Below are 56,724 nucleotides of genomic sequence, written 5' to 3'. Positions count from 1 at the left end.
GCCAAGACCCGGACGTGATCATGATTGGTGAGATCCGCGACCTTGAAACTGCGCAGATTGCGGTGCAAGCCTCGCTGACCGGTCACTTGGTATTGGCGACGCTGCACACCAACGACGCTGCTGCTGCGGTAACCCGTTTGCTGGATATGGGCATTGAACCGTTCCTGCTGTCGTCCACTTTGCTGGGCGTGCTGGCGCAGCGCCTCGTGCGCAAGCTGTGCCCGAGCTGCAAAACCTACGACGGCAAGTTGTGGCATGCGGTCGGCTGCGAACACTGCGGCCACACCGGCTACCAAGGCCGCGTGGGCGTCTACGAATTCCTGGAAACCACGGAGCAAATCCGCGCGCAAATCCACAACCGCGCATCGGAAGCGGAAATCAAGGCCGCTGCGATAGGCGACGGCATGCAGACCATGCGCGAAGACGGCGAACGTTGGCTGGCCAGCGGCACCACCACGCAGGCCGAGTTGATGCGCGTGACTAAGGACTAGGCATGCCAGCATTCCGTTATGAAGCCGTTGATGCCGGCGGCGCCACCAAGAAAGGCGTCCTGAATTCGGACAGCGCCCGCTCGGCGCGTTCCGAGTTGCGCACGCAGGGACTGGTGCCGCTCAAGGTCGAGCAGATCGCCGCACAAGTGGATTCTTCCGGCGCGGCCAAGCGCCGTGGCTTTGGCGAGGTTTTAAGTTCGACCGAGCTGGCGCTGTTCACGCGCCAGCTGGCAAGCCTGCTGGAAGCGGGCCTGCCGCTGGAACAGGCCTTTACCGCCTTGCTGGAACAGGCGGAACGTCCGTACCTGCGCGACCTGATTGCCTCGGTGCGTTCGGAAGTGATCGGCGGCGATTCGCTGTCGGTGGTGCTGGGCCGCCATCCGCGCGACTTCGCTGAAATCTACCGCGCGCTGGTGGCGTCCGGTGAGCAGATCGGCCAGTTGTCGCGCGTGCTGTCGCGCCTTGCCGACTACATTGAACGCCGCAACGCATTGATCCAGAAGGTGCGCTTGGCCTTTACCTATCCGGCGATTGTGACGGTGGTGGCGTTTTCCATCGTGATCTTCCTGCTGACCTACGTGGTGCCGCAGATCGTTTCGGTGTTCGCCAACACCAAGCAAAAGCTGCCGTTCCTGACCATCGTGATGCTGGCGGTGTCGGACTTCGTGCGCAGCTACGGCATCGTGGTTGGCATTGCGCTGATCGGCGCCTGGTTCGCCTGGCGGCGCGCGCTGCAAAACATCGCGCTGAAACGGCGCTGGCATACCTGGCTGCTGACCGCACCGCTGTACGGAAAATTTGAGCGCAGCTTGAACACGGCGCGTTTCGCCAGCACCTTGGCGATTACCACCGGCTCCGGCGTGCCGATTCTGCGCGCGCTGGAAACCAGCCGCGATACGCTCAACAACGTCGCCATGCGCGAGCTGGTGGAAGAGGCCAGCGACGCCGTGCGCGAAGGCGTGAGCCTGGCGCGCGCGCTGTCGGCGCAGAAGCACTTCCCGCCGATGCTGGTGCACATGATCCGCGCCGGTGAAATCACCGGCGAACTGCCGGCCATGCTGGATCGCGCCGCCGCCGCGCAGGAATCAGACCTTGAACGCCGCACGCTGACCATTGCCGGTCTGCTGGAGCCGGCCCTGATCCTGGCCATGGGTATCGTGGTGCTGCTGATCGTGCTGGCGGTGCTGATGCCTATTATCGAAATTAATCAGCTGGTACGCTGATAAAGGACACCATGAAGCGTTTGCCTTTAATCCTTACTGTTCTCGCCGTGGTGCTGTTGTCGGCATCGCTGGCGTATTGGGGACTGCAGTTGTTCAAGCCGCAGCAGCGCGCGATTGCCGCGCCGCCCGCGCCGCCGCCGATGGGCGTGAATCTTGATGCGGCCAAAGGCCTGTTCGGTGGACAGGTCAGCGTGGCCGCGGTCAGCAATTACCAGCTGAAAGGCGTGGTTGCTGCGCGCGGCGAAGATAGCGCAGCCATCATCTCGGTCGATAGCAAGCCGGCCGTGGCGCTGGCGGTCGGCAAAGAAGTGCTGCCGGGCGTGATTGTGAAAGAGGTGCACGCGCGCCACGTGATCTTGTCCGAAGGCGGCGTGATGAAGCGTGTTGATTTGCCGAGCGACGCCGGCGTGTCGAGCGGGCCGGCGATGCTGCCGGGCGCCATGGGGCCGCTGCCGGCAACCGTGCCGCCGCCGGTGGTGCAGCCTGCGGCGCCGGCGCCTGCTCCAGTTCCGCCACCTTCATCGACACAGCAAACCCCGGGCCAGCCGCCGGCCATCCCGCAGCAGAACGCCCAGACCACGCCGCAGCGCGGCATACAGCCCATCCCCACCAACGATCGTCAGTAGGATAGCCCATGGCTTATTTCCGAACCCTGGCCGCAGCTTTATGCTGCGGCTTTTTCTTGTCCACCGCCTTGGCTGCACCTGCGCCGGCGGCGGTGCAGCCCAACGCCACTTCGGTCGCGCCGGATGCATCGATCAAGCCGCGTCCTAAAGTAGCCTTGGTGCTGTCCGGCGGCGGTGCGCGCGGCTTCGCGCACATCGGCGTGCTGCGCGCCTTGCAGGAATTGCGCATCCCGGTTGATATGGTGGTTGGCACCAGCATGGGCAGCGTGGTTGGCGGCGCGTATGCTGCCGGCAGTTCGGTCGATCAGCTGGAGCAGCTGGTGCGCCGCACCGACTGGAATGCGGTGGTGGCGGATCGCCCGCCGCGCGATGAACTGGTGTATCGCCGCCGCGAAGAGGACTTGCTGCTGCCGTCGCGGATTGAATTCGGCGCACACTTGGACGGCGTGTCGCTGCCGCCTGCCGCTGCCGGTAACGAGGCGCTGGAACTGGCGCTGACCCGCGTGCTGCCGCCTGGTGCGCGCGACAAGCCGGCCAATCTGCTGCAATTGCCATTCCGTTCCGTCGCTTCGGATTTGGTCACGGGTGAGTTGGTGGAGTTGAACGATACGCCGCTATTCCTCGCCATGCGTGCTTCGCTGGCGGTGCCGGGCGTGTTTGCGCCGGTGCGCGTCAATCAGCGCTTGCTGGTGGATGGCGGCTTGGTGCGCAATCTGCCGGTCGATGTGGCGCGCGAGATGGGCGCGGACATCATCATCGCGGTCAACGTCGGCACGCCGCTGGCGCAGGAGAAGGAGTTGGTCAGCGCGGTCAGCGTGGCCCAGCAGATGCTGCAAATTCTGACCGAGCAAAACGTTCAGCGCTCGCTGAAGGAGCTGCGTCCAAATGACATCCTTTTGCAACCAGACCTTGGCGGCATTGGCTTCCTTGATTTTGCGCGTCATGACCGTGCGATGAAAGAGGGCGAAGCGGCGGTGCGCGCCATGAGCGCCAAGCTGGTGGCGCTGGCTTTGCCGGAAGCGCAGTATGCGGCGTACGAAGTGAATCGCTCGTCGGCGCCGATCGCCATCGACCAGCCGGTCAAGCTGACTAAATTGGAAGTGGCGGCCAGTGGCCGCATCAATCCAAAAGAACTGGAAGTGCAAACGGGCCTGCAACTGGGCCAGATGGTGACCAGCGAGCAGGCTACGCAAGCAGGCAATCTGCTGTTTGGCCGCGGCGACCTCGCGCGCGTGGAAACCGAGGTGCGCGATGATGAAAGCGGTCGCAGTGTGCTCATCAAACCAACCGAGGCCGATTGGGCGCACAGCCGCTTGCGCGTCGGACTTGAGCTGAATAGTGACTTCAGCGAGAACAGCGCGTTCCAGTTCAAGGCTATGCATGTGCTGTCGTCGCTCAACGACTGGGGCGCGGAGCTGCGCACCATCGCCAGCGTCGGCACCGAGCGCGTGCTGGGAACGCAGTTCTGGCAACCGCTGGGCGCCGGTTCGCAATGGTACGTGGCGCCGGCGCTGCAATATGGCTCGGGCGCGGCCGACATCTTCAACTCCAATGGCTTCCGCCAGGCGCGCTACTCCTACGATGTGAGCGTGGCTCAGTTATCGCTGGGCCGGCAGTTGGGACGCTGGGGCGACTTGCGCTACACCGTGGCGCGGCAGGTCAGCAATGCCCATCTGGCGATCCCGGAAGACTTGACCAATCAGCGTGCGCTCCAGACCGTGCAAGAGCTGAGCTTCAACGTCGATACGCTGGACACCATCGCCTTCCCAACGCGCGGCACGTTGTTCAGCCTGGAGTGGCAACGCGCCGTGGAAAAATCACGCAACGAAGCGCCGGTGCCGACACGGCAGCGGTTGCAAGCGCTGGAAGCCTTCCACACCGGCCGCTGGGCAGGCCATGTGTATGCGGAATGGGCGCGCAGCCAAGGCGGCGCGACCGACAATAATCTGGGCGGCTTCCTGCGCTTGTCCGGCACCACGCCGGAGTCGGTGGTGGGCAGCCGCACGGTGCTGGGCCGGGTGGTGATGGCGCGCAGCATCGGCGCCATGCCGGCCGCGCTGGGCGGCGACGTCCGCCTCGGCTTTTCGCTGGAAGCCGGCGGCGCCTACAGTCCGGCCGACCCGCTACGCTGGGGCAAGCTGAAGCAAGCAGCCAGCGCCTTCATCTCGGTCGACACCCGCTTCGGCCCGCTCTACCTCGGCACCGGCACCACCAAAGGCGGCAAAAGCAGCGGCTACCTGTTCCTCGGCCCTATCTGGTAGAGGCGCTGCGGCGCAGGGCGGTGAAGGCGGCGAATTCCCAGGAGCGGAAGCCGATTAGGAGGGTGAAGCCGTCGCGGTCTTGCGGTGTCAGGCGGCGGTCGCCTTGGTGCAGCCGGGCTAGTTCGCCGGCCAGTTGCTGGATGCGGCCGACCAGTTCTTGCGCGCTCGGCTGCGACAGGCGCGCCGGCAGGCACAGCAAGGTTTCACCATCGCCGTTGAAGCTGCCGCCGAAGTAGTCGTCCACCACATGCTCGCGGAAGAATTGCTGCACCGGGCCGTCCGGCAGCCAGCGGAAAGCGTTGGAGACGCGCAGGCGGTAGCGGTTCAGCGGCTTCAACTCAATCAATCCCAAACGATCGAGTTCGGCCAGCAGGACGATGCATTCCGGCTCGGTGAGGTCGTAGGTTTCCAGCACTTGCTCTACCGTCCAATGGCCGAGGCAGCTAATGGCCATCAGCAGCAGCTTGGGATTGGCCAGCAGCGATTTTTCCTGCGTCAGCGTCAGGCGATCCGCTTGCGGCGTGGCGTCGGCGGCGCCGCGCAGCACGTCTTCCATCGGCACGCCGGCTGCCTTGCAGATTTGCGCCAGCCGCGACAAGGACATGTCCTGCTGCCCGAACATGCGCTTGACGCTCGACTCGCTCATCGAAATGCGTTCGGCCAGCATTTTGTAGGTCACGCCCGCAGCCCGCATCTGGGTGCGCAGCACTTGCAGCAGCAATTCCGGTGAGCTCATCTTTCGCCTGGCTAGAAAAACAAAAAGGTATCGTAACACGATACCTTTAGGCTTGGAAACTAGTTCGCGGAATAATCTGTTAGTACATCGCGCGCGCATGAGGCACACTGTAGGCATACACCGGGAGCGGGAGCCATGACCGGCCCCCGCCGAAGGTGATCCTCTTACGGCACGAACTTACAGCACATACCGCGACAGGTCTTCGTTGACCGCCAGCGCGTCCAGACGGGCATTCACGTAGGCCGCATCGATCACGATGGTTTTGCCGGTGTCTTCGGTGGCCGTGAACGACAACTCTTCCAGCAGCTTTTCCATCACCGTGTACAGACGGCGCGCGCCGATGTTTTCGGTACGCTCATTGACCGAGTAGGCAATCTCCGCCAGGCGGTTGATGCCTTCCGGCGAGAACTCCAGCTTGACGTCCTCGGTTGCCAGCAAGGCCTCGTACTGCTTGGTCAGGCAAGCGTCGGTGCTGGTCAGGATGCGTTCGAAATCGGCTATCGATAGCGACTCCAGTTCCACCCGGATCGGGAAGCGGCCTTGCAGCTCGGGAATCAGATCCGACGGCTTGGCCAGATGGAAGGCGCCCGAAGCGATGAACAAGATGTGATCGGTCTTGATCATGCCGTACTTGGTGTTGACGGTGGTGCCTTCCACCAGCGGCAGCAAGTCGCGCTGCACGCCGGCGCGCGACACATCGGCGCCGCCCACTTCCGAACGCGAAGCAATCTTGTCGATCTCGTCGAGGAACACGATGCCGTTTTGCTCGACGTTCTGGATGGCCTTCTGCTTCATCTCGTCTTCGTTGATGAGCTTGGCGGCTTCCTCGTCGATCAGGAACTTCATGGCTTCCTTGATCTTGACCTTGCGCGCTTTCTTGCGCTGCGAGCCGATGCCGGAGAACATGGACTTGATCTGCTCGGTCATTTCTTCCATGCCGGGCGGCGCCATGATTTCCATTTGCGGGCCGGCGTCGGCCAGCTCGATCTCGATTTCCTTGTCGTCCAATTCGTGTTCGCGCAGACGCTTGCGGAAGGTTTGACGGGTAGCGTCATCCTTGGGCGCTTCCGAGCCCGCCGGCGTGAAGCCGAAATCGCGCGCCGGCGGCAGCAGGATGTCGAGCACGCGGTCTTCAGCCGCATCTTCGGCGCGGGTGCGCACCTTCGCCATTTCCGACTGGCGCGTTTGCTTGACGCCGATATCGATCAGGTCGCGGATGATGGTGTCCACGTCGCGGCCGACGTAGCCGACTTCGGTGAATTTGGTCGCTTCAATCTTGATGAACGGCGCATCGGCCAGCTTGGCCAGGCGGCGCGCGATCTCGGTCTTGCCGACACCGGTAGGCCCGATCATCAGGATGTTTTTCGGCGTGATTTCGTGGCGCAGCGGCTCCTCAACTTGCTGACGGCGCCAGCGGTTGCGCAGCGCGATGGCAACGGCCTTCTTGGCCTTGCCTTGGCCCACCACGTGTTTGTCGAGTTCGCCGACGATTTCCTGCGGGGTCATGTTCATGCTGGATCCAGTGTCTCAATGATGTGGTTCAGATTGGTGTAGATGCACAGTTCACCGGCGATGGTCAGCGATTTTTTGACCACCTCCGCCGGCGACAGTTCCGTGTTCTCCACCAGCGCCTTGGCGGCCGACTGGGCGTAGGTGCCGCCCGAGCCGATGGCGCCGACGCCGTCTTCGGGTTCCAGCACGTCGCCGTTACCGGTGATTACCAGCGTCGACTCGGCATCGGCCACCAGCAGCATCGCTTCCAGGCGGCGCAGCACGCGGTCGGTGCGCCAATCCTTGGCCAGCTCAACGGAGGCGCGCAGCAGATTGCCCTGGTGCTTTTCCAGCTTGCCCTCAAAGCGGTCGAGCAGGGTGAAGGCGTCGGCGGTGCCGCCGGCAAAACCGACCAGGACCTTGCCTTGGTAGACCTTGCGCACCTTGCGGGCCGTGCCCTTCATGACGATGTTGCCGAGCGTGACTTGGCCATCGCCGCCGAGCGCGACTTGCTTGCCGCGACGCACGCACAGAATGGTAGTGCCGTGAAATTGTTCCATAGTTACCTCAAAGTAATGATGCAGACTGCCTCAAGGCTGAAAAGTGGGGCTGGAAACTAAAAATGCAAGTCAGTACTTGTGGGGATATATGCGCGCCAGGTTGGCGTAGCCTAGCAATCTTAACAGCGCGGTGACCAGGTGGTTGACGTCGCGGAAGGCGATTTTGCGGCCTTCCTGCGCAGCGGCCAGCTCTTGCAGCGCGCTGTGCAGCTGGATCGCGCAGGCGTAGTCGATGCGGGCCAGCCGCGAGCAGTCGAACACCAGCGCCGGGTACTGTTCAGCATACTGCTGGATGGCCGGTAGTAAAGCGCCAAGTTGCTGTTCTATGATCGGCGGCAACATGAAACGGTCGGGCGAGGCCGACACGTGTTGCGCCGGCGCCATGGCGACCTTGTGCGGCGGCGTGAACGAGGGCGGCGAGACTTCAAACGTCACGCAGTAATCCATGCCGACCTGCTCGAATTCTTTTTCGCGGTTTTGCAGTTGCAGCAGTTCCAGCAACAGCAGCCAGACGGCTTCGCCCTCGTCGCGGCGACCGATGGCGAGGTTGCTGCGCAGATGGGTGGTGAGGGCAGCCGCGCCGACCAGGATCAGTTCGCGCTGCTGTTGTTGCAGCTGGCGCAGGGTGCCCAGCAGCAGCGCCGCGCCGTCGGCGTTGACGGCCGCCACGCGGGTGAACTCCAGCCGCAGCACCGGGTTGGCGCCGGCCAGGCTGCGCAAGCGATCGAGCTGCGGCGCAATGTGCGGGCCCAGCGCGCCGCTGAAGGACTCGGTCGGGGTCAGCCCGGCCCAGTCCGGCGACGTGGCCGATGGCGCGGCCATCGCCTGCCATGGCGGCGGCGAGGTTTCAAAGGTGCTGGCGTAGTCGATCGACAGGTTGTCGAAGGCGTCTTGCTGGCCGCTCACCTGGTACAGATCGAACAGCATCCACCATGCGGCGCGGTCGCTGTTCTGGCCGGCGGTCTCAGCCACGGCGGCGGTCAGCATTTGCTGCGCCACGGCGGTCTGGCCGTTGGCGTACAGGATGGCGATTTCTTCCACCACCGGCGTGCTGTCGTCGGCGCTGGCCAGCGGCAGTTCGTCGGTCAGCAGCAGGGTGGTGGGGATGCCGCTGAAGTCGTCGTCCGCGTCGGCGGCGCGCAGCGGACGTGGCGGGCGCTGGCTGCCCCACGCCGGTTCCGGCAAGTTGAAAATATCGGCCGCCATGGCCGATTCAATCGCGTCTATCTTCATGGCGGTGGCGCGGGCGATCTCGCGCTGGCGCGCGGCCTGGCTCTGGCGTTCGGCCTCGCTATTGGCGGCCAGCCGCGCCTGCTCGTCGTCGGTCAGCGGCGGCAGCGCATCGGTTTTCTTGAAGAGAGAGAACAATCCCATAGCAGCATAGTGTAGCCGTAAAAAAAGCACGCGGGGTTAAGCGCGTGCTTTTTGGATGCTGCGGGCGGGATTAGTCGCCGTACAGCTTTTGCTTTAGTTCGCGGCGCTGCTGCGCTTCCAGCGACAGGGTGGCGGTGGGACGCGCGATCAGGCGTGGAATGCCGATCGGTTCGCCGGTTTCCTCGCACCAGCCGTAGTCGCCGCCGTCGATGGCAACGATCGATTGCTGGACTTTTTTCAGCAGCTTGCGCTCGCGGTCACGGGTACGCAGTTCCAACGCGTGTTCTTCCTCGATGGTGGCGCGGTCAGCCGGATCCGGTACCAGCACGGTTTCGCGCAGGTGTTCGGTGGTTTCGCCGGCATTTTTCAGCAGCTCTTTTTCCAAGGCTTGCAGTTTCGCCTTGAAGAAAGCCATTTGAGCAGGATTCATATAATCCTTGTCATCCATCGCCAGAATTTCTTCTTCGGTCAGGATGCGCTCAGGGGCTGCGGGGGTCGATTTATTAGTTTTGGTCATAACTTCGCTTACCTTCGATACGACAGAGTTGTCATCAACATACAAAACCCGGATAGTTTATACCAGACATTGTTCCAAACCGCTAATAAAGATGTCTTTGGGCAGATTTTTACCAATAAATACCATTTTGCTGCCACGAACGTCGTTTTCTCCCCATTTTGCGCCGAGGTCGCTGCCCATGATCTGGTGCACGCCCTGGAATACTACCTTGCGATCAGCGTCCTGCATGAACAATACGCCTTTGTAGCGCAGCATGCGAGGCCCGTACACATTGACCAGGCCGCCGAGGAACTCGTCCAGCTTGGCCGTGTCGAACGGGCGGTTGCTCTTGAACACGAAGGCCGCGATGTCGTCGGTGTGGTGGCCGTGGTGGTGATCGTGGTGATCGTGATGATCATGGTGGTGGTGATGGTCATGGCCGCAGTGTTCGTCGTGCACATGGCCTTCCTCGTGCGCTTGCTCGGTCAGCAGGAAGTCGGGATCGAGTTCCAGCTTGTCGTTGAGGTTGAAGCCTTTCAGATCCAGCACCTCGCTGATCGGGGCACGGCCGAAATCGGACTTGCTGACCGGCGCGCGCGGGTTGATGCGGGCCAGGCGGGCGGTCAGCGTGGCCAGCTGTTCCTCGCTCACCAGGTCGGTCTTGGACAGCAGCAGCTTGTCGGCAAAACCGACCTGGCGCTGGGCTTCTTCGTGCTGATCCAGCTGATCCATGGCATGGCGGGCGTCGACCACGGTCACCACGGCGTCCAGCATGTAGTGAGTGCCTACTTCCTCGTCGACGAAGAAGGTCTGCGCCACCGGGCCCGGATTGGCCAGGCCGGTGGTCTCGATCACCACGCGGTCGAACTGGATCTCGCCGGCTTCGCGCTTTTGCGCCAGGTTGCTCAAGGCCACGATCAAGTCGCCGCGCACGGTGCAGCAGATGCAGCCGTTGTTCATTTCCACAATTTGTTCGCCGGTGTCCTGCACCAGGATTTCATTGTCGATGTTTTCCTGGCCGAATTCGTTCTCGATGACGGCAATCCGCATGCCGTGGTCTTCCTGCAGGATGCGGTTGAGCAGCGTGGTCTTGCCGGCGCCGAGGAAGCCGGTGAGGATGGTGGTAGGAATCATAGCCATGGGTCTTGTCAGTCTTTTCAAAATGCACAAATGCAATCGGCTGATTATGCCGGAATTTTTCCGGCACTAGCAATTCGCCTGATTGAGCAATATCAGCACGCGTCGCCGGGAATCTACTTCAGTTTAGCGCGTGGATGGGCTTTGTCGTAGACCTCGGCCAGGTGCTGGAAGTCCAGCGCCGTGTAGACCTGCGTTGAGCTGATGCTCGAGTGGCCCAGCATTTCCTGCACCGCCCGCAAATCGCCCGACGATTGCAGCACGTGCGAGGCAAACGAGTGGCGCAGCATGTGCGGGTGCACGTGCACCGGCGCGCCGCTGGTCACGCCATGCTGCTGCAAGCGCTGCTGGATCACCCGCGGCGACACGCGGGTGCCGCGCGTACTGAGGAACAGGGCGTTGCTGCCGTCGGCGGGCGCTGGGCGCACCGCCAGCCACGCTTGCAGCGCCGCCAGCGCTTCCTTGCCGACTGGCACGGTACGGCGCTTGTTGCCCTTGCCGGTGACGGTCACTTCCTGGTTGCCGGCTTCCACCCAGCCGAGGCTGTCCTTGGCGGGCGTCACGTCCAGCCCGGCCAGTTCGGAGACCCGCAAGCCGCTCGAGTACAGCAATTCGAACATGGCGCGGTTGCACAGCTCGGCCGGTTCGGGCGAGGCGCCGGCTGTGGGGCGCGACGGCGCCACCAGCTGCACGGCGTCATCCACCGACAGCGCGCGCGGCAGGGTCTTGGCACGTTTCGGCGCGCGCACGCCTTGCACCGGGTTGGCGGCCAGCGGCGTCTGCTCGCTGAGCCAATTGAAAAAGCCGCGCCAGCTGGACAGCTTGCGGGCGATCGAACGGGGATCGAGTTGCCGCGCGTGCAGCTTGGCGGTCAGGCGGCGGATGGCGTGCTGGTCGATGCGCGACCAGTCAACCGCGCCGGACAGCGCCGCCAATTCGTGCAAATCGCGGGCGTAGGCGGCAACGGTGTGCGCCGACAGCTGGCGCACGCCTTTCAGGTGGGCGAGGTAGGCGTCGATCCAGGCCAGCTTGCTGTCTGGAGCGTCGCTCATGGCGCTCAGGCCAGCAGCCAGGCCAGCGCGGTGCTGGAGGTTTCGCCGATGTGGACCAGGAAATCGGTCGCCATCAGCGAGGTGAAGCGGTTGGCGTCTTGCGAGCCCATGATCAGCAGGCCGAAGGCTTGCTTGTCGCCCGGCTTGCGCAGCGGGATGATGACGGTCGATACCACGGCGCTTGGATCATCGAGCCAGCGCACCGCCTCGAAGTCCTTGTTGGCGCCGCAGTATGGGGCCAGCAGGCTGTTGGCAAAGATGCGCGCGTCTTCCGACACGCCCTTGACGAACCACTCGTCCAAGTAGTCGGGCGCGGTGCCCCAGATGCGCACGGTGGCTTGCGGTACCTCGAACGCGGTTTTCAAGCCGCCGGCAACCGCGTGCGGCATGGAGCCGACGTCTTCCGATTGCAACAGGATCTGCGTCCAGCGGTGGAACTTGTTGGCGATGGCTTCGTTTTCCGAGGCCAGGCGCATCAGGTTGCTCATGCGCAGTTCCAGCGTTTTGTATTTGTCGCGCAACACTTCCATCTGGCGTTCCTGCAGCGAGACGGCGCGGCCGGTCAGCGGGCTGGACAGTTTGATCTCTCCCAGCAAATCAGCGTGCTCTTCAAAGAACTGCGGATTATCGGAGAGGAATTGTGCAACAAGGGTGGAATCCAGTGGGGCGGTCATCGAGGTACTTGGTCTAGGCGTAAGTGGTGTGCAATTTTAAACGAAAAAAAACGGACATGGTGTCCCATGCCCGTCATTCCCCAACTCACGCTGGCAGTTCTTGCCGACTGCGCCGTTTAGAAGTTGTGGTGGATACCGACAGAGTAGAAATTGAAGGTGGTGGCCGGCGTGATTTTCTTGCGGGTGCCGTCCACATACAGGTAGGTGCGCGGCGACAGGTTGTAGTCGTAGCCGAGCGAGAATTGCTTGGTCTTGGCGATGGCCGCCGAGTTCAGCACGTTGTCCGGGGTCTTGCGGCCGATACCGGCACGGATCAGGCCGGCGCCGACGTTGTAGTTGGCGCCCACCAGCCAGGCCTTGGTGATCGGGTTGATCGGCACGCTGTTGTCCTGGTCCTGGCGCTGGTAGGAGCCCATCAGTTTCAAGTCCTTGGTGGCTTTGAACGAGGCGCCGACCGACCACAGCTTGGTTTCCACGGCGTTGCGCTCGTAGGCGCCATAGGCCGAGAACGGGCCCTGGGTCACGGTGGCACTGACCGAGTAAGGGTTGGTCTTGGCCATGGTGTTGGCCGGGAATTGCGGTGCGGCAGCCGTGCCGCGGCCGATGATGACCGGGTTGCCGTTGGCTTCCTTGGTGGCCACCGTCACGTTCAGCTGGAAGATGCCGCCGATCACCGGGCTGTTGTAGAACACCGCGTTGGAGAAGCGGTTCAGCGAGTTGCCGGCCACGCTCAGCGGGTCGGAGGTGTAGCCGGCCACTTGCAGGTCGGTCTGGTAGCCGGCCACCGCAGGCATGCCCGACCATGGTTCGTAGGCGGTGCTGGTTTCCTGGAAGGCCGTCAGGCCGCGACCGAGGCGGACAGTACCGAAGTCGCCTTGCAGGCCGACCCGGCTCTGGCCCTGGAACAGCGGACGCACGGTGCTTTCAATCACGCCGGTGTCCGGCTCGTAGCGGATTTCCAGTTGGAACAGGGCTTTCAAGCCGCTGCCCAGATCTTCCACGCCGCGGAAGCCCAGTTTGTTGTTGTCGCGTTTGCCGACCGCGGTCAGGTCGGTATCCGTGCGCCGTGAAACACCCGCGTCCAGCGTACCATAAATGGTCACGGACGATTGCGCGTGGGCGACGGAGAATACGCCCATGAGTGCCAGAGCCAACAAAGATTTCTTCATTTGTTATTCCTTTATAAGTGTAATTCTCATCCCCACCGCTGCGTGACCGCCGGTTGCTAGAACCTTAATTGGTCGCTGCCCGGTTTGTGCCGGAATGGTCGATTGTGACGGCTTGTTTTGGTCGAAAGCCGCAGAACCCGGGCTTCTTGTTGTATTTTTGAAACGCTTGTCAGCCCCGTCATTTCGCGCGTTTTTTGCGTGAATTGCTTTCATACGGGCATCAAAACAGCTCTAGCGTACAGGCGGAACAGGGGGGCAGCGCTTGTGCCAGATCAAGCCGGCGCGCTAATTGTTTAGTGTGTGGCGCAGATCGCACGCTACACTGGGGGCATAAGGGTCCAAAAAATAACACAGAGACGATGGCTAATCGAGAAGAGTTAGGGATCATCCGGGGCGCCCGCGCGGGAGACGCAGGCTGCCAACTGGCACTGGGCAAGTTGTACTTGTTCGGCGGCGCTGGGTTGCCGCTCAACGTACCGACCGCCCTGCATTGGCTCAGCCGCGCCGCCCAGCAAGAGCAAGACGAGGCGTGGCAGCTGATCGGCAGCCACATTCCATTTGAAATTGCCCAACACAGCCTGCCCGACGCGCTGCGCTGGTACCAGCGCGCCTACGATGCCGGCATCGCCCAGGCCGGACTGGTGCTGGCGCAACTGGTGCTGCAAGGCCCAGCTTCGCCGGAGAGCACCGCCCTGCGGCCGAAGGCGCAGCAAGCACTGGAGGCCGCCGCGCGCGCCGGCTTGCCGGAGGCGCAATGGCTGTTGGCCAACCGCGCCGGCGGCCTGCCGCTGAGCGCACCGCCGCCGGTGCAGCGCAGTGCGCGTCCGCTGGCCGCGCGCCGCCCGGCGCAGCAAGCGTGGCGCGCCGACAACGTTATTTCATCGGAAGACGAGGCGCGGCTGGAACAACTGTGGCAGCAAGACCACACCGCGTTTTTGGCGCAGGCGCGGCCTTTGCTGCGCCGCCTGCTCGCCGGCGCCCCCGCCGACGCCGAGGCCGCCCGCAACGGCGATTGGCTACCGGGGCCGCCGCAAGTGCTGCTGCTGGCGCGCTGCGCCGAACTGCTGGCCGCGGCCGAGCCCGACGCTGAATTGCAGCAGTGCCGCGAGCTGGCGGCCTACGGCGGCGACCGCAATGCCCAGCTGGCGCTGGGCCTGTGGTTTGCGCGCATGGATGGCGACGGCAAGCGCCAGAGCCACGGCATTGCCGCCGTCAACTTCAAGCGCGCGATCCGCTGGCTGACCTTGGCCGGCGAACAGGGCTTGGCGGAAGCGTGGTTTGCGCTGTCGCGGATTTATTTGAAACCGGAGTTCTCGCAGCGCTGCGTGGCCGAGGCGCAAAGCTATCTCGAACGCGCGGCGGAAATGGGCCACAGCGGCGCTCAGCTGGAGTGCGGCATGTACGCGTGGCGCAACCGCCGCACCGACGAGCACAGCGACATACGCGCCGCGTACTGGCTGCAAAAAGCCGCAGCGCAGGGCTGCAAGGAGGCGGAAACGGCGTTGGCGCGCATCGTCGCCTCGCCCAAGGAGGCCGACTGGATGACCGATATCGTCACCTGCCTGACGCGGGAATTATTGGAAAGCCAGCCCTTGCTGGCGGCGCGGCTGGAGCTGGCCGCGCTGTTCGGCCTGAGCCGGGCGGAAGCATTGCTGCTCGATGTGAAAGCGGCCGACCAGGGCCATTGCCTGGTGGTCGATATCCGCGCCAGCTACGGCCGCAGCAAGCGCCGGCTGGTGCTGCTGCGCACGGCGCGCGAACGGCAGGCGCTCGACCGCATCGTGCGCCTGTTTGAATCGATCGACAGCGGCCCGGACGGGCTGGAAGGCAACTACCGCCAGCGCCTGTACCGGCTCAAAACCTGGCTGCCGGACGATTTGCTGGCGGCTTAGATTTCGATCTCGCCTTCAAACACGGTCACGGCAGGCCCGGTCAGCCATACCGGCGTGCCTTCGCCATCCCATGCAATCGACAGCTGGCCGCCGCGCGCGTCGATGCGCACCGGGCTGTCCAGCAGGCCGCGGCGAATGCCGGCCACGGCCGCCGCGCAGGCGCCGGTGCCGCAGGCCAGCGTTTCGCCGACGCCGCGCTCGAACACGCGCAATTTCACGTGCTGGCGGTTAAGAATTTGCATGAAGCCGGCGTTGACGCGCTTGGGGAAGCGCGGGTGATGTTCGATCAGCGGGCCGGTCAGCTCTACCGGCGCGGTCTCGACATCGTCGACAATCTGCACCGCGTGCGGATTGCCCATCGACACCACCGAAATCAGCACGCTTTCGCGCGCGCCGCCCAGTTCCAGCACCAGCGGCCACAGCGTGTCGCTGCCTTGCTGCTCGCCGTGCAAGCCTTCGGTTTCAAACGGCACCCGGCCCGGTTCCAGGATCGGCGCGCCCATGTCGACCGTGATGCTGCCGTTGGCTTCCAGGCGCGGCGCAATCACGCCGGCCTTGGTCTGCACGCTGATGCTGCGCTTGTCGGTCAAGCCTTTTTCCGACACGAACTTGACGAAGGCGCGCGAGCCGTTGCCGCATTGTTCGACCTCGCCGCCGTCGGCGTTGAAGATGCGGTAGCGGAAATCGCAGCCGGCCTCGGTTGGCTTTTCCACCAGCAGGATCTGGTCGGCGCCTACGCCGAAACGGCGGTCGCCCAGCAGCTTCCACTGCGCAGGCGTGAAATCGATGTGCTGGTTGACGCCGTCGATGACCACGAAGTCATTGCCGGCGCCGTGCATTTTGGTGAATTTCAGTTTCATGGGCGGTTTAGTGTTTGCTGTACAGCGAAGGCTCGCCATTCGGGCGCGTCTTGAAGCGTTTGTGGGTCCAGAAATATTCGGCCGGGGCTTCGCGCACGCGTTCCTCGATGAACTGGTTCATGCGGCGGGTGGCGGCCACAATATCCTCACCGGGATAATTGTCCCACACTGGGTAGAATTTCACACGCCATCCCTGGTAATTCGGCAGGAAGGTGGCAATCACCGGCATCACTTGCGCGCCGGTGGTGGCGGCGATGCGGGCGGTGGCGGTCAGGGTGGCCGCATCGATGCCGAAGAAGGGCACGAACTCGGCGTCCTTCTCGCCGAAATCCATGTCCGGCAGCATGAAGTAGGGCAGCTTGTCGCGCAGCGCGCGCAGGATGGGCTTGATGCCGTCCTGGCGCGTGAACAGTTTCACCGGCTTGAAGCGCGCACGGCCGGCGCGCAGCACCTTGTCGAAGGCGGCGTTCTTCTGCGTCACGTACATCGAGGAAGCGCTGGCTTCCATGGCGATCGAGGCGCCGGCCACGTCGAGGCAGACGAAGTGCGGGCACAGCAGGATGGTCGGCTTTTCGGTCATCTCGGCCACCGGGATCACGCCGTCCGGGTCGATGGTGATCAGGCGCTTCAGGCGCGACTCCGGCGCCCACCACAGCACCGCGCGTTCCCACACGCTGCGCGAGTAGGCCTGGAAGTGGCGGTGCGCGATATCGACGCGCTGCGCCTCGGTCAGCTCCGGCATGCACAGGCGCAGATTGGTCAGCGCGATATGGCGGCGCGAGCGCAGCACCATGAACAGCAAGCTGCCGATGGCGTCGCCAAAGCGGCCCAGCAGCGGTAGCGGCAGCCAGTGCAGCAGCCACATTATTCCCAACATCAATTTCATGCTTGATCCTTCGCCTTGGCCGCCGACGGCGCCTGAATGCCGTTCGGCACCTTGTAGCGGTTATAGCTCCAGTAATATTGCGACGGGCTGCGGACGATCAGGCGCTCCATGGCGTGGTTGATGGCCTGCGCCTGGGCGGCGCTATCGCCGTCCAGCGTCCCGTCAAAGGGCACGAAGCGTACCACATAGCCGCGTCCGCCCGGGAGGCGTTCGGCGTAGGTGATGATGATGGTGGCATCGCCGAGCTGGGCCAATTTGGCCGGCAGCGTCATGGTGTAGGCGTCGCGGCCGAAGAAGGTGGCCCACACGCCTTCGCCTTCCTGCGGCACCTGGTCGGGCAGCACGCCAACCGGCTGGCCCTTCTTGAGGAACTTGGCCAGCATGCGCACGCCCGACATATTGGCCGGCGCCAGCAGCAGGTTCTTGCGCGCGCGCGCGCCCTCGATCAGCGGTTTCAGTGCTGCTTTTTTAGGCGGGCGGTACATCACCATCAGCTCGGTGCGCAGCGCGATTTCCTGCGCCACGATTTCAAAGCAGCCCAGGTGTGGCGTCATGAACACAATGCCCTTGCCGGCGTCGAGCTCGGTTTGCACCAGTTCCCAGTTTTCCAGGGTGGCGTGGCGCGACACGCGCGCCGGGTCGGCGCACCAGATGAAAGGCAGCTCGATGATGCTTTTACCGGCCTCGGCGACGGCGGCGTGCAAGTGCTGCGCCATGCCGGCCTGGCGCATATTGTCGCGCATGCGGCGGCGGTAAGATGGCGAGGCCCAGTACACCAGCCAGCCCAGCGCGGCGCCGGCCGCGTGCAGTACGGGCAGGGGGAAAATCGACAAAAAACGGAAAATCGGTACCAGCATGGGGTGTGTTCAGCCTGTGTTAGGAGCAAGTTTTTTTAAAAAAGCGTAAAATACCACGTTAAGTAGGAGTAGTTCGTAGTACCGCTGAGTTAATGACAACTTGCGATGCGGGATATAAATATCGCTAAAGCGTCGCAAGCCGTGTTGGTATGCGACAAAATTTTTACACCATATCAGGAGCTTGCGATGTCTAATGATTATCTTTTCACCTCGGAATCCGTCTCGGAAGGTCACCCAGACAAGGTAGCTGACCAAATTTCCGACGCCATCCTCGACGCGATTCTGGCCCAGGACCCGAAAGCCCGTGTTGCCGCTGAAACGCTGTGCAACACCGGTCTGGTCGTGCTGGCCGGTGAAATCACCACCCACGCCAACGTCGATTATATTCAAGTCGCGCGTGAAACCATCAAGCGCATCGGTTACGACAATACCGACTACGGTATCGACTACCGCGGCTGCGCGGTGCTGGTGGCTTACGACAAGCAATCGCCGGACATCGCCCAGGGCGTGGACGAAGGCGCCGGTATCGACCTGGATCAGGGCGCGGGCGACCAGGGCCTGATGTTCGGCTACGCTTGCGATGAAACCGCCGAGCTGATGCCGGCCGCGATTCACTACTCGCACCGTCTGGTCGAGCGCCAGTCGCAGCTGCGCAAGGACGGCCGCCTGCCATGGCTGCGTCCAGATGCGAAGTCGCAAGTGACCCTGCGCTACGTGAACGGCCGCCCGGTAGCGGTAGACACCGTGGTGCTGTCGACCCAGCACGCGCCGGAAATGCAGCACAAGCAGATCGAAGAAGCGGTGATCGAGGAAATCATCAAGCCGGTGCTGCCGAAAGAGTGGCTGCAGGACACCAAGTACCTGGTCAACCCGACCGGCCGTTTCGTCATCGGCGGCCCGCAGGGCGACTGCGGCCTGACCGGCCGCAAGATCATCGTTGACACCTACGGCGGCGCCTCGCCGCACGGCGGCGGCGCGTTCTCGGGCAAGGATCCATCCAAGGTCGACCGCTCGGCAGCGTACGCAGCGCGCTACGTGGCCAAGAACGTGGTGGCAGCCGGCCTGGCGCGCCAGTGCCAGGTGCAGGTATCGTACGCGATCGGCGTGGCGCGTCCGATCAACATCACCGTGTACACCGAAGGCACCGGCGTGATCTCCGACGAGAAAATCGCCCAGCTGGTGATGGAGCACTTCGACCTGCGTCCGAAAGGCATCGTGCAGATGCTGGATCTGCTGCGTCCTATCTACGCCAAGACCGCAGCGTATGGCCACTTCGGCCGCGAAGAACCAGAATTCACCTGGGAACGCACCGACAAAGCCGCCATCCTGCGCGCCGCCGCCGGCCTGAAGTAAGCCTGCCTGTTCAGTAAAAAACGCCCTGCGGGGCGTTTTTTTTTGTTAAAATCCTCGCTCCGAGGAGCGCTGCGACGAACTTGATTCGCCAGGCTCGGAGATCCCCAACCGCGCTCACGTTACTTTTTTCAACTCATGAAAGGAGGGCGTGATGAACGCCGTACTCAAATCCGCTCAAGACTACCTGGTCGCCGACATCTCGCTGGCGCCTTGGGGTAACAAAGAAATCAAGATTGCTGAAACCGAAATGCCGGGCCTGATGGCGATCCGCGAAGAATTCGCCGCCGCCCAGCCGCTGAAAGGCGCCCGCATCACCGGTTCGCTGCACATGACCATCCAGACCGCTGTGCTGATCCAGACGCTGGAAGCGCTGGGGGCCGACGTGCGCTGGGCGTCGTGCAATATCTACTCGACCCAAGACCACGCCGCAGCCGCTATCGCCGCCAACGGCACCCCAGTGTTCGCGATCAAAGGCGAAACCCTGGACGAATACTGGGACTACACCCACCGCATCTTCGAATGGCCGAACGACGCAGCCGGCAACCCGGTCTACTCCAACATGATCCTGGACGACGGCGGCGACGCAACCCTGCTGCTGCACCTCGGCGCGCGCGCTGAAAAAGATATCTCGGTCCTGGCCGCACCTGGCTCGGAAGAAGAAATCTGCCTGTTCAACGCCATCAAGGCCCACTTGGCCAAAGACCCGTCGTGGTACTCCAAGCGCCTGCCGCACATCCTCGGCGTGACCGAGGAAACCACCACCGGCGTGCACCGCCTGTACCAGATGCACAAGGAAGGCAAGCTGGCCTTCCCGGCAATTAACGTCAACGACTCCGTCACCAAGTCGAAGTTCGACAACCTGTACGGCTGCCGCGAATCGCTGGTCGACGGCATCAAGCGCGCGACCGACGTGATGATCGCCGGTAAGATCGCCGTCATCGCCGGCTACGGTGACGTCGGCAAGGGCTCGGCCCAGGCGATGCGCGCCCTGTCGGCACAAGTGTGGGTGACCGAGATCGATCCGATCTGCGCCCTGCAAGCTGCGATGGAAGGCTACCGCGTGGTGACCATGGACTACGCCGCGGAACACGGCGACATCTTCGTCACCTGCACCGGCAACTACCACATCCTGACCGAAGAGCACATGCTGAAGATGAAGGATCAAGCCATCGTCTGCAACATCGGCCACTTCGACAACGAGATCGACGTCGCCGCGCTGAAGAAGTACACCTGGGAGAACATCAAGCCACAAGTTGACCACGTGATCTTCCCATCGGGTAAGCGCATCATCCTGCTGGCCGAAGGCCGCCTGGTGAACCTGGGCTGCGGCACTGGCCACCCTTCGTACGTGATGTCGTCGTCGTTCGCCAACCAGACCATCGCGCAGATCGAACTGTTCGCCAACACCGCCAAGTACCCGGTCGGCGTGTACGTGCTGCCTAAGCACCTGGACGAAAAAGTCGCGCGCCTGCAGCTGAAAAAACTGAACGCGCAACTGACCGTGCTGACCGAAGAGCAAGCGGCCTACATCGGCGTGACGCAAGAAGGCCCGTACAAGCCAGATCACTACCGTTATTAATCACCACTAAAAACGGGGCCGATGCTGATCATTGGCCCTGTTTTTTTGCAGCGAGAACTTCTTATGCGTTTGGTCCTTACCTGGTTAATCAATGCAGTTGCCTTGCTGGCAGTGCCTTACCTCATGCATTCCGTCGATGTCACAAGCATAGGCGCAGCCCTCGTCGCGGCTCTTGTACTAGGCTTGGTGAATACGCTGATACGTCCCGTGCTGCTGTTGCTGACTTTACCCGTGACCTTGGTGTCACTGGGCCTGTTCATCTTCATCGTCAACGGCTTCATGTTTTGGCTGGTGGCGCAATGGGTGGACGGCTTCCACGTCGACAGCTTCCTGTCGGCCGTCGGCGGCGCCGTGTTGTATAGCGTGATTTCCTGGGCTTTGTCGACCTTACTTTTGAAGAACCCAGATGGACAATCCTAACTTCAGTATCGAATTCTTCCCGCCAAAAACGGCGGAGGGTGCGGAGAAGCTGCGCGCCACGCGCGCCAAGCTGTCCGAACTCAAACCTAAATATTTTTCGGTGACCTTCGGCGCCGGCGGCAGCACGCAGCGCGGTACGCTGGACACCGTGGTCGAAATCCTCAACGCCGGCGAAGACGCCGCGCCGCACCTGTCCTGCGTGGGCGGCACCCGCGAGTCGATCCGCGAGATCCTCACCGAGTTCAAGTCGCACAACATCAAGCGCATCGTGGCGCTGCGCGGCGACCTGCCGAGCGGCTATGGCGCGGCCGGCGAATTCCGTTATGCGAATGAGCTGGTGGAATTCATCCGCCAGGAAACCGGCGACTGGTTCCACATCGAAGTGGCGGCCTACCCGGAAGTGCACCCGCAAGCGAAGTCGCCGCAAGACGACCTGCTGGCGTTTGAACGCAAGGTGAAGGCCGGCGCCAATGCCGCCATCACCCAGTACTTCTACAACGCCGACGCCTACTTCCAGTTCGTCGAGCAAACGCAGAAGCTGGGCATCAACGTGCCTATCGTGGCCGGCATCATGCCGATCACGAACTACACGCAGCTGATGCGCTTCTCGGATATGTGCGGCGCCGAGATTCCGCGCTGGGTACGACTCAAGCTGGCCAGCTTTGGCGACGACAGCGCATCGATCAAGGCCTTTGGCCTCGATGTGGTGAGCGGCTTGTGCGAGCGCCTGCTCAAGGGCGGCGCACCGGGCCTGCATTTCTACAGCATGAACCAGGCTGCGGCCACCACCGCGCTGTGGCAACGGTTAGTCTAACCCCCAAGCCTTACCCCCTGATGTAGCGCCAACTCGCGCAGCCACCCCGCAAACCGGAGACGTGGGGTCTGACCCCGTACGGGGTCAGACCCCTGCTGGCCGCAGTGCGGGTTGGAGGCCGCGGGACTCGGTAAGTATGCAGTCCAGCGCCACATCGTGTGCGTCTCCGGGAAACTGCACTTCAAGGCAGTCGTATGCGATACCCACCGTGCGCGGGCGGGGTTCCCGCGCCAGCGTGCGGTCATAAAAGCCGCCGCCATATCCCAAGCGATATCCCTGCGGATTGAAGCCGAGGCAAGGCACCAGCAGCGCCGGCGGATAAGCGGCCTGCAAGCGCAGATCGGCCGGCACGGCGACGCCCATCTTATCCTTCACCATCGCCTCGCCGATGCGCCAATCGGCAAACTCCAGCGCCGCATCTTTTTGCACCACCACTGGCAGCAGCAAGCGCGCGCCAAGGCGCTCCAGCTCTACGTAGGCGGCATGCAGATCCGGCTCGTCGCGCAGCGGCCAATACACCCCCAGCGCGGCAGGTTGCGCGGCCTGCCACCAGGCGATCACCTGTTCGCCGATGGCGCGATCCCACTGCGCGCGCGTGGCGCTATCGATGGTGCGCCGCGCGGCCAGCAGCTGCTTCCTTAAATCCGCCTTCTGGACTGGTGATTCGGCATCGCTGCGTGGTATTCTAGGAATGCTGGTCATAATTGATTCAAGTCTTAAGAGAGTTGCACATTGATTTCTGCTTCGAAATGGATTGCCGGCGCCCTCGTCGTAGCCTTATCCTCGTTTGCCCACGCCGACGACGCTGATAGCCGCAGGGAAGACGATTCCTTCCTGCTGCTGCGGGACGCTGTACGCCAAGACGACGCATCCAAGGCCGACTTCTACGCCGCGCGGCTGAGTAACTACTCCATTCCTTCTTACGTCGATTATTATCGGCTGAAATCCCACCTGAAGGATGTCCCGCCGTCCGAAATCCGCGATTTCTTCAAGCGCTACGAAGGCCAGGCCATTGTCGACCGCCTGCGCAACGACTGGCTGCTGGATCTGGGCCGCAAGCGCGATTGGGCCACCTTCGACGAGCAGCTGCCGCTGTTCGTGCTCAATGACGACACCCAGGTCAAATGCTACGCGCTGACATCGCGCGCATTGAAAGGCCAGAAGGTCGCCGATGAAGCACGCGCCTTGCTGACCGCGCCGAATGTCTACGGCGAGCCGTGTGCGAACCTGATCGCGACCTTGTATCAAGGCGGCCAATTCAACACCGAAGACTTGTACGCGCAACTGCGCCTGTCCGGCGAGTACAACGCCACCGGCCAGGCGCGCCGCATCGTCGCGCTGCTGGACGGCCCGGAAAAGAAAGCCGTGCAAGCGGTTGATTTGCCAACGGTGGCAGTGGCCAAGGGCATGGGCCCGAGCAAGGTCGAACATCAAATCTACATCGTCGCCATCGGCCGCCTCGCCAAAACCAGCATCAAGCTGGCAGTGCTGGCGCTGAACAAGGCTACGCCGAAAATGACGGCGCACGAGCAGCAGCAAGCATGGGCGGCGATTGCGCTGGCATCGTCGTACACGCTGGCGCCTGAGACCACCGACTACTGGAAGCGCTCCAACGGCGCGCCTTTGTCCATTGACCAGGCACAGTGGAAAACCCGCATCGCGCTGCGCAACGGCGATTGGCGCCAGGTCGAGAACAATATCCGCGCCATGCCGGCCGCGCTGCGCAACGAGCCGACATGGGTGTATTGGCTGGGACGCGCGCTGATGGCGCGCGACGGCGTCGCCAGCCATCCGACTGGCGAAGCGGCGCAACTGTTCCGCAGCATTGCCGATCAGTCGAATTACTACGGCCAACTGGCGCTGGAAGAAACCGGCAAGCTGATTACCATTCCAGCTGCAGGTGCGCCGATCTCGCAGGCGGAAATCGCGCCGATTGCGGCGAACCCGAACTTCCAGCGCGCGCTGAAGTTCTTCAGCATGCGCCTGCGCTTTGAGGGCACGCGCGAATGGAACTGGGGCTTGCGCGGCTTGAACGAGCGCGAACACCTGGCCGCCGCCGAATACGCGCGCCAGAACAATATCCTCGACCGCATGGTCAACACCTCGGAGCGCACGCGCATCCAGGTCGACTACACGCAGCGCTTCCCGTCGCCGCACAACGACATCATGCACCCGACCACGCAAACGCTGGGCCTTGATAAGGCATGGGTGTACGGCTTGATACGCCAAGAGTCGCGCTTCATCATGGACGCGCAGTCGCACGCCGGCGCTTCGGGCCTGATGCAGGTGATGCCGTCGACCGGCCGCTGGATCGCCAAGAAAATCGGCCTGGCCGATTTTGCGCAAGACATGTTGAGTGATGTGCGCACCAACATCCTGCTGGGCACCAACTACCTGAATATGGTGCTGGGGAATATGGACGGCTCCCAGGTACTGGCTACCGCCGCCTACAACGCCGGGCCGGGACGCTTGCGCACGTGGCGTTCCACGCTGACCAGGCCGATGGACAGCACCGTATTCATTGAATCGATTCCGTACGTCGAGACCCGCACCTACGTCAAGAACGTGATGTCGAACGCCACCTACTACGCGGCGCTGTTTGAAGGGCGCCCGCAATCGCTGAAGGCGCGCTTGGGCAACGTGGCGCCGAAAGGCTATACCGAAGCCGAGGAACAGGAAACCAGCTTCGTTCCGCGCTGATCTCTCCATACAGGACACGTACCATCATGCAGACTACCCAACTTGATCCAAGCTTGTCGCAAACCCTGGCTGCCGCGCGCTCGCCCGGCCTGACCCTCGTCATCGGCAACAAGAACTACTCGTCGTGGTCGATGCGGCCGTGGGTGGCGATGGTCGCTTTCGGCATCCCGTTCCAGGAAGTGCGCGTGCTGCTCGATCGCGACGACACCGCCAACCGCATTTGCAGCTACTCGGCTTCCGGCCGCGTGCCGGTGCTGCTGGCGGGCGATGAGATGACCATCTGGGACAGCCTGGCGATTTGCGAATATTTGGCCGAGCAGTTCCCCGAACTGCATTTGTGGCCGCAGGACGTGGCGGCGCGCGCGATGGCGCGTTCGGTGTGCGCCGAGATGCACGCCGGCTTCAGCGACTTGCGCAACGCGATGTCAATGAACATTCGCGGTAACTACCCGGGCAAAGGCCGCACGCCGGGCACGCAGGCCGACATTGGCCGCATCAGCGAAATCTGGGAAGAGTGCCTGTCGCGATTTGGCCATCACCAATTCCTGTTCGGCGAATTCTCGATAGCCGACGCTTACTACGCGCCGGTGGTGTGCCGCTTCCGCACCTACGGCGTGTCGCTGGCGCCGGCGCTCGATGCGTACTGCCAGCGCGTGCTGGCCCACCCTGCGGTAGCGCGCTGGATCGACGAGGCGATGGCCGAAACCGAGATGGCGCCCAAGCACGACGCGGAAATGCCGGATTAAATCATGCAAACTTACGTAGTTGGCGGCGCGGTACGCGATGCGCTGCTTGGATTGCCGGTCAAGGATCACGACCACGTGGTGGTCGGCGCCACGCCGGACGAGATGATCGCCAAGGGCTTCCGCCCGGTCGGCAAAGACTTTCCGGTGTTCCTGCATCCGAAAACGCAGGAAGAATACGCGCTGGCCCGCACCGAGCGCAAAACCGCGCCCGGTTATAAAGGCTTCGTGTTCCACACCTCGCCGGACGTTACGCTGGAAGATGATCTGATCCGCCGCGACCTGACCATCAACGCGATTGCGCGCGCCGATGACGGTACGCTGACCGACCCATACGGCGGCCAGCGCGACATCGAACAGCGGGTGTTCCGCCACGTCTCGGAAGCGTTTGCAGAAGACCCGGTACGCATCCTGCGCGTAGCGCGCTTTGCCGCGCGCTTTGCCGATTTCCGAGTCGCGCCTGAAACCAACGCGCTAATGCAGCAGATGGTGGATCAGGGCGAGGTCGATGCGCTGGTGCCGGAACGCGTGTGGCAGGAATTGTCGCGCGGGCTGATGGAGCAGAAGCCATCACGCATGCTGGAAGTGCTGCGCGACTGCGGCGCACTGGCGCGCATCTTGCCGGAGCTGGACGCCTTGTGGGGCGTGCCGCAGCCGGAGAAATGGCATCCCGAAATCGACACCGGCATCCACGTGCTGCAAGTGATCGACTGCGCGGCGCGATTGGATCGCGATCTGCCGACGCGCTTCGCCTGCCTGATGCACGATCTGGGCAAGGCCGCTACGCCGCCTGACAACTGGCCTGCGCATCACGGCCACGAAGGCCTCGGCGTCAAGCTGGTGGAGCAAGTGAGCAAGCGTCTCAAGGTGCCGACCGAGTGCCGCGATCTGGCGGTGATGACGGCGCGCGAGCATGGCAACGTTGGCCGCGCTTTGCAACTGCGCGCCAATACCATCGTTACCCTGTTCGAACGCTGCGACGCTTTCCGCAAGCCGGCGCGCTTTACGCAAATGCTGCTGGCGACCGAGTGCGATTCGCGCGGCCGCATCGGCCCGGGCGCCAGCTATGCCGATGCACCGTTCCCGCAATTGGCGCATCTCGAAAACGCACTGGCCGCAGCGCGCGGCGTCAACGCCGGCGAGATCGCCGCATCGTGCGTCGACAATCCGCAGCGCATTCCTGAGCGCGTGCACGCCGCGCGCGTGCGCGCAGTGAAGCAAGTGCTGAAGGAAGAAGAGGACGCGGAATGACTTCCTTCGTTCTGGTGAAGGAGCTGCGCGAACGTGACCGCCGCCGCATGCTCAAACACTTCATCGAACTGGAAGAGAGTGATCGCCTGTTGCGCTTCGGCTCCGTGCTGCCGGACGAGCAAGTAATCAACTACGTCAACCGCATCGACTTCTCGCGCGATGTGGTGTTCGGCGTGTACAACCGCTTGTTCAGACTCGTGGCAGTTGGCCATCTGGCCTTTGCGCCGCGCGATGAAAAGAACAGTGCCACCGAGAAAGAGCGCGTGGCGGAATTCGGCGTGTCGGTCAGCCGCTCGGCGCGTGGCCGCGGCATCGGTTCGCGCTTGTTCGAACGCGCCGCCATCCACTGCCGCAACAACGATGTCGACACACTGTATATGCACTGCCTGTCGTCCAACAAGACCATGATGCACATCGCGAAAAAAGCAGGCATGGAAATCCATCGCGATTACGGCGAGGCCGACGCCTACCTCAAACTGCCACCGGCCAATCCGGGCAGCGTGCTGCAAGAAGCACTGGACGAACAGTTCGCAGTGCTCGACTACACCTTCAAGGCCAACAAGCGCATCGCCGCTAAATGGCTGGGCCGTTTGATCGGCCGAAAATAATTTAACGCTCCTTAGAACCTTTGCCATATTGGCCGGAATACACGGGCCAGACGAGATGTGCACGCAAAGGTTCTACATTGATTCCGCAGTTGTCGCAGCTCCTGCTATTGCTGGTGCTCTCTCCCGTGCTGGAGGAGCTGGTGGTGCGCGCCGGTTTGCAGGAGTGGCTGATGCGGCGCGCCGCACCGGATACGGCGTGGCCGATGCCGGTGTCTGCGCTGGCCTTCGGCCTGCTGCATTTGCGCTCCGGTTTGCCGCACGCGCTGGCGGTCACCGTGCCCGGACTGGCGTTGGCACTGCTTTATCAACGCACGCGTAGCTGGCGCTGGTGCGCTTGCGTGCACAGCGCCATGAATGCCTTTGCCATCTCTGTCTGCGGTCTATAACTTCAACAGGAGAGTGGCATGAATCGATTGATAGCGCGGGCGGCGGCAGCCGTTCTGTGGCTGGGCTTTGCGTGGCCGACGGCGCACGCGGCGGATGCCTTGAACGGCAAGAGCCTGTACCTGAACGGGCCGGTGAGCGGCGGCGCAAGTTGCGCTTCCTGCCATGGCCCTACGCCGGCCAATAACGTCAACGGCATTCTTGCGGCGGCCAATCAGCCGTCGGTCATCTCCAGTGCATTTGCCGCCAATCGCGGCGGCATGGGCAGCTTATTCAACGGCAAATTCTCGGCGGCGGAGTTGGCCGACCTGGCTGCTTTCATCGGCAATCCTAACGTGACGGCAGCGCCGGCAGCATCGCTGGCGCCAGCCACGCTGACCTTTAACGGCGCGAATATCGGCGTCACCAGCGCACCGCTGGCAGCCACGCTGACCAACACCGGCAACGCTGCGCTGAATATCGGCACCATCTCCATCGGCGGTGCGGCGGCAGCCGACTTTGCGCGCTCGGGCGGCAGCTGTGCTAACGGCGCATCGATTGCGGCTGGCGCTAGCTGCACCGTGCAGGCCAGCTTCACACCGACTGCCGCCGGCGCGCGCGCGGCTACGCTGACCATCACGCACAACGCGACGGGCGGCAGCAGCGCGGTAGCGCTCAACGGCACCGGCAACGCCACGCCGCAAGCGACCATCGCTTTGTCTGCGACCAGCGTGGATTTCGGTACGCTGTTGATTGGCACGCCGTCGGCAGTATCGACCATCACTGTCAGCAATAGTGGACAGGCGGCGCTGAACTTCAGCGGCATTACGATAGGCGGTGCGAGTGCTGCCATCATTACGCGTGGCGGCAGCTGCGCAGTCGGTACGCCAGTGGCGGCGGGCGCCAATTGTACGGTCACCGTGCAAGCTACGCCGGCCAGCGCCGGTGCGGTTGCCGCCAGCCTGACCTTGGCGTCTAACGCATCCAACGGTGCGTCGGTGGCGGTGAGTTTGGGCGGTACTGCCGCAGCGCCCGCACCGGCGTTGACTGCCACGCCATCCGCAGTAGCATTCGGCGCGCAAACCGTGGGCGCGGCAGCGGTGACGCAATCCGTCACGCTGGTCAACACCGGCAACGTGGCGATCACTTTCAGCAGCATCGGTGTAACCGGCTCCAGCGCCGTGACGCTGAGCGCCAATACCTGCGGCACGACGCTGGCGGTAGGCACAAACTGCGTAGCGACCTTGCGTTTCGCACCAACGGCGGAAGGCGCGGTGAGCGCTACGCTAGCTGTCGCATCGAATGCACCGGCGCTGCAAGTCGGCGTGACTGGTACCGGCACTTCGCAAGCGACGGCCAAACCAGCGTTGTCTGAGACTGGCCCAATTGTATTCGCCGATACGCAAGTCGGCAGCAGCGCCACCGCGCACACCACAACCTTGAGCAATAGCGGCAATGCTGCCTTGAAAATCTCCACGCTGACTTTGGGCGGCAACCAGCCGGGCGACTTCGTGGTGGGCGGCAATTGCGTGGCCAATGCTTCGCTCAGCTCCGGCGCAAGCTGCACCATCACCACTGCCTTCAAGCCGGTGGCGGCTGGCGCGCGCAGCGCAGACCTGCTGCTGGTGACGGATGGCGGCGCACAGTTCCACCTCACCTTGAACGGCAACGGCGTGGCGGTAGCCGTCGGCACGCCGTCGCTCGGCATCAATCCGCAGAGCTTCGATTACGGCACGGTGACCATCGGCGGCACTGCGCCAACCCGACGCTTCACACTGACCAACACGGGTTCCTCCGCGTTGGCGTTGTCGAGCGCCACCTTCAGCGGCCCGTTCGCAGCGGTGAGCGACAGCACCGGCTGTGCTGCCTTCCCATTCACGCTGCAAGCAGGCGCCTCGTGCGACCTGGTGGTGCGTTACACGCCGGCCAGCGCTGGCGTCAGCAACGGTAATGCGACGATCCAGTCGGGCAGCAGCAGCTGGAGCATCGCGCTGAGTGGACAAGGCGCTGCGGCTGCGCCGGAAGTCGCACCGTCCAATCGTGGTGGCGGCGGTTGCTCTGCTTCGCAGGACGTGACTGATCCAACCCTGGCTGCCTTGCTGGTGCTGTCGTTGATCGTCATCGGCTGGCGTCGTCGTAATCGTGGAGGTGAAAAATGAAATGGCTCGTCATGGTATTGGCGTTGTGTGCCGCGTCGGCACAAGCGCTTGAGAAGGGCGCGCCCGCGCCGCAGTTTGAGTTGCAGGGATTGGACGGCGCGGTGAAGCTGGCCAAGTTGCAGGGGAAGCTGGTGTACGTGGACTTCTGGGCCTCGTGGTGCGGCCCATGCCGCCAGTCCTTCCCCTGGATGAATGAGATGCAGGCCAAGTATGGCGCGCGCGGTTTGCAGATCGTCGGCGTGAATGTGGACGCCAACAGCGCGGACGCGCGCCAGTTCCTTGCGGCGACGCCGGCCCGCTTCACTATCGGTTTCGATCCGCAAGGCGCTACGCCGCGCAGCTACGGCATCAAGGGCATGCCGAGCAGCGTGCTGATTGGCCCGGACGGCAAGGTGTTGTTGGAGCATTCCGGTTTCCGCGAAGCTGACCGCGCCGAATTGGAAAGCAAAATCCAGGCTGCGCTGGGAGCCGTCAAATGAAGATCTGCTTAGCATTGATACTGGCGGCAGCGCTGGGCGGCTGCGCTTCTCTCGGTAATGTGCAGCCATGGGAGAAGGGCACGCTGGCGCGCAGCGAGATGACCTTCAAGGACGGTCATGCCTTTAACCGTTACGACGACCATATCTACACCAGCCGCGAGGCGTCTTCCGGCGGTGCGGGCGTCGGCGGCGGTGGCTGCGGCTGCAATTGAAAGCGATTCTATGACAATCAACCAAGACAGCGGCAAGGCCGCATCGATCCTTGCGGCGGCGCTGATGCTGCCGGGCGTGCAGGCGCACGCCGAAGCACCGCCGACCAATGGCGTTATCAGCGTGGGCTATCTCGATTACCGTGATAGCCAATCGGGATTGGATCGCATCCGCGTACATGCGCCGTCGGTTTCTGTGATGGCGCCGGTGGCTGGTGTGTGGAGCATCAGCGGCTCGGTGGTGGCGGATGATGTGTCGGGAGCTTCGCCGCGCTATCACACGGCGGTGTCGGGCGCGTCGCGCATGAGCGATGACCGCAAGGCTGGCGATGCTTCCGTTACGCGCTATCTGGAGCGCGGCAGCGTGACGTTGGGTGCCGCTTACTCGACTGAGCATGATTACGTGTCGCGCGCACTGTCGCTGCAAGGCAGTTATGAGAGCGAAGACCGCAACACTACGTGGAGCGCCGGTATCGGCCATTCCGACGACCGTATCGATCCGGTCAATCACATCGTCAGCAATGAGCGTAAGCGCACGACTAACTTCCTGCTCGGCGTAACGCAGGTGCTGACGGTGAACGACGTGGCGCAGCTGACGTTGAGCCACGACAGCGGCAGCGGCTATTTCTCCGATCCGTACAAGGCATTTGATAATCGTCCGCGTGACCGTTCCGAAAGCACGCTGCTGGCGCGCTGGAATCATCACATTGCATCGACTGGCGGCACCAGCCGGCTGTCCTACCGCTATTACCGCGACAGCTTCGGCGTGCGTGGGCACACGCTGGGCGGCGAGTATGTGCAGCCGTTGGCGGACGGTTGGACGGTGACGCCGGAGCTGCGCTTGTACACGCAGAGCGCGGCCAGCTTTTACTACGATCCGGTTTACGACAGCAGGTTAGGCGCGCCATTCCCGCCAGGGTACAACGGCAGCGGCTATACGTCGGCCGATCAGCGTTTGTCGGGATTTGGCGCGGTGACGGCGGCGCTGAAGGTTAGCAAGCAGATTGACAAGCTGTGGTCTGTGGACGCCAAGGTGTCGGCGTATCAGCAGCGCGGTAGTTGGCGTTTGTTCCATGCGGGTAGTCCGGGACTCGATGCGTTGCGCGCGCAGACGCTGCAAATCTCCGTCAATCGATCATGGTAGAAGCGCGTACTTCGTTTAACGCGATGGGCGGCCGCTGCGAGGTTCGGCTGTCCACATCGGACGGAGCGCGCGCGCAGCAACTGGTGCAGATGGCGGTGAATGAGGTGCGACGGATTGAGCGCAAGTATTCGCGCTACCAGTCGGACAGCATCGTTTCGCGCATCAACGGGGCGGCTGGCCGCAAAGCGGTGGCGTGTGATCGTGAGACCAGTGATTTGCTGGTCTATGCCGATGTGCTGTTCGGTGCAAGCAGCGGTTTGTTCGACATTACGTCCGGCGTGCTGCGGCGGGCCTGGGATTTTCGCCAGCCGCGCGTGCCATCGGCGGCGCAGCTGGAGCCCTTGCTGGAGCTGGTCGGCTGGCATCGTGTAGAGCACGGTGAGAACGGTGTGTATTTGCCGCTGGCCGGAATGGAGATTGATTTCGGCGGTTTTGGCAAGGAGTACGCGGCGGATCGCGCAGCGGCGTTGCTGGCTGATGCGGGTGTGCGGCATGGCTACGTGAATCTCGGCGGCGATATGCGTTTCATCGGGCCGCATGAGGATGGGCAGCCGTGGACTATCGGGATTCAGCATCCGCGTGAGGCGGATGGTGTGCTGGCGACGATTCCGATCAGCGAGGGCGCGCTGGCGACCAGTGGCGATTACGAGCGGTACTTTGAATTGGATGGACAGCGCTATTGCCACATTCTCGATCCGCGCGATGGCATGCCGGTGCGGTATTGGCGTTCGGTGAGCGTGCTTGCGCCGGTGGCTGCGGCAGCGGGAAGTTGTTCGACGATCGCGATGTTGAAGCAGCGGGATGGATTGGATTTTCTGGATGCGTCGGGGATGGCTTATCTGGCTGTCGATGATGAAGGGAAGATGTTGTATAGGGATCTGACATGAACATGCAAAAATGGATGCGGGCCTTGTTGGCTTTGGTGATGTTGTGCTGCGCGTGGGCGAGGGCTGGAGACTTTCTGGAGCCGCAGCAGGCGTTCCAGTTACAGGGCGAGTTGCGCGATGCGCGCACGCTGCGGCTGACGTGGGTGATCGCGCCGGGCTATCACTTGTATCGGGATCGTTTGAGTTTCGATGGCAGTGTGGAGGCGCCTGCGCTGCCGGCAGGGCTGCGCAAGTTCGATGAGAATTTCAACAAGGAGATGGAGACGTATCAGGATAAGCTGGTGGTTGATCTGCCGGTGAAGGGCAGTGTGCTGTTTACGCTGACAGTGGGCTATCAGGGCTGTGCGGATGCTGGCCTGTGCTACTCGCCGGCGACGCAACGATATCGTGTCGATCCAGCCGCACCGGGTAGGCTTGCTGCTATCGACGATGCGGCGGCCGCGCCTGCACTCGCTGACGCGGCGGCCGCAACGCCAGCTGCGCTCACCGCGCCGGCTGCCGCGGCGCCGGAAGACGACAGCTCGCTGGCCCAGCGCACGCTGCAAAGCGGCAGCGCGTGGCGTATCGGGCTGGCCTTCCTCGCTTTCGGCCTGCTGCTGTCGTTCACGCCGTGCGTGCTGCCGATGGTGCCTATTCTGTCCTCGATCATCGTCGGCGAAGGCAGCGTGTCGCGTGGACGCGGCTTCGCATTGGCGGCTGCGTACTCGCTCAGCATGGCGCTGGTCTATACCTCGCTGGGCGTAGCGGCGGGTTTGGCTGGCGAAGGCCTCGCCGGCGCGCTGCAAAAGCCCTGGGTGCTGCTGACATTTGGTGCGTTGCTGGTGGTGCTGGCGCTCTCCATGTTCGACGTCTATCAGCTACAACTTCCTAGCGGCCTGCAATCCCGCCTCAGTGAAAAAAGCAGCGGCATGAGTGGCGGCAAATTCGCCGGCGTATTCGTGATGGGCGCTTTGTCGGCACTGATCGTCGGCCCGTGTGTCGCAGGTCCGCTGGCCGGTGCACTGCTCTACATCAGTCAAACGCGCAATGTGTGGACTGGCGGCTGGGCCTTGTTCTCGATGGCGGCCGGCATGAGCGTGCCGCTGCTGCTGACCGGCGTCTCGGCAGGTAGCCTGCTGCCGCGTGCCGGCGCATGGATGAACGGCGTGAAAAAAGTCTTCGGCTTGCTGCTGATTGCAGTCGCCATCTGGATGGTGTCGCCGGTGTTCCCGGTCACCGTCAACATGCTGCTGTGGGGCGTGTTCGCGTTGTTGTGTGCGGTATTCCTGCACGTATTTGAACCGCTGCAATCCGGCGCTCAACTGCGTGCCTATGTAGGCAAAACGCTAGGTATCGTTTTCCTGATTGGCGGCCTGTTTGAATTGGCAGGGGCTGCGAGTGCAGGCCGCGACGTGCTGCAACCGTTGGGCCACCTGAGCGTCGCGCATGTTGAACAGCCGGCGGGGGAAGTGCGTTTCAACCGCATCAAGACCGCTGCAGAACTGGACCACATCCTCGCTTCCAGCACCACCCCTGTGATGCTGGACTTCTACGCCGACTGGTGTGTCTCTTGCAAAGAGATGGAACGCTTCACCTTCTCCAAGACAGAAGTAGCGGGCAAGCTGAAACAAGTGCGGCTGCTGCAAGTCGACGTCACTGCCAACAACGCCGATGACAAAGAACTGATGAAACGCTTCGGCCTATTCGGGCCACCGGGCATTATCCTGTTCAACGGCGGCAAAGAAATCCCTAACAGCCGCGTGATCGGCTTCCTCGCGCCGGCGCCGTTCGTGCAGCACCTGGCGCGGCATATCTCTTCTTAAACCAGCGGCAGGGCCGTGGTGTCCTTGACGCGCTGGAGAGCGAACGAGGACTTCACGTCCAACACCGCCGGATGGCGCAGCAGGGTTGCCATCATGAAGCGCGAGAAGTGATCCATATCTTCCACGTGCACGCGCAGCAGGTAGTCCATCTCGCCGGTCATGGCGTAGCAGGCCACTACTTCCGGCCACTGCGCCACCGCTTCGGCGAAATCCTGGCGTGGCGATGGCGGCGCGTTGGCCGCACCAAGCGCGCGCGCGTTGCTGTGCGCCGCCGCTTCGCTGTGCTTTTCCAGCCGCACGTTCACATAGGCCAGCAGGCCCAGGCCGATCTTGTCTGGGTCCAGCAGCGCCACGTACTGGCGGATCACGCCCGCTTCTTCCAGCCGCTTGATGCGGCGCAGGCACGGCGACGGCGACAGCGCGACCAGCTCGGCCACGTCCTGATTCGACAGCCGCCCATCCGACTGCAAAATGGACAAAATTTTACGGTCGGTTTTATCTAGCGCGATTTTGGTCATAAATACCTCGGAAATTCGGAACTAAGGCAATATTATTGCTCAAAATGGCTGAGCGTGGGAATGGTTTGCAATTTAATGCTGCCAAGGCGGGTCTATACTGTGCGCTATTCGATAAGGAGACCTGCATGAAATTCCAGCCATGGGATAACCCAATGGGCACCGACGGTTTTGAGTTCGTCGAGTACGCCGCACCTGATCCCAAAGCCCTCGGCGCGCTGTTCGAGAGCATGGGCTTTACCGCCATCGCCCGCCATCGCCACAAGGACGTGACCCTGTACCGTCAAGGCGACATTAACTTCATCATCAATGCCGAGAAGGACTCCTTCGCCCAGCGTTTCGCCCGTCACCACGGCCCGTCCGTGTGCGCGATCGGCATCCGCGTGCAGGATTCGGCGTTCGCCTACAAATCGGCGCTGGAGAAGGGCGCCTGGGGCTTCGATAACAAGACCGGCCCGATGGAGCTGAACATCCCTGCGATTAAAGGCGTGGGCGATTCGCTGATTTATCTGGTTGACCGCTGGCGCGGCAAGAACGGCGGCGCGCAAGGCGCGATCGGCGACATCAGCATCTACGACGTGGACTTCGTCGCTATTCCGGGCGCGGAAGCCAACCCGGTTGGCCACGGCCTGACCTACATCGACCACCTGACCAACAACGTGCACCGTGGCCGCATGAAGGAATGGGCAGACTTCTACGAGAAGATGTTCAACTTCCGCGAAGTGCGCTACTTCGACATCGAGGGCAAGCTGACCGGCCTGAAGTCGAAAGCCATGACTTCCCCATGCGGCAAGGTACGCATTCCGATCAATGAGTCGTCGGACGATAAATCGCAGATCGCAGAATATCTGGACGAGTACCACGGCGAAGGCATCCAGCACATCGCGCTGGGCACCGACGATATCTACTCGTCGATTGAAGCCATGAAGAAGGCCGAGATCAACTTCCAGGACACCATCGAGACCTACTACGAGCTGGTGAACCGCCGCCTGCCTAACCACGGCGAGCGCCTGGAAGACCTGCGCCGCCTGCGCATCCTGATCGATGGCCACAGCAACGAGAACGAGCGTGAACTGCTGCTGCAAATCTTCACCCAGAACGTGATTGGCCCAATCTTCTTCGAGATCATCCAGCGCAAAGGCGACCAAGGTTTCGGCGAAGGCAACTTCCGCGCGCTGTTTGAATCGATCGAACTGGATCAGATCAAACGCGGCGTGCTGCAAGATCCGAGCAAAGCGACTGCCTAAGTTGTAGATTCGGAGTAGAGTAATACCAAAGCCGGTAGCAAAGCACATAGACCGAGCACCGGCGCCAACGCCGCAGAGCCTACCCGGCACTGTGGCGGTTTGTGTTTGAGAATATTGGAGACAACATGAATGCACCTCACAAGGGTATGCAGCTAGATCCGGCTATCAACCCGGAAGAGATCACGCTGGACGACAAGTGGACGCTGGAACGCGGCCGCGCTTTTATGACCGGTACGCAGGCGCTGATTCGCCTGCCGATGATGCAGCGCGAGCGCGACCTGAAAGCAGGTTTGAACACGGCCGGCTACATCACCGGTTATCGCGGTTCGCCGGTGACCAGCGTCGATATGACGGCCATGAAGGCCAAGAAGTACCTCGACGAACATCACGTCAAATTCCATCCAGGGATGAATGAAGACCTCGCGGCGACCGCCGTCTGGGGCACGCAGCAAACCAATCTTTTCAAAGACGCTAAATACGACGGCGTCTTCTCCATGTGGTACGGCAAGGGCCCGGGCGTAGACCGCTGCGGCGACGTATTCAAACATGCCAACAACGCCGGCTCCGCGAAACACGGCGGCGTGCTGGTATTGGCTGGTGACGACCACGCGGCCAAATCGTCGTCCACCGCGCACCAGTCGGATCACATCCTGAACGCCTGCGGCATCCCGGTGCTGTACCCAGCCTCGGTGCAGGAATACATCGATTACGGCCTGCACGCGTGGGCGATGAGCCGCTACACCGGCTTGTGGGTGTCGATGAAGTGCGTGACCGACATTATCGAATCGGGCGCCGTGGTGGACTTCGATCCAGACCGCGTGCAGATCGAACTGCCGACCGATTTCGAACTGCCTGAAGGCGGCCTGAATATCCGCTGGCCGGACACCGTGCTGGATATGGAAGTCCGCATGAACAGCTACAAGTGGTACGCCGCACTGGCCTACTGCCGCGCCAATAAGCTGAACAAAATTATCTGGGATTCGCCGAAGCCGAAGATCGGCATCATCACCGCCGGCAAATCGTATCTCGATACGCGCCAGGCGCTGGCCGACTTGGGCATTGACGAACAAGCCGCTGCCGATATCGGCATCCGCCTGTACAAGATCGGCATGACGTGGCCGCTGGAAGCGGACGGCGTGCACGAATTTGCCAAGGGTCTCGATGAAATCCTGGTGGTGGAAGAGAAGCGCCAGATTCTCGAATACGCGCTGAAGGAAGAGTTGTACAACCTGCCGGACGGCCAGCGTCCACGCGTGGTTGGCAAGTTCGATGATACCGGCGAATGGAGCAACAAGGGCAAGACCGGCCACGGTGATTGGCTGCTGCCTGCAACCTACGAACTGAATCCAGCGCAGATCGCGCGCGCCATCGCGTCGCGCATCGCGCACTACTGCGACGGCCATCCTGTCGCCAAGCGCGTGCAGGAACGCGTGGCTTACCTGGAAGCGAAAGAAGCGGCGTTGAAAACGCTGCCGACCAAGGCCAATCCGCAGACCGACCGTACGCCGTTCTTCTGCTCCGGCTGCCCGCACAATTCTTCGACCAAGGTGCCTGAAGGTTCGCGCGCGCTGGCAGGTATCGGCTGCCACTACATGGTGCTGTGGATGGATCGCGAGACCTCCACCTTTACCCATATGGGCGCGGAAGGCGTGACGTGGGTGGGGCAGGCACCGTTCACCAACGAGAAGCACGTGTTCACCAACCTAGGTGACGGCACTTACTTCCACTCGGGGATCTTGGCGATACGCGCAGCGGTTGCGGCCAAGGTCAACATCACTTACAAGATTTTGTTCAACGACGCGGTAGCAATGACCGGCGGCCAAACGTTTGACGGCCCGCTCGATCCCGGCATGATCTCGCGCCAGATCGCGGCGGAAGGCGTCACGCCGATTATCGTCGTCACCGACGAACCGGATAAATACCCGGCCGATTACAACTGGGCGCCGGGCGTCACCGTGCGCCATCGCAGCGAATTGATGGACGTGCAGCGCGAACTGCGTGACCAGCCGGGCGTGTCGGCCATGATCTACGATCAAACCTGTGCGTCCGAAAAACGCCGCCGCCGGAAACGCAACGAGTACCCGGATCCAGCCAAGCGCGCCGTGATCAACGAAGCCGTGTGCGAAGGCTGCGGCGACTGCTCGGTGCAATCGAACTGCCTGTCCGTGGAGCCGCTGGAGACGGAACTGGGCCGCAAGCGCCAGATCAACCAATCGTCGTGCAACAAGGACTTCTCCTGCACCACCGGTTTCTGCCCGAGCTTTGTGACGGTGGAAGGCGGCGCCCTGAAGAAGCCGAAGAAGGCCGCTGTTGGCGATGGCCCGCAAGTGGTGCTGCCTACGCCGGTATTGCCATCGACCGCGACGCCGTTCGGCATCCTGATCACCGGTATCGGCGGCACTGGCGTGGTGACGGTCGGCCAAATTCTGGCGATGGCTGCGCACGTGGAAAACAAGGGCGCGATTGTGCTGGATATGAGTGGCCTGGCGCAGAAGGGCGGCCCGGTGATGTCGCACGTGCGCTTGGCGGACAAGCAAAGCGATTTGCACTCGACCCGTGTTGGCACTGGCAGCGCTGATCTGGTCATCGGCTGTGATCTGATCGTGACTGCCTCGCGTGACGCCTTGTCGCGCATGGGCGAAGGCCGCACGCACGCGATGATCAACTCGACCGGTTCCTCGACGGCGGCTTTTGTGAAGAACCCGGACTGGCAGTTCCCGGATGCCGGTTCGCGTGGTGAAATCATCCGCGCCTGCGGTAACGACAACGTGGACTTCGTGGATGCCGGCCAAATCGCCACCGCGCTGATGGGCGACTCCATCGCCACCAATATGTTCATGCTGGGCTACGCTTTCCAGAAAGGCCATGTGCCGCTGAGCGAAGCTGCGCTGATCAAGGCGATTGAACTGAACGGCGTGTCGGTGGCCTTCAACAAGGCCGCGTTCCACTGGGGCCGCACGGCGGCGCACGATCTGGGCTCGGTGACCAAGCTGACCACGCCAGCGAAAGTGATCGAGTTCAAACGCATCCAAACGCTGGACGACTTGATCGCCAAGCGCGTGGAGTTGCTGACTGCTTACCAGGACGCGAATTATGCTAAACAGTATAAATCGTTTGTTGACCAGGTCCGAGCGGAAGAGGCTAAGCTGGGTAAAACCACCCGCCTGACCGAAGCCGTGGCACGCTACTACTACAAGCTGATGGCCTACAAGGACGAATACGAAGTCGCGCGCCTGTACACCGACGGCGCCTTCCAGCAGAAAGTAGCCGGCATGTTCGACGGTGAGATCAAGCTGAAATTCCACCTCGCACCACCGCTGATGGCCAAGCACGACGCGCAGGGCCATTTGATCAAGCAGGAATTCGGCCCATGGGTGATGAAAGCCTTCGGCGTGCTGGCCAAGTTCAAAGGCCTGCGCGGCACCGCGCTGGACGTCTTCGGCTACACGGCAGAACGCAAGACGGAACGCGCCTTGATCGGCGAATACCGCCAAACCGTGACTGGCCTGCTGCCTAAACTAACGGCAGAAAACCTGTCGCAAGCGGTAGCCATCGCCAGCATCCCGGAAGACATCCGCGGCTACGGCCACGTCAAAGAGCGCCATCTGAAAGCCGCCAAGCAGAAAGAAGCCATGTTGCTGGCGAACTTCGGCAAGCCGGTCGAGGCAAGCGCGCCGCACGCCGCCTGATCGTGTAGGCATCCCACCAAATGGCCCTTCGGGGCCATTTTTCATTCAATCCGCTGTGATAAAGGGAGAGTATTTCTATTGATAATTGTTGTACCATGGGCAATTACTTCAATGCTCCAGCACAATCACAATGCGCAAACGCACAGTTCTCCCGCTACTCGCTTTAGTGGCGATCCTTGCAGTTATCTACACCCAATTCACGATTTTTATTGTTCCACCCATCGGTAGCTTGCCTACCGGGATGACGATTGTTTTTCCTCGGCTCAGTAAAACCAGTTTTATCGATAGCCCCGACGCAATATGCGAACGTGAAATGGGTCACGTCAATTTGCTGTGCCGTGGAGTTACCCTTGGCGCCGTTGCCGCGAAAGCGAAAATCATCGCGCGCCTACCCTACAGCGATACGCTTTATCGCATCTCGATGGTTGGTGACACTCCCGCAAAGTAAATTTTGATTTGCAAAAAGACGTGGCTGAGTTCGGCCAGCAGCAGACATCGCCCCAAACAAAGAAGAGGAATATGTCATCAGAAATATCTCAACTTAGAACGGTTGCGCAAGTGGCGCTTTTGACGCACATTACGCCACGGGTCAGGAGCATTTCTCTGGACCTTGAGTCATCTGAGCGGAAAATTTGTTTTCGCGTTTATACCGACGGGGTTTTATCTGAATCTGCCTTGGAGGCTTTAAGCTGCGCCGTGACGGAAATTGAAGCTACCTTGGGCTTTAGGGTTGATGAGGAATACCTTGTCGTTCCCGAGCCCGGATCGATGGAGCACTTTCCAGTGATCGTTTATGCTCGCTGCGAAGACTCATGGGTTGATCGTGGTTGACGGTATCGGTCAAGAGCGGCCACATAATATCGAAAGACGACATTGAAATTCAGTGAAATGAGTGCTGTATCCGCCCTCATCGTGACGACTCTCACGATGATGGGGGTCATAAGCTTAATTTTGCTTGCTCTGGATATGTCGAACGCCCCGCACTTATCAGGGCATTTAGCAGTGGTCTGGTCTCCTGTGCTGCTTTCGTTCGGGATGTATGTGCTGCTGGCTCGTAACGCAGCCAGTTCCAAACGCAGTCTTTATCTGGGAGCGTGCATCACTGCGCTAATTGCACCGATAATTGCAGGCCAGATGTACTTCTTTTTCGGCTTTGCCTTTTTAGGTTGGCAGATGTGAACACGGCTGAATTCGGCCAGAAGCAGCCACTTTACAATAGGGCTTTATTCGATGCGAAAACAAGTCTATGACCTTACGCTTTCTGATCTAGAGCTTTCTCCCATTTGGGAGTATGCGTCTGATGAGGAAGGCATCGAAGGCCAAGATGAAGCTACGGTTAGGCCCGCAAGTCCAAGCATTCTGGATGACGCTTTAGCCGGGCAATTCGTCGCAGCAGCGAGATTTACGTTAGCAGATGGCACGAGAATGTATGGGTATCTCTCACCAGGATCATTTGGCAGCTGTGACCTGGGGAGCATTCAGCCAGCTATAGTTACGGATAACGGACAAGTGTCATTCTGGTTTGGTTGTTTAGAGCCGCCACGGACTTACATTGAGTCGTCATATGCCGTGCTAGGAAAAAGCGCGGATGAAATCTTTCCGCTGTCTTTTGCTCTCGACGCTGCGTCAAATATCTATGAGGCTGCGGGAATAGTCCAAGGCTTCATGGTCATGGAAGACTGGGATTCATCCGATATCAAAATCGTTCGCTAGCGGCCAGAAGCCGACGGACGTGAAACGTTTGAAAGAAAACATGAGCAGCAATCAGCTAGTCAATGAGGCGCTTGAACAGTTCTCCGAGTGGGCCAGACCATGGACTTATGTTCTTGAAACGTTAGCTGCAAAAGGGCTTACGGTACAAAATGCCGCTCTTGTTGAGGAAGTTTGGCAGGAGGCCAACTCTTCTACCCATTGGATTCAGCCGAGCTTTGAGTCCGGCGCAGAATTGGCAAACGCTGCATTGAGGGCACGATATTCTTGGCTTAGTGAAGCCGCGATTAGTAATTTAGTGCGTGGTGCTTCCTATATGTGGAAGTAGTGCTAACGGCCAGTAGCCGACGGTCACAATTTTTTAAGGTGATTAGGCGAGCGCCCAAAGTGGCTTGATTTCTGCCCCAGTATTCTTTTAGATCGACACCTTGTAGATCGGCAATAGGCCCCCATGAACAAATCTTCAAATCCCGAGGGAGTACCCTTGATTATGGCAGTAAGCGGGCCGCTGAAGCTAATAGGAAAGGATGGTCGTGACACATGGCGGCCAACGCTAGAAGACATAAATCGCCGAACGTACGATTATCTGAAGCTCAATAGGGCTAGTGGGTTCATTGATGGAAATGTCGCCCCATACATGATGTTGGTAGGCTTTGATGGGAGCTTGGCAATGCCAGCTCTTCCTGAGTTCGCAGAACCAGGAAAGGCGCTCAAGATATTCAATCGCGTTTTCTTCGAGATGCTCCTTGGCGGCATCTACACTGAAGGAGCGGCTCCGTCTGATATATGTTCCGGCTGGTTGTTTAATACGGGATATACCCGGCTGCATGGTGGTCGGAGCAGAAATACAGCATTACACTTTGCGCTCAGAGATAAGACGGCAAGCATCAGCGATAATATCGTGCTTCTCGATCGGAAGCCTATTACTCTCGCGGCTCTCGAAAGGGCAATCAAACGTGGGAGAAATATCCTTTCTAAGAGTGAGCCTATAAGTCACGAGGTGGCACTTGCGGGTACAACCCATTACGTTGCGGGCGCGCTTGCAGAGGCGCTGACCTGTTTGTGGACGTGCGTTGAGCAGTTGGTCAGTAAGATTTGGCGGGATGAGGTGGAAGCCAAAGCTCACGGCGACTCGATTCCAAATCGTAGTAGCTTTTTGAAGGATTACAGGGTTTGGACCACCTCTGCACGGATCGAGCTTTTATTTCAAAAGGAGATTTTGAGAGTTGAAACGTACCGTTATTTAAATGAGGCTCGAAAGGCACGTAATGAGTTTATTCATCGAGGTGATCAGCCTGACCTTGATGAGGTGACGGCGGCTCTTTCGGCTATGTTCCATCTGTTATCTGCGTGCGCAACCAAATTCAAGAGCGTAAACCTCCTTGATAAGACCTGCAAAGAAGTAATTGCAAGGTGCGTGATCAGGCCCCGATCGAATGATGAAAAACTTGAGCCAAGCTATTGGCGTGATATGGCGCGAGTACCTGGCGAGGCTCAATTTGAAGGGAAGTTCAAACCATTTGATTTGAAGCTGCGTCCCATATCTGAAATCGACCCCAACTACGAAAAGAAGGCGTTACGCAAAGGTACCCGAGGCAGTGGATAATCTATCATACCTCGTGTGGGAAGATCGCAGACTCACCGCCGCCGCTCGAGATGAAAACTGAGCTTTCAGAATGAATAAGAAATTGTTCCTCCTACTGGTTGCAGTTCATATAAGCTGCATAGCTATTGCCGAGACATTGGATAGAGTCGGCGGGAAGGAAATACCACCTAGTGCTGTGCTAATGTGTGATGAACATGTTATAGGCGAAGCTTCTGGCAAGCCTCTGCATATCGACTGGCAAGCGTTTGGCGTCAATGAAGGAGTCAGTGAAGTTGTGCAGTTCTATCAATCCCAGTTCCGCCGGCCACCAGTTCTTGAAAGCAATGGCCAGGCGAAGACAACGTGTTGAAGTATTCGGTGAAGACCCCTTCAGCGGCTGGGCCGTGGACGGGATGCTTGATGCCTCCCAGCAACTTTAAAGCTGTCGTCCTTATTTCGAAAGCGATTGGAGCAACCAGCCGTTAGTTGTTCGCTAACGGCGAATAGCTGCCCTGTGCGATAAGAGACTATAGATCGAGCGGACAATGGAACGTCATTCTCAAGATTTTATGCTTCGCCTTAGAGATGCGCTCGCTGCTTCCTGGGACAGGCAAACCGCTTATTTTGAAGCGGAACAGTTGGGCAATCCCGCCTTAGGCCAATGCTATCCTACGTCAAAGGTGGTGCAGCATTATTATCCCAAGACAGAGATCCTAAGGGGAATGTATGGACTGGAGAAGCACTAGAGACCCATTTCTGGAATGGACTTCTTATCGGAGAGGACTGGTACCATATTGATCTAACTTGGCAGCAGTTTGCGGCCGGCTCAATCGTTCAAGAATTCAAGGTCGTCAAGCGCGAAGAATTGAATGATAGCGAAGCAACGATACTACGCTGTACGCTGCTGTTAGAACGGGTTCGGGGCTATCTAAAAAATCATTCCGACGATATCCTTTAGATAGCAACCGGCCAATAATGGACAGTTACGTTCCTAATCGAAACTACTGAGCAATATGGCTATCAAGAGAATATTCGCGTTTTCTATTCTGATTTTCCCGCTGGCCGGATTTGGACAAAATCCAAGCGTAATTAAGCTTCAGTGTGATGGAGCTTACACTGACTATACATCGGCTGATTTGCGGGATGTGCCAACGAGAGGAATGTACATTGAAGTAACAGAGAAAAAAGTAAAAATTTTCGGTGCACCAGGATTCGATACTACCTATAACGTTACCAATACCAGCGAGATTGGCATCGGCTTTCAAGCTGCAACAAACAGTGATTATGAAGGTTTTCTGAATCGCTATAGTGGCGCTCTCACGCTCACACAACGAATCAATAATGCGGATGGTTCTTGGAAAGCTAAGACTGGAATTAGTGGGACATGCAAGAAAGCGCTAGCGCTCTTTTAAAACTTCCGTCCGCTGTGGGGCGGAAACGGTCTTTCGCCCTTAGGTTGTTGGCAGCAGTCCTAACGGGTGGTTATCGCTGGCCAATGAGAACCGGTGTCGGCGATGGCGAGTAGGTCTCCGGACTCTCCGAAGTAGTCGCGTCCATTCTTGACTATGACTGGGGTAATCCCATGTCTTTTTGTTTTGCACCTAAATAGTGCATAAATGAATAAGCTAGTAAGAAATCATTCGTTCAGTATTGTGGCCGGACTTGTTAAGGTGGCAGCCTTTTCAAATCAGGACCACTTCAATGAGAACAACATTTAAATTGAACCCGCTGGCGGCAGGCGCTATCGCGCTGCTGTGCGGCGCTGCCGGCCCGACCTCGGTACTGGCGCAGGACTCGGTGGCGGCGACCACGCCGCCCGCTGTTGTCATCACCGGTTCGCGCATTCCGCGCGCCGGCACCGAAGGCCCATCGGCCGTTACCGTCATCACCGGCGACGACATTACCAAGCAAGGCTACCGCAACGTTTTCGATGCGCTGTCCAATCAAACCCAGAACAGCGGCTTTGTGCAGGGCGCCGATTACGGCAATACCTTTACGCCATCGGCCAACGCCATCAGCCTGCGCGGCCTCGGCCCGAATCACACGCTGGTGCTGCTGAACGGCCGCCGCATGGCCGATTTTCCGATCGCGTATGAAGGCACGGTCAATTTCACCAATCTGGCCAATATTCCATCGAGCGTGGTGGATCGCATTGAGATCCTGAGCGGCGGCGCCTCGGCCGTCTACGGCTCGGACGCGGTGGCGGGTGTGGTCAACATCATCTTGAAAAAACAAGCCGAAGGCGTGGATGTCAACGTCAAAGCCGGCACCTCGTCGCGCGGCGGTGCGGGCGACAAGCGCTTGCAGGTCACCGGCGGCAAGAGCTTCGATAAGCTCAACACCCTGTTCAGCGTAGAGCTGCTGGAACGCGATCCGCTGTGGAGCGCCGACCGTGATTTCATGGCCTCGAAAACCGGCGTGGCGCCGACCTCTATCCTCGGCCGCAAGAACGTCAGCACCGGCAAGTATGTCGACCTGGGCGACGCTTGCTCGTCGCTGGGCGATCTGTTTGGCGGAAGCACCGTCAAGTACACGGCGAAAGCAGGCAGCTACTGCGCCAGCCCGAAAGTCGGCCCGACCTACTGGACCACGCAGACCAAGAACAGCAGCCAGAATCTGTTCGGCAGCGCCAATTATGAGCTGTCGCCTGAAACCACGCTGTACGCGGAAGCCCTGTATGGCCAGAACCGCAGCACCAACAACACGCGCGGCCCATCGTGGACTTCGCGCTCGCTGACCGATTCCTACTTCTGGAATCAGAATACCAATGCCTACGAGGCATGGAACCGCTACATCTCGCCGGAAGAAATGGGCGGCGTGGATCGCTACAACCGCTACTGGGACGACCAAGCCAGCTCGGTGTCGTTCGGTGCGCGCGGCGTCATCCCGGGCACTACCTGGAACTATGAAGCCGGCTACACCGCTTCGCTGTACAAGAGCGAAGACCATCGTCCACGCGCACGCGCGAATATCGACAGCTTCTTCCTCGGCCCGCAACTGGGCGTGGACAAGAACGGCGTGGCGATTTACGCACCGGATCCGGCCCGTCTGACCAAGCGTCTGACTGCGCAGGAATTCGACAGCATCACCGATAACTCGGTCAGCAATGACAAGTCGTGGACCAACACCCTGAGCCTGACCGCCAACGGCGATCTGTTCTCGCTGCCAGCCGGCCCGGTGAAACTGGCGACGGTGGCGGAATTGGGTAAGCAAGGCTTCTCGAATGAGCCGGATGCGCGCATCAACCAAGGCTACTTCAACGCCGCGACCGGCGCTGACGTTACTGCCGGTACGCGCAAGCGTTATGCCGCTGGTGCGGAGTTCAGCATCCCTGTGCTGCAAAGTGTAAACACCACGCTGGCCGGCCGCTACGACCGTTACAGCTTCGCCGGCCGCAACGACGGCAAGTTCACTTACAACGGCGGCGTGGAATGGCGCCCAGTCCAGCAACTGCTGGTACGCGGTACCTACGGCACCAGCTTCCGCGCGCCGGATATGAACTACATCTACAAGGCACGCGGCACCGGTTACTACTCGTCGACCACCGACTACTACCGCTGCGCCAAGTCCGGCCAGCCGATCTCCACCTGCGAGTTCGCCAACTACTCGCCGGGCGCCGACTATGTGCAGACCGGCAGCAAGGATCTGCGTTCCGAGAAGGGCCGTTCGAGCGGTCTCGGTATCGTATGGTCGCCTAGCGCGGACTTCGATGTGACGGTCGATTACTGGAACGTCAAGATCAGCGACCTGGTCACCAACCTGAGCGCCGATAATCTGCTGCGCGACGAAGCGGCTTGCCGCGTCAAGGGCGACCTGACTTCGCCAACGTGCGCCGATGCGATTTCGCGCGTGGTGCGCTACGCCGACAATGCGCTGAACAAGCCGGGCGAGATCAAGCAGATCCTGGTCAACCCGATCAACGCGGCATCGACCAGCGTGGACGGCATCGACATCTCGGGTAAGTACGTGTTCCGCACCAAGGACTACGGCAACTTCATCACCAAGGCTAACTTCTCGAAGACGCTGAACAAGCACTCGCGCCAGTTCGCCGGCGATGAACTGGTCGACGACCTGCAAGACCTGACCAACTACGACTGGCGCAATAAGCTGAACGCCAGCGTGACCTGGAACGTCGCGAAATGGTCGAACACTCTGTTCGTGCAGCGCTACGGCAAAGTACCTAACGCCGCCAGCACCGCCTTCCAGACGCCGACCACCTTGGTCAACGCCAGCGTGGTGTACCGCTTGAACGAACGCGCCACCGTGTCGGTGGCGCTGAACAACGTGTTCAATCAAGTGAAAGCGGATAGCAGCGCCGGCTGGCCTTACTACCCGGTTGGCAATTTCAGCCCGGTTGGCCGTCAAGGCTGGATAGAGCTGAACTACCACTTCGGCGGCTAAGAGATCGACTCAAAAAGACCGCAGCTTCGTTGCAGCTCCTCGCCGTGCTAACGCACTGTCTTCGTCGCCGCGCCTCGCTGCGCTGCGCTCATTTTGAGCCAATCTCTAAGCAGTTGCTTTTTTCTGGCTGGCGTGGCCGATGTACTCGGTCACCCAGTACAGCAGCGCTGCGCCGTTGAAGGCCATGCCGGTCAACAGCGCGGCGTTCCAGCCGTGGGTGGCATACATCCAGCCACCCAGCGCGGAGCCCAGCGCACCGCCTGCGAAGAACAGCGCGAAGTAGACGCCGTTCAAGCGGCTGCGCACTTCAGCACCCAGCGTGAAGATGGCGCGCTGGCCCAGCACCAGGTTAGCGGCCACGCCCATATCCAATACGATCGACGCGATCACCAGTACTGCCAGCGCCACCTCGCGCGAACCCGGCACAATCAGCGGCAACGCAAATCCAATCACACCCAGCGACAGCGCGGCGGCAGTGGCGATCAGCGTGTAGCCTTTGTCGGCCAGCTTGCCGGCCACCGGCGAAGCCACAGCGCCTGCCATGCCGACCAGCGCAAAGATGGCGATGCCGGTCTGCGACAAGTGGAACGCCGGACTGGCCAGCATCAGCGGCGTCACAGTCCAGAACAAGCTGAAAGAACCGAACAAGCCTGCATGGTAAGCAGCGCGGCGGCGCAGCAACGGCGTTTGCAGGAACAAGTGCCACAGGGAGCCGAGCAGCTTTGGATAGGTGATGTGATGGTTAGGCTGACGCACCGGCAGTTTGGCGCGCAGCACGAAGGCCACGATCAGCACTACCACCGCGGCACCGGCAAACACCACGTGCCAGCTGGTGGCGTCGGCAATCAAGCTGGCCGCAGGGCGCGACAGCATAATCCCCAGCAGCAGGCCGCTCACCACTTTACCGACCGTGACACCGCGCGTCGATTCGAGCGACAAGTGGGCCGCAAACGGCACCACGATTTGCGCCGCCACCGAACCGAGGCCGATGCCGAGTGCCGCCGTTAAGAACATCCACGCGCTGCTGCTGATCGCCGCCAGTACCAGCATGGCGGAAGTAAACAGCAGGCCGGTGAAAATCAGGCGGCGGTTTTCCAGCAGATCGCCCAGCGGCACGATGAACAGCAGGCCGATACAGTAGCCGATCTGGGTCAGCGTGACGATCAAACCTGCTGCCTCGGGCGACAGGCCGGTGGAGGCGCTGATCGGGCCGACCAGCGTTTGCGCGTAATACAGACTGGCGACGATCAGGCCCGTCGCGGTGGCCAGCAGCCCGACCATGCCGGGACTGATGTCTTGTTGTTTGCTCATGTTGTTTCTCCAGTGAGAGTTCGATGGGCAAATTTTAGGCAAAAGCCAGGCAAAGATAATTAGGGCATAATGCACCTATACTTTTCACATAATGTGAACAATGAGATGAACAATGGATAGATTGAAGGCCATGCAGACCTTCGTCCGCATCGTCGAGGCCAATAGTTTCACCAAGGCCGCCGAGACGCTGGACCTGCCGCGCGCCGCGCTCACCGCCACCATCAAGAAGCTGGAGGCCTTCCTTGGCACCCAGCTGCTGCAACGGACCACGCGCCGTCTGTCGCTGACGCCGGACGGCGCCGACTACTTCCGCAAGTGCCTGGAGATTTTGCAGGCGGTGGAAGATGCCGAGGGCACTTATCGCGGGCAGGACGGCGGCCAGCCGCGCGGCAAGCTGCGGGTGGAGCTGCCGGGGACAGTGGGCCGCTACGTGGTGATGCCGCACATCGCCAAGTTTTGCCGTGCCTACCCGGAAGTGGATCTTGTCCTGAGCCTGAGTGAGCGCGTGCGCGATCTCACCGAAGAAGGACTGGATTGCTCGCTGCGCGCGGGCGTGCTGTTGGATTCGTCGATGATCGCCCGCCCGTTGGGCCGCATGAGCTGCATCACCTGCGCCTCGCCGGACTACCTCGCGGCGCACGGCGTGCCCGAGACCTGGAGCGATCTGCGCGGGCATCGCGGCGTGATGCACTTCTCCGGCCGCACCGGCAGGCCGTATGACTGGGACTTCGTCGTCAACGGCGCGGTGGTGACCACCGAGATTCAAAGCGCCATCGCGGTCAACGACGCCGAGGCCAATGTCAGCTGCGCCTTGCAGGGCGTGGGCTTGGCGCAGGCGGCGCGCTACCAGGTGCGGCATCACCTGGCCAGCGGTGCGCTGGTCGAGGTGCTGGCCGATACGCCGCCGACTTCGCTGCCGCTCTCGCTGCTGTATCCGCAGGGCCGCATGTCGTCGCCGCGCCTGCGGGTGTTTGCCGATTGGCTGGCCGAGCTGCTGCGCGCCGATCCCGACCTGCAAAGTAAATTGTAAAAATATTGTTGCATTGGCATCGGCGGCGACAGGCGCAGATATAATTCCTGAATGAAATATACCTCGCCTCTCATCGCTGCCGCCGTCCTCACTTTGCTTGCCGCTTGCGGCGGCGGTGGCGGCTCGGCCGTCACGCCGGTCAACCCAACCCCGCCTGTAGATCCAACGCCGCCGGTGGTGACGCCGCCGTCCGTGCCGGATTTCCTGACGCTCGCCAATCACTGTGCAACGCCGCGCCAGGGCACGCAGCCGAGCGGCCTGCCGTACTACGATCAGCAAGGCACGCTGACCGAAGAGATGCGTTGGCTGCGCTCCTTCATCGACGAAAGCTATCTCTGGTACAAGGAAGTCCCGGCGACCTTGAACATGGCCGACTACAAGACCATGCTCGATTATTTCGCGGTGCTGAAAACGCCGGCCATCACTGCGTCGGGCCGCGCCAAGGATCGCTTCCATTTCACTTACCCAAGCGAGGTGTGGGATGAGATGAGCAGCTCCGGCGTGACGCTGGGCTATGGCATCACGTGGTCGCGCAGCACCGGCGCGGCGCCGCGCGTGTGGGCAGTGACGCTGGTGGAGCCGGGATCGCCGGCCGATACCGCTGGCGTGCGGCGCGGCGATTTGCTGGCGGCAGTGGATGGCGCGGATGTCAACGACAGCAGCGACGCGGCCGTCGCCAAGCGTACGGCCGGCATATCGCCGGCCACCGTTGGCGAAACCCATGCTTTCGTGCTGAAACGCGGCGATGCCACCGTTTCGGTGTCGCTGGCTGCGCAGAAAATCGCCGCTGCCGCTGTGCGCAACACGCGCGTGATCGACACGCCGACCGGCCCGGTGGGCTACCTGCAATTCAATGACCACAACGCGGTGGCCGAGGGCCAACTGATATCGGCCTTCGGCACCCTGCGCGCGGCACAGGTCAACGACCTGGTGGTGGACATGCGCTACAACGGCGGCGGCTATCTGGTGGTGGGCGCGGAGTTGGCGTACATGATCGCGGGGCCGGCCGGCAACGGCAAGGTGTTCGAGCGCCTGCAAGCCAACGATAAACGCACGCCGCCGTCGCCGCAGATGTTCCAGTCCAAGTCCGTCGGGCTGGCGCCAGGCTTGATGAATGCCGGCGTGGTGCTGCCTTACCTTGGCCTCAAGCGCGTGACAATCCTGACCACTCCCGGCACCTGCTCGGCCAGCGAAGCGGTGATCAACAGCTTGCGCGGCATCGACATCGAGGTGAATCTGATCGGCGGTGAAACCTGCGGCAAGCCGTACGCCTTTGTGCCGCAGGCGAATTGCGGCATCACCTATTTTGCGATTCAAACACAGGGCGTGAACGCGAAAGGCTTTGGTGACTACGCGGACGGCTTCCAGCCGACCTGCAAGGCGGACGATGATCTCGGCCACGCGCTGGGCGATACCTCCGAGCGGCTGCTGTCGGCGGCATTGAGCTACCGCGCCAACGGCGTGTGTCCAGCGGCGCCGCTGCGCGCGCGCAGCTTGGACAGCAGCGGCCCATTGCAGCTGGTGCGGCCGGAAGGCAAGGAAATCGCCATCCGCCATCGCTGATGTGAAAACCCGTCTATAATTTTTGTTCAACCTTTGCTGGAAGACTGCCCATGATCCGTTCCGCCATCCTGCTTGCCTTTGCCGCCACTGCGACTTCCGCGATGGCCGCCGCCGCACCTGCTGCATCGCCGCTGACCACCATCTCCGAACGTTCCGGTTTTTTGAACACCGGCCGCTACGACGAAGTCATCTCGCTGTGCGCGCAGTTCCAAAAGGCCTATCCGAAACAAGTGCGCTGCTTTGAATTCGGCCGCACGCCGGAAGGGCGGCCGATGCTGGCGCTGGCGGTCTCGCGCACCGGCGCGTTGACGGCGGAGCAGGCGAAGAAGAAAGGCGTGCCGGTGCTGCTGGTGCAAGGCGGTATCCACGCCGGTGAAATCGACGGCAAGGATGCCGGCTTCCTCGCGCTGCGCGAGGCGCTGGAGAACAAGGCGGCGCCGGGCGCCTTGGACAAGCAAGTGCTGTTGTTCGTCCCCGTGTTCAACGTGGACGGGCATGAGCGCTTCGGCAAAAACAATCGCCCTAATCAGCGCGGCCCGGTGGAAATGGGCTGGCGCACCACGGCGCAGAACTATAATCTGAACCGCGATTACGTGAAGGCCGATGCGCCCGAGATGCAAGCCATGCTGGCGCTGGTCAACGCCTGGGATCCGCTGGCCTACGTCGACCTGCACGTGACCGACGGCGCCAAGTTCCAGCCCGATATCTCGATCCAGGTGGAACCGGTGCATGGTGGCGACGAGGCGTTGAAAGTGGCCGGCGCGGCGCTGCAAACCAATGTGATGGCTGATCTGAAAGCGCAGGGCTCCGATCCGCGCCAGTTCTACATTTCGTTTGCCAAGGAAGATGATCCGGCGTCGGGCTTCGTCGACAGCATGTCGACGCCGCGTTTCTCGACCGGCTACTTCCCGATGCGTAACCGCTTCGCCATGCTGGTGGAAACCCACTCGTGGAAGGATTATCCGACCCGCGTGCGGATTACGCGCAACACCATCGTGTCCTTGCTGTCGCAAGTGGCGCAGCATGGCAAGGAGTGGCAGAAGCTGGTGCAGGAAGCCGACGCGCGCGCGCTGACGCTGGGCGGCAGCGATTTCCCGCTCAGCTATCGCACCACCTTCAACACCAAGACCATCGAGTTCCCCGGCTACGAATACACGCGTGAGCATTCGGAGATTTCCGGCGGCCTGTGGACGCGCTACGACGAGACCAAGCCGCAAATCTGGACGGTGCCGCTGCGTGATGAAATCGTGCCGGACTTGCGCGTGAAAGCGCCGCTGGGCGGCTACATCGTGCCGGTGGCGGAGGCGGGCTGGGTTGGCGCCAAGCTGAAACAGCATGGCATCAGCTTCAAGGTGATTGCCGCGGATCAGATGTCGGCCGAGGTGGAGACCTTCCGCGCGAGCAAGACCAAGTTTGGCGTGCAGTCGTTTGAAGGCCGCCAATCGCTGGCGGTAGAGGGTGATTGGGCGCGTGAGCGCCGCGCGGTGGCGAAAGGCGCACTATTCGTGCCGATCGCGCAGCCGAAAGCGCGGCTGGTGATGACCATGCTGGAGCCGCGTGGCGCCGATGGCCTGCTGGCGTGGGGCGAATTCAATAACGCCTTCGAGCGCAAGGAATATATGGAAGACTATGTGGCGGAGGAAGTCGCGCGCGAGCAGCTGGAAGCCAATCCGGCGCTGCGCGAAGAATTCCGCAAGAAGCTCGATACCGATGCGGAGTTCAACAAGAGCCCGCAGAAACGCCTTGAATTCTTCGCCAAGCGCCACGCCTCGTGGGATGAGCGCTTCAACCTCTACCCGGTGATGCGCACCGCGCAGAAGTACTAAAGCAAAGGGCCTCAGTTCAGTGATGAGGCCCTTTTTTATTACAGCGAGATGCCGGATTTGAGTCCGTTGGCTTCCTGCTGCTGCTTGGCGATCTGCTCATCCATCTTCTGTTTGAGCAGTTCCGCGACCTTGGCGTCGACGGCTTTTTTCTGCTCGGGCGTCATGGCAGCGTATTCGTCCTCCGAGATGCCGAGCTGCTTGCGCATGGCGATCGCGGTGCGCTCTTCCGGCGACATTTTCAGGTACTTCTCCAGCTCCGACGCCGCATCCGACTGCTTGGCCTGCGGGACATTGAGCAGCGCCCCGAAGTCGCCGCCATCGCCATTCTTCTTCACCTTCAAAGAAAGCGGTTCAAAACTATCCGATATCGCCTTCATCTCGATTTTCATAGCGTGTTCCTTACCCTGAGTTGATCGTCCTACCCTATGCGGGGGGAATTGTAGCACTCGAAAATAATCGGCAAACATAAACCGGGAGGCCTAACGAAAAAGCTCGTACAATCAAGGCCTTGGCATCGATTTCTACCGGCAATGGAATCGGCAATATGTATAGCGAAATTCACCAGTTTGAACCGACGCTGCCCAGTGATCGCCTGATGGCGGAGCTGTATCCTGTTGCCGAAAATATTGTGACCGCATCAGTTAAATTGACTGCCGCCGCACACGCGACAACGCGCGCCGCCTTGCGCGAGTTAATGCGGCAAATGAATTCCTACTACAGCAATCGCATCGAGGGGCAAAGCACGCACCCGCTGAACATCGCGCGCGCATTGCAGCATGATTTTTCTACCCGGCCGGATGAGGCGCGCTTGCAGCGTATCGCCTTGGCGCATATCGAAGCGGAGCAGGCACTGGAACATAGACTGGCCGGCAGCTCGGCACTGTCGTCGGCGTTTCTCATCGCTGCGCACCGGGAGATGTACGAGAGGTTGGCGCCAAGCGACCGCCTGTCTGATGACGGAATCGAAATCGTTCCCGGCCGGTTGCGCACGCAGGAGGTAACGGTCAGCAGGCATATTCCACCGGCGGCAGCATCGCTACCGCGCTTTCTTCAACGGATGGATCAGCGCTATGGCGAATCGCGTGATGCACAGTGTGATGTGATCCTGGCCGCCTGCGTCCATCACCGGGGCGCGCGGGTGCACCCGTTCTTGGACGGTAATGGCCGGGCTACCCGTTTGCAGACACATTGCGCATTGTGGCGATTGTCGCAGGGACTGTGGTCACCAAGTCGGGGCTTTGCGCGCTCAGTCCAGGCGTACTACACGGCACTGCATAACGCGGATCAACCGATGCAAGGCGCCTACGATGGGCGCGGGCCGCTGAGCGAGAAAGGTCTGCTCGGCTGGATACAGTACTTTCTGGGAATTTGCGAGGATCAAGTAACGTTCATGTCGGGCATGCTGGATCTGGACAGCGTGCGGCAGCGTATTGATACGCTGATGCTTCAAAAGTATCGGCGCGAGGCCGCGGCGCCGTTGTTCCACGTGTTCGGATTGGGGCCGGTGTCGCGCGGAGAATTCTCGCAGATGACAGGGCTGGGCGAACGCACCGCGCGCAGCCTGATGGCGCAGTTGCTGGCGGATGGTTTATTGGTCAGCGACAGCCGCGTCGGCCCCGTACGAATTGGCTTGCCACTCGACACGCTCAGCACGCTTTTCCCTAGTCTATATCCCGAGGTAAATCACCATCCCTAAACTACGCAATTCCTCAGCAGAACAGCCAGCTACAACGCATGCAAGAATGCAATATTTAGCGCATTTTTCGAATGAGCAAGATGCTATCCTTCGTGATCGGCTGACCGAGTGCCGCCAAAAGCAGTCGTCGGCATTAGTTATCGAAATAAAGCGAAATTAAACGAACTAAAGAGTCAGTTCTCTAATCCGAGTAAAGGTGAGCAAATTGAGAATGGCATCCCGATACATGGCAAAGTACCGCCCCCAAAAAATAGGTGGCTTGCTCTGGGTATTTCTGACAGCCCCCGCTGCCGGGTTTCTTTATTGTCTCGTTTCATCGCCCGTTGCTACTGTTGCTTTCGTCCTGCTGTTTTGCTGCCTCTTTATCGTGGGGTACAGGCAAGTGAAGCGTAATGAAGAACATCTTCGTCGCCTTACTAGAGAACGAGAAGGTGAGTCGATCTGTGAGTTCGCGCGTGAGTTTGATACCCGACAGGTAGACACTTGGATCATTCGCGCCGTTTACGAACAGCTCCAGTGCCATCTAAGCCATGTTCATCCTGCATTCCCAATACGTGCAAGAGATAGGCTGAAGGAGGATCTTCAACTTGATGATGTTGACTTGGATATAGATATTGCACAGGAAGTTGAGCAGCGCACTGGTAGAAGCCTGGATGGATCGGATTCAAATCCGTATTTCGGTAAGGTTGAGACGGCTGCCGATCTTGTTATGTTCTTTCAGGGGCAACCGCATTGCCGGTCGGCCGAGTGGTAGGCGATACACTGCATTTATAGGAAACTTCGGGACTCGTGGCTCAGAGGGAGTTACAGCGGACATACCGGCTGACTTATTTGCTCAACTAGAGAACGTCATCAAACTTGACTCTCTGACGGGTGACCTGCATTGGTTTCGATTCTTCTTCTGCAACGTCGCTGGACAACGCACATTTGAATCTTTAAAGGACAATGAGACTTGGGGGGCAGGAACCCGCTGTCTTGAAAGCGTTCAATGGGCGGACAGTATGGGCTACTACAGCGTCCGATTGTTTGTGGTTCTCCGCGCCAGTTAGCCGATGGTCGCAAAGGATGGCCAAATTAGAGCTGCAATGAAACGTTAGGCAAGGTTCGGCCACAACAGGATTACGACTGGTACGTCAGCGACATCGAAACCAATTTCACACCCGCAGGGCTTAGTGTCGGCGACCAATGGATGCGCGGTGAAGAACTAGCTTCTCTCATAGTAGCGCAACAATACTTATCAATCTTCCCGGCCATGCACAGCGTGCATTTATGGCTAATTACTCAGACACGCAGCCCCTCAGTAAAGCTGTGCGGGCATAGGTCGATAAAGCACTTCCGCCATGGGGCGCAATAGGACTGTCGGGCGAAGCGAGTAATCATGCCTGCATGGTAGCAGGCATGATTTATTTGCCTCAGTCTTCCCGTTGCAGTGAGATGATGCCCGGCACGGTGGCCGGGGTGGAGCACGGTTCTTCATCAAAGGCGATGTCGCCTGCCGGGTTGGCGATGCCATCGGCCTTGATGTCTTTGAAGCCGAACAGGTCGCGATCCATCAGGTGCGATGGCACCACGGTCGACAGCGACGAGAAGATGTTTTCCACACGGCCCGGGAATTTCTTTTCCCAGTCGCGCATCATGGCTTTGATCTGCTTGCGCTGCAGGTTTTCCTGCGAGCCGCACAAATCACATGGAATGATCGGGAAGCCTTTGACTTCAGCGTAGCGCTCGGTGTCTTCTTCTTTGACGTAGGCCAGCGGACGGATCACCATATGCTTGCCGTCATCCGACACCAGCTTGGCCGGCATGCCTTTGATTTTCCCGCCGAAGAACATGTTCAGGAAGAAGGTCTCTAGGA

Annotated in this window: 54 protein-coding genes and 1 riboswitch (2 of these 55 running past the window's edge); of the genes, 36 read left to right on the top strand and 18 right to left on the bottom strand. The window is 60.8% G+C overall.

The annotated features are described in order from the left end of the window. The 4 genes in view from gspE to GTP45_RS20520 are tightly spaced (at most 11 nt apart) and all read left to right on the top strand, a layout consistent with a single transcriptional unit that may run on beyond the window. On the top strand, positions 1-491 hold the 3' portion of the coding sequence (gene gspE, locus GTP45_RS20535) for a type II secretion system ATPase GspE (protein WP_161015725.1). The gene continues 931 nt to the left of window position 1, outside the view; only the last 491 of its 1,422 coding nucleotides appear in the window; its start codon lies off the left edge, out of view; the stop codon is at positions 489-491. Between the two features lie 2 nt (positions 492-493). Further along, complete coding sequence (gene gspF / locus GTP45_RS20530) at positions 494-1,714, top strand: type II secretion system inner membrane protein GspF (RefSeq protein ID WP_161015724.1); 1,221 nt, start codon at positions 494-496, stop codon at positions 1,712-1,714. An 11-nt stretch (positions 1,715-1,725) separates the two neighbouring features. Further along, the gene (locus GTP45_RS20525; RefSeq protein ID WP_161015723.1) at positions 1,726-2,340 is read left to right on the top strand and encodes a type II secretion system protein N; all 615 of its coding nucleotides are present in this window, start codon (positions 1,726-1,728) and stop codon (positions 2,338-2,340) included. 8 nt (positions 2,341-2,348) lie between these two features. Beyond that, positions 2,349-4,601 (top strand): patatin-like phospholipase family protein, encoded by a 2,253-nt coding sequence (locus tag GTP45_RS20520; protein WP_161015722.1) that lies wholly within the window; start codon positions 2,349-2,351, stop codon positions 4,599-4,601. Here GTP45_RS20520 and GTP45_RS20515 read toward each other — a convergent pair. The 10 genes from GTP45_RS20515 to GTP45_RS20470 form a co-directional block, all read right to left on the bottom strand. Further along, positions 4,591-5,337 (bottom strand): helix-turn-helix domain-containing protein, encoded by a 747-nt coding sequence (locus GTP45_RS20515; RefSeq protein ID WP_161015721.1) that lies wholly within the window; start codon positions 5,335-5,337, stop codon positions 4,591-4,593. The genes GTP45_RS20520 and GTP45_RS20515 overlap by 11 nt on opposite strands. A 177-nt stretch (positions 5,338-5,514) precedes the next feature. Next, the gene (gene hslU, locus GTP45_RS20510) at positions 5,515-6,849 is read right to left on the bottom strand and encodes an ATP-dependent protease ATPase subunit HslU (protein ID WP_161015720.1); all 1,335 of its coding nucleotides are present in this window, start codon (positions 6,847-6,849) and stop codon (positions 5,515-5,517) included. Continuing rightward, complete coding sequence (hslV, locus tag GTP45_RS20505) at positions 6,846-7,388, bottom strand: ATP-dependent protease subunit HslV (RefSeq protein ID WP_072788154.1); 543 nt, start codon at positions 7,386-7,388, stop codon at positions 6,846-6,848. Before hslV ends, hslU begins: the two co-directional genes overlap by 4 nt. A 69-nt stretch (positions 7,389-7,457) precedes the next feature. Further along, entirely contained in the window at positions 7,458-8,762 is a 1,305-nt protein-coding gene (locus GTP45_RS20500) for an STAS domain-containing protein (protein WP_161015719.1), read from the bottom strand. Between the two features lie 70 nt (positions 8,763-8,832). Then, the gene (dksA, locus tag GTP45_RS20495; RefSeq protein WP_161015718.1) at positions 8,833-9,279 is read right to left on the bottom strand and encodes an RNA polymerase-binding protein DksA; all 447 of its coding nucleotides are present in this window, start codon (positions 9,277-9,279) and stop codon (positions 8,833-8,835) included. A 57-nt stretch (positions 9,280-9,336) separates the two neighbouring features. Beyond that, positions 9,337-10,398 carry a CobW family GTP-binding protein gene (locus GTP45_RS20490; protein ID WP_161015717.1) on the bottom strand — a complete coding sequence of 354 codons (1,062 nt, stop codon included), beginning with the start codon at positions 10,396-10,398 and terminating at the stop codon, positions 9,337-9,339. 113 nt (positions 10,399-10,511) lie between these two features. Beyond that, positions 10,512-11,447, bottom strand: a complete 936-nt coding sequence (gene xerC, locus GTP45_RS20485; protein ID WP_161015716.1) for a tyrosine recombinase XerC — start codon at positions 11,445-11,447, stop codon at positions 10,512-10,514. Between the two features lie 5 nt (positions 11,448-11,452). Further along, positions 11,453-12,121, bottom strand: a complete 669-nt coding sequence (locus GTP45_RS20480; protein WP_161015715.1) for a DUF484 family protein — start codon at positions 12,119-12,121, stop codon at positions 11,453-11,455. Between the two features lie 116 nt (positions 12,122-12,237). Next, positions 12,238-13,290 (bottom strand): porin, encoded by a 1,053-nt coding sequence (locus GTP45_RS20475; protein WP_161015714.1) that lies wholly within the window; start codon positions 13,288-13,290, stop codon positions 12,238-12,240. A 3-nt stretch (positions 13,291-13,293) separates the two neighbouring features. After that, positions 13,294-13,503, bottom strand: coding sequence for a hypothetical protein (locus GTP45_RS20470; RefSeq protein WP_161015713.1), 210 nt, complete (start codon positions 13,501-13,503; stop codon positions 13,294-13,296). Between the two features lie 146 nt (positions 13,504-13,649). On the opposite strand from GTP45_RS20470, the gene GTP45_RS20465 reads away from it, so the two are divergent. Continuing rightward, the gene (locus GTP45_RS20465) at positions 13,650-15,182 is read left to right on the top strand and encodes a tetratricopeptide repeat protein (RefSeq protein WP_161015712.1); all 1,533 of its coding nucleotides are present in this window, start codon (positions 13,650-13,652) and stop codon (positions 15,180-15,182) included. Here the strand turns inward: GTP45_RS20465 and dapF are convergent. Genes dapF through GTP45_RS20450 form a run of 3 tightly spaced genes read right to left on the bottom strand, consistent with a single transcriptional unit; the run spans position 15,179 to position 17,785 of the window. Further along, positions 15,179-16,042, bottom strand: coding sequence for a diaminopimelate epimerase (gene dapF / locus GTP45_RS20460; protein ID WP_161015711.1), 864 nt, complete (start codon positions 16,040-16,042; stop codon positions 15,179-15,181). The two genes, GTP45_RS20465 and dapF, sit on opposite strands and share 4 nt — an antisense overlap. Positions 16,043-16,049: 7 nt before the next feature. Continuing rightward, positions 16,050-16,928 (bottom strand): LpxL/LpxP family acyltransferase, encoded by an 879-nt coding sequence (locus tag GTP45_RS20455; RefSeq protein ID WP_161015710.1) that lies wholly within the window; start codon positions 16,926-16,928, stop codon positions 16,050-16,052. Beyond that, complete coding sequence (locus tag GTP45_RS20450) at positions 16,925-17,785, bottom strand: lysophospholipid acyltransferase family protein (RefSeq protein WP_161015709.1); 861 nt, start codon at positions 17,783-17,785, stop codon at positions 16,925-16,927. The genes GTP45_RS20455 and GTP45_RS20450 overlap by 4 nt, the downstream gene beginning before the upstream one ends. Before the next feature lie 186 nt (positions 17,786-17,971). Here GTP45_RS20450 and metK point away from each other — a divergent pair, with 186 nt between their 5' ends. The 4 genes from metK (at position 17,972) to metF (ending at position 21,951) form a co-directional block, all read left to right on the top strand. Further along, entirely contained in the window at positions 17,972-19,138 is a 1,167-nt protein-coding gene (metK, locus tag GTP45_RS20445) for a methionine adenosyltransferase (RefSeq protein ID WP_161015708.1), read from the top strand. A 55-nt stretch (positions 19,139-19,193) separates the two neighbouring features. Continuing rightward, a riboswitch (S-adenosyl-L-homocysteine riboswitch) is annotated at positions 19,194-19,261 on the top strand. A 28-nt stretch (positions 19,262-19,289) separates the two neighbouring features. Beyond that, complete coding sequence (gene ahcY / locus GTP45_RS20440) at positions 19,290-20,717, top strand: adenosylhomocysteinase (protein ID WP_161015707.1); 1,428 nt, start codon at positions 19,290-19,292, stop codon at positions 20,715-20,717. A 63-nt stretch (positions 20,718-20,780) separates the two neighbouring features. Continuing rightward, positions 20,781-21,137, top strand: coding sequence for a phage holin family protein (locus tag GTP45_RS20435; protein ID WP_161016156.1), 357 nt, complete (start codon positions 20,781-20,783; stop codon positions 21,135-21,137). Then, entirely contained in the window at positions 21,124-21,951 is an 828-nt protein-coding gene (gene metF, locus GTP45_RS20430; RefSeq protein ID WP_161015706.1) for a methylenetetrahydrofolate reductase [NAD(P)H], read from the top strand. The genes GTP45_RS20435 and metF overlap by 14 nt, the downstream gene beginning before the upstream one ends. Before the next feature lie 84 nt (positions 21,952-22,035). On the opposite strand, the gene GTP45_RS20425 is transcribed toward metF, so the two are convergent. After that, entirely contained in the window at positions 22,036-22,653 is a 618-nt protein-coding gene (locus GTP45_RS20425; protein WP_161015705.1) for a 5-formyltetrahydrofolate cyclo-ligase, read from the bottom strand. 30 nt (positions 22,654-22,683) lie between these two features. On the opposite strand from GTP45_RS20425, the gene GTP45_RS20420 reads away from it, so the two are divergent. From GTP45_RS20420 to dsbD, 11 genes are all read left to right on the top strand, one after another. Next, complete coding sequence (locus GTP45_RS20420) at positions 22,684-24,651, top strand: lytic transglycosylase domain-containing protein (RefSeq protein WP_161015704.1); 1,968 nt, start codon at positions 22,684-22,686, stop codon at positions 24,649-24,651. A 26-nt stretch (positions 24,652-24,677) separates the two neighbouring features. Next, positions 24,678-25,397: a glutathione S-transferase family protein gene (locus GTP45_RS20415; protein WP_161015703.1), complete on the top strand. Its 720-nt coding sequence runs from the start codon at positions 24,678-24,680 to the stop codon at positions 25,395-25,397. Between the two features lie 3 nt (positions 25,398-25,400). Then, positions 25,401-26,645 carry a multifunctional CCA addition/repair protein gene (locus GTP45_RS20410; RefSeq protein ID WP_161015702.1) on the top strand — a complete coding sequence of 415 codons (1,245 nt, stop codon included), beginning with the start codon at positions 25,401-25,403 and terminating at the stop codon, positions 26,643-26,645. After that, positions 26,642-27,253 (top strand): GNAT family N-acetyltransferase, encoded by a 612-nt coding sequence (locus GTP45_RS20405; protein WP_161015701.1) that lies wholly within the window; start codon positions 26,642-26,644, stop codon positions 27,251-27,253. Before GTP45_RS20410 ends, GTP45_RS20405 begins: the two co-directional genes overlap by 4 nt. 89 nt (positions 27,254-27,342) lie before the next feature. Then, a complete protein-coding gene (gene mrtJ / locus GTP45_RS20400) occupies positions 27,343-27,639 on the top strand; it encodes a JDVT-CTERM system glutamic-type intramembrane protease MrtJ (protein WP_229258564.1) in 297 nt (98 codons plus the stop codon). Positions 27,640-27,657: 18 nt separating this feature from the next. Beyond that, entirely contained in the window at positions 27,658-29,775 is a 2,118-nt protein-coding gene (locus GTP45_RS20395; RefSeq protein ID WP_161015699.1) for a choice-of-anchor D domain-containing protein, read from the top strand. Then, positions 29,772-30,254: a TlpA family protein disulfide reductase gene (locus GTP45_RS20390; RefSeq protein ID WP_161015698.1), complete on the top strand. Its 483-nt coding sequence runs from the start codon at positions 29,772-29,774 to the stop codon at positions 30,252-30,254. The genes GTP45_RS20395 and GTP45_RS20390 overlap by 4 nt, the downstream gene beginning before the upstream one ends. Next, entirely contained in the window at positions 30,251-30,466 is a 216-nt protein-coding gene (locus GTP45_RS20385; RefSeq protein WP_161015697.1) for a DUF4266 domain-containing protein, read from the top strand. Before GTP45_RS20390 ends, GTP45_RS20385 begins: the two co-directional genes overlap by 4 nt. 10 nt (positions 30,467-30,476) lie before the next feature. Continuing rightward, positions 30,477-31,607 (top strand): DUF3570 domain-containing protein, encoded by a 1,131-nt coding sequence (locus GTP45_RS20380; protein ID WP_161015696.1) that lies wholly within the window; start codon positions 30,477-30,479, stop codon positions 31,605-31,607. After that, the gene (locus tag GTP45_RS20375; RefSeq protein ID WP_161015695.1) at positions 31,601-32,494 is read left to right on the top strand and encodes an FAD:protein FMN transferase; all 894 of its coding nucleotides are present in this window, start codon (positions 31,601-31,603) and stop codon (positions 32,492-32,494) included. Before GTP45_RS20380 ends, GTP45_RS20375 begins: the two co-directional genes overlap by 7 nt. Further along, positions 32,491-34,296, top strand: coding sequence for a protein-disulfide reductase DsbD (dsbD, locus tag GTP45_RS20370; protein WP_166454688.1), 1,806 nt, complete (start codon positions 32,491-32,493; stop codon positions 34,294-34,296). Before GTP45_RS20375 ends, dsbD begins: the two co-directional genes overlap by 4 nt. Here dsbD and GTP45_RS20365 read toward each other — a convergent pair. Then, on the bottom strand, positions 34,293-34,814 hold the full coding sequence (locus tag GTP45_RS20365) for an Lrp/AsnC family transcriptional regulator (RefSeq protein WP_161015694.1): 522 nt from the start codon (positions 34,812-34,814) through the stop codon (positions 34,293-34,295). The genes dsbD and GTP45_RS20365 overlap by 4 nt on opposite strands. A 125-nt stretch (positions 34,815-34,939) precedes the next feature. Here GTP45_RS20365 and hppD point away from each other — a divergent pair, with 125 nt between their 5' ends. From hppD to GTP45_RS20315, 10 genes are all read left to right on the top strand, one after another. Next, entirely contained in the window at positions 34,940-36,058 is a 1,119-nt protein-coding gene (hppD, locus tag GTP45_RS20360; protein WP_161015693.1) for a 4-hydroxyphenylpyruvate dioxygenase, read from the top strand. A gap of 125 nt (positions 36,059-36,183) precedes the next feature. Then, the gene (locus tag GTP45_RS20355) at positions 36,184-39,747 is read left to right on the top strand and encodes an indolepyruvate ferredoxin oxidoreductase family protein (RefSeq protein ID WP_161015692.1); all 3,564 of its coding nucleotides are present in this window, start codon (positions 36,184-36,186) and stop codon (positions 39,745-39,747) included. 130 nt (positions 39,748-39,877) lie between these two features. Beyond that, positions 39,878-40,195 (top strand): hypothetical protein, encoded by a 318-nt coding sequence (locus tag GTP45_RS20350; protein WP_161015691.1) that lies wholly within the window; start codon positions 39,878-39,880, stop codon positions 40,193-40,195. 8 nt (positions 40,196-40,203) lie between these two features. Then, positions 40,204-40,578, top strand: coding sequence for a MafI2 family immunity protein (locus GTP45_RS20345; RefSeq protein WP_161015690.1), 375 nt, complete (start codon positions 40,204-40,206; stop codon positions 40,576-40,578). A gap of 42 nt (positions 40,579-40,620) precedes the next feature. Continuing rightward, positions 40,621-40,926, top strand: a complete 306-nt coding sequence (locus tag GTP45_RS20340; RefSeq protein ID WP_161015689.1) for a hypothetical protein — start codon at positions 40,621-40,623, stop codon at positions 40,924-40,926. Positions 40,927-40,977: 51 nt separating this feature from the next. Beyond that, a complete protein-coding gene (locus GTP45_RS20335) occupies positions 40,978-41,460 on the top strand; it encodes a glutathione S-transferase family protein (protein ID WP_161015688.1) in 483 nt (160 codons plus the stop codon). 19 nt (positions 41,461-41,479) lie between these two features. Beyond that, positions 41,480-41,785 (top strand): hypothetical protein, encoded by a 306-nt coding sequence (locus tag GTP45_RS20330; protein WP_161015687.1) that lies wholly within the window; start codon positions 41,480-41,482, stop codon positions 41,783-41,785. 123 nt (positions 41,786-41,908) lie between these two features. Next, positions 41,909-43,063 (top strand): hypothetical protein, encoded by a 1,155-nt coding sequence (locus GTP45_RS20325; RefSeq protein ID WP_161015686.1) that lies wholly within the window; start codon positions 41,909-41,911, stop codon positions 43,061-43,063. Positions 43,064-44,055: 992 nt separating this feature from the next. Next, positions 44,056-44,454: a hypothetical protein gene (locus GTP45_RS20320; RefSeq protein WP_161015685.1), complete on the top strand. Its 399-nt coding sequence runs from the start codon at positions 44,056-44,058 to the stop codon at positions 44,452-44,454. 289 nt (positions 44,455-44,743) lie between these two features. Next, positions 44,744-47,443, top strand: a complete 2,700-nt coding sequence (locus GTP45_RS20315; RefSeq protein WP_161015684.1) for a TonB-dependent receptor plug domain-containing protein — start codon at positions 44,744-44,746, stop codon at positions 47,441-47,443. Positions 47,444-47,548: 105 nt separating this feature from the next. Here GTP45_RS20315 and GTP45_RS20310 read toward each other — a convergent pair whose 3' ends face one another. Beyond that, positions 47,549-48,754 (bottom strand): MFS transporter, encoded by a 1,206-nt coding sequence (locus GTP45_RS20310; protein WP_161015683.1) that lies wholly within the window; start codon positions 48,752-48,754, stop codon positions 47,549-47,551. A 112-nt stretch (positions 48,755-48,866) separates the two neighbouring features. On the opposite strand from GTP45_RS20310, the gene GTP45_RS20305 reads away from it, so the two are divergent. From GTP45_RS20305 to GTP45_RS20295, 3 genes are read left to right on the top strand one after another with little or no spacing between them, the layout of a single operon-like run. Then, the gene (locus GTP45_RS20305; protein WP_161015682.1) at positions 48,867-49,784 is read left to right on the top strand and encodes a LysR family transcriptional regulator; all 918 of its coding nucleotides are present in this window, start codon (positions 48,867-48,869) and stop codon (positions 49,782-49,784) included. 51 nt (positions 49,785-49,835) lie between these two features. Further along, entirely contained in the window at positions 49,836-51,347 is a 1,512-nt protein-coding gene (locus GTP45_RS20300) for a S41 family peptidase (RefSeq protein WP_161015681.1), read from the top strand. A gap of 50 nt (positions 51,348-51,397) precedes the next feature. Beyond that, the gene (locus GTP45_RS20295; RefSeq protein ID WP_161015680.1) at positions 51,398-53,173 is read left to right on the top strand and encodes a M14 family metallopeptidase; all 1,776 of its coding nucleotides are present in this window, start codon (positions 51,398-51,400) and stop codon (positions 53,171-53,173) included. A gap of 38 nt (positions 53,174-53,211) precedes the next feature. Here the strand turns inward: GTP45_RS20295 and GTP45_RS20290 are convergent, their stop codons facing one another. Next, positions 53,212-53,562, bottom strand: coding sequence for a hypothetical protein (locus GTP45_RS20290; protein WP_161015679.1), 351 nt, complete (start codon positions 53,560-53,562; stop codon positions 53,212-53,214). A 119-nt stretch (positions 53,563-53,681) separates the two neighbouring features. Here GTP45_RS20290 and GTP45_RS20285 point away from each other — a divergent pair, with 119 nt between their 5' ends. The 3 genes from GTP45_RS20285 to GTP45_RS29345 all read left to right on the top strand — a co-directional run bounded on the left by GTP45_RS20285 (position 53,682) and on the right by GTP45_RS29345 (position 55,918). Beyond that, positions 53,682-54,869 carry a Fic family protein gene (locus GTP45_RS20285; protein WP_229258563.1) on the top strand — a complete coding sequence of 396 codons (1,188 nt, stop codon included), beginning with the start codon at positions 53,682-53,684 and terminating at the stop codon, positions 54,867-54,869. 226 nt (positions 54,870-55,095) lie between these two features. Continuing rightward, positions 55,096-55,623 (top strand): hypothetical protein, encoded by a 528-nt coding sequence (locus GTP45_RS20280; protein ID WP_229258562.1) that lies wholly within the window; start codon positions 55,096-55,098, stop codon positions 55,621-55,623. Further along, positions 55,523-55,918, top strand: coding sequence for a DUF6348 family protein (locus GTP45_RS29345; RefSeq protein WP_371874489.1), 396 nt, complete (start codon positions 55,523-55,525; stop codon positions 55,916-55,918). Before GTP45_RS20280 ends, GTP45_RS29345 begins: the two co-directional genes overlap by 101 nt. A 363-nt stretch (positions 55,919-56,281) precedes the next feature. Here GTP45_RS29345 and ttcA read toward each other — a convergent pair whose 3' ends face one another. Continuing rightward, positions 56,282-56,724: the end of a tRNA 2-thiocytidine(32) synthetase TtcA gene (gene ttcA / locus GTP45_RS20275; protein WP_161015678.1), read on the bottom strand. The gene runs 475 nt beyond the window's last position; the window shows 443 of its 918 coding nt (coding positions 476-918); its start codon lies beyond the right edge, outside the window; the stop codon is at positions 56,282-56,284.

The organism is Duganella rivi (assembly GCF_009857435.1).
GTDB lineage: Bacteria > Pseudomonadota > Gammaproteobacteria > Burkholderiales > Burkholderiaceae_D > Rugamonas > Rugamonas rivi.
The sequence above is the reverse complement of the archived record's forward strand: the minus strand, read 5'-3'. Positions and strand labels throughout refer to the sequence as shown.

Excerpts from the sequence above, each read along its gene's own strand:
- gspF (WP_161015724.1), top strand. The coding sequence starts at position 494 with ATGCCAGCATTCCGTTATGAAGCCGTTGATGCCGGCGGCGCCACCAAG.
- GTP45_RS20525 (WP_161015723.1), top strand. The coding sequence starts at position 1,726 with ATGAAGCGTTTGCCTTTAATCCTTACTGTTCTCGCCGTGGTGCTGTTG.
- GTP45_RS20520 (WP_161015722.1), top strand. The coding sequence starts at position 2,349 with ATGGCTTATTTCCGAACCCTGGCCGCAGCTTTATGCTGCGGCTTTTTC.
- GTP45_RS20515 (WP_161015721.1), bottom strand. The coding sequence starts at position 5,337 with ATGAGCTCACCGGAATTGCTGCTGCAAGTGCTGCGCACCCAGATGCGG.
- hslU (WP_161015720.1), bottom strand. The coding sequence starts at position 6,849 with ATGAACATGACCCCGCAGGAAATCGTCGGCGAACTCGACAAACACGTG.
- hslV (WP_072788154.1), bottom strand. The coding sequence starts at position 7,388 with ATGGAACAATTTCACGGCACTACCATTCTGTGCGTGCGTCGCGGCAAG.
- GTP45_RS20500 (WP_161015719.1), bottom strand. The coding sequence starts at position 8,762 with ATGGGATTGTTCTCTCTCTTCAAGAAAACCGATGCGCTGCCGCCGCTG.
- dksA (WP_161015718.1), bottom strand. The coding sequence starts at position 9,279 with ATGACCAAAACTAATAAATCGACCCCCGCAGCCCCTGAGCGCATCCTG.
- GTP45_RS20490 (WP_161015717.1), bottom strand. The coding sequence starts at position 10,398 with ATGGCTATGATTCCTACCACCATCCTCACCGGCTTCCTCGGCGCCGGC.
- xerC (WP_161015716.1), bottom strand. The coding sequence starts at position 11,447 with ATGAGCGACGCTCCAGACAGCAAGCTGGCCTGGATCGACGCCTACCTC.
- GTP45_RS20480 (WP_161015715.1), bottom strand. The coding sequence starts at position 12,121 with ATGACCGCCCCACTGGATTCCACCCTTGTTGCACAATTCCTCTCCGAT.
- GTP45_RS20475 (WP_161015714.1), bottom strand. The coding sequence starts at position 13,290 with ATGAAGAAATCTTTGTTGGCTCTGGCACTCATGGGCGTATTCTCCGTC.
- GTP45_RS20470 (WP_161015713.1), bottom strand. The coding sequence starts at position 13,503 with ATGAAAGCAATTCACGCAAAAAACGCGCGAAATGACGGGGCTGACAAG.
- GTP45_RS20465 (WP_161015712.1), top strand. The coding sequence starts at position 13,650 with ATGGCTAATCGAGAAGAGTTAGGGATCATCCGGGGCGCCCGCGCGGGA.
- dapF (WP_161015711.1), bottom strand. The coding sequence starts at position 16,042 with ATGAAACTGAAATTCACCAAAATGCACGGCGCCGGCAATGACTTCGTG.
- GTP45_RS20455 (WP_161015710.1), bottom strand. The coding sequence starts at position 16,928 with ATGAAATTGATGTTGGGAATAATGTGGCTGCTGCACTGGCTGCCGCTA.
- GTP45_RS20450 (WP_161015709.1), bottom strand. The coding sequence starts at position 17,785 with ATGCTGGTACCGATTTTCCGTTTTTTGTCGATTTTCCCCCTGCCCGTA.
- metK (WP_161015708.1), top strand. The coding sequence starts at position 17,972 with ATGTCTAATGATTATCTTTTCACCTCGGAATCCGTCTCGGAAGGTCAC.
- ahcY (WP_161015707.1), top strand. The coding sequence starts at position 19,290 with ATGAACGCCGTACTCAAATCCGCTCAAGACTACCTGGTCGCCGACATC.
- GTP45_RS20435 (WP_161016156.1), top strand. The coding sequence starts at position 20,781 with ATGCGTTTGGTCCTTACCTGGTTAATCAATGCAGTTGCCTTGCTGGCA.
- metF (WP_161015706.1), top strand. The coding sequence starts at position 21,124 with ATGGACAATCCTAACTTCAGTATCGAATTCTTCCCGCCAAAAACGGCG.
- GTP45_RS20425 (WP_161015705.1), bottom strand. The coding sequence starts at position 22,653 with ATGACCAGCATTCCTAGAATACCACGCAGCGATGCCGAATCACCAGTC.
- GTP45_RS20415 (WP_161015703.1), top strand. The coding sequence starts at position 24,678 with ATGCAGACTACCCAACTTGATCCAAGCTTGTCGCAAACCCTGGCTGCC.
- GTP45_RS20410 (WP_161015702.1), top strand. The coding sequence starts at position 25,401 with ATGCAAACTTACGTAGTTGGCGGCGCGGTACGCGATGCGCTGCTTGGA.
- GTP45_RS20405 (WP_161015701.1), top strand. The coding sequence starts at position 26,642 with ATGACTTCCTTCGTTCTGGTGAAGGAGCTGCGCGAACGTGACCGCCGC.
- GTP45_RS20395 (WP_161015699.1), top strand. The coding sequence starts at position 27,658 with ATGAATCGATTGATAGCGCGGGCGGCGGCAGCCGTTCTGTGGCTGGGC.
- GTP45_RS20390 (WP_161015698.1), top strand. The coding sequence starts at position 29,772 with ATGAAATGGCTCGTCATGGTATTGGCGTTGTGTGCCGCGTCGGCACAA.
- GTP45_RS20385 (WP_161015697.1), top strand. The coding sequence starts at position 30,251 with ATGAAGATCTGCTTAGCATTGATACTGGCGGCAGCGCTGGGCGGCTGC.
- GTP45_RS20380 (WP_161015696.1), top strand. The coding sequence starts at position 30,477 with ATGACAATCAACCAAGACAGCGGCAAGGCCGCATCGATCCTTGCGGCG.
- GTP45_RS20375 (WP_161015695.1), top strand. The coding sequence starts at position 31,601 with ATGGTAGAAGCGCGTACTTCGTTTAACGCGATGGGCGGCCGCTGCGAG.
- dsbD (WP_166454688.1), top strand. The coding sequence starts at position 32,491 with ATGAACATGCAAAAATGGATGCGGGCCTTGTTGGCTTTGGTGATGTTG.
- GTP45_RS20365 (WP_161015694.1), bottom strand. The coding sequence starts at position 34,814 with ATGACCAAAATCGCGCTAGATAAAACCGACCGTAAAATTTTGTCCATT.
- hppD (WP_161015693.1), top strand. The coding sequence starts at position 34,940 with ATGAAATTCCAGCCATGGGATAACCCAATGGGCACCGACGGTTTTGAG.
- GTP45_RS20355 (WP_161015692.1), top strand. The coding sequence starts at position 36,184 with ATGAATGCACCTCACAAGGGTATGCAGCTAGATCCGGCTATCAACCCG.
- GTP45_RS20350 (WP_161015691.1), top strand. The coding sequence starts at position 39,878 with ATGCGCAAACGCACAGTTCTCCCGCTACTCGCTTTAGTGGCGATCCTT.
- GTP45_RS20335 (WP_161015688.1), top strand. The coding sequence starts at position 40,978 with ATGCGAAAACAAGTCTATGACCTTACGCTTTCTGATCTAGAGCTTTCT.
- GTP45_RS20325 (WP_161015686.1), top strand. The coding sequence starts at position 41,909 with ATGAACAAATCTTCAAATCCCGAGGGAGTACCCTTGATTATGGCAGTA.
- GTP45_RS20320 (WP_161015685.1), top strand. The coding sequence starts at position 44,056 with ATGGCTATCAAGAGAATATTCGCGTTTTCTATTCTGATTTTCCCGCTG.
- GTP45_RS20315 (WP_161015684.1), top strand. The coding sequence starts at position 44,744 with ATGAGAACAACATTTAAATTGAACCCGCTGGCGGCAGGCGCTATCGCG.
- GTP45_RS20310 (WP_161015683.1), bottom strand. The coding sequence starts at position 48,754 with ATGAGCAAACAACAAGACATCAGTCCCGGCATGGTCGGGCTGCTGGCC.
- GTP45_RS20305 (WP_161015682.1), top strand. The coding sequence starts at position 48,867 with ATGGATAGATTGAAGGCCATGCAGACCTTCGTCCGCATCGTCGAGGCC.
- GTP45_RS20300 (WP_161015681.1), top strand. The coding sequence starts at position 49,836 with ATGAAATATACCTCGCCTCTCATCGCTGCCGCCGTCCTCACTTTGCTT.
- GTP45_RS20295 (WP_161015680.1), top strand. The coding sequence starts at position 51,398 with ATGATCCGTTCCGCCATCCTGCTTGCCTTTGCCGCCACTGCGACTTCC.
- GTP45_RS20290 (WP_161015679.1), bottom strand. The coding sequence starts at position 53,562 with ATGAAAATCGAGATGAAGGCGATATCGGATAGTTTTGAACCGCTTTCT.
- GTP45_RS20280 (WP_229258562.1), top strand. The coding sequence starts at position 55,096 with ATGGCAAAGTACCGCCCCCAAAAAATAGGTGGCTTGCTCTGGGTATTT.
- GTP45_RS29345 (WP_371874489.1), top strand. The coding sequence starts at position 55,523 with ATGGATCGGATTCAAATCCGTATTTCGGTAAGGTTGAGACGGCTGCCG.